The organism is Enterococcus sp. DIV0774 (genome assembly GCF_050539095.1).
Lineage (GTDB): Bacteria > Bacillota > Bacilli > Lactobacillales > Enterococcaceae > Enterococcus > Enterococcus faecalis.
Genome location: NZ_CP172923.1, coordinates 1850588 through 1908258, shown reverse-complemented (window position 1 = coordinate 1908258; position 57671 = coordinate 1850588). Strand labels below are relative to the sequence as shown.

General features: G+C 37.4%; 55 protein-coding genes and 1 riboswitch (2 of these 56 running past the window's edge). Of the genes, 49 read left to right on the top strand and 6 right to left on the bottom strand.

The genetic code is table 11. From position 1 onward, the window contains the following. The 4 genes in view from IGL86_RS09155 to thrB are tightly spaced (at most 51 nt apart) and all read left to right on the top strand, a layout consistent with a single transcriptional unit that may run on beyond the window. Positions 1-228, top strand: the 3' portion of a protein-coding gene (locus IGL86_RS09155) for an ArsR/SmtB family transcription factor (protein WP_002356730.1). 81 nt of this gene lie to the left of the window's left edge; 228 of the gene's 309 nt are visible here — the last part of the coding sequence; its start codon lies off the left edge, out of view; it ends in the stop codon at positions 226-228. Positions 229-279: 51 nt separating this feature from the next. After that, positions 280-1572 carry a homoserine dehydrogenase gene (locus IGL86_RS09150; RefSeq protein ID WP_010713213.1) on the top strand — a complete coding sequence of 431 codons (1293 nt, stop codon included), beginning with the start codon at positions 280-282 and terminating at the stop codon, positions 1570-1572. Between the two features lie 2 nt (positions 1573-1574). Further along, positions 1575-2630 (top strand): threonine synthase, encoded by a 1056-nt coding sequence (thrC, locus tag IGL86_RS09145; protein WP_002356733.1) that lies wholly within the window; start codon positions 1575-1577, stop codon positions 2628-2630. Next, on the top strand, positions 2627-3490 hold the full coding sequence (thrB, locus tag IGL86_RS09140; protein ID WP_002364438.1) for a homoserine kinase: 864 nt from the start codon (positions 2627-2629) through the stop codon (positions 3488-3490). Before thrC ends, thrB begins: the two co-directional genes overlap by 4 nt. Before the next feature lie 42 nt (positions 3491-3532). Here thrB and IGL86_RS09135 read toward each other — a convergent pair whose 3' ends face one another. After that, positions 3533-4390, bottom strand: coding sequence for a pyruvate, water dikinase regulatory protein (locus tag IGL86_RS09135; protein ID WP_033625886.1), 858 nt, complete (start codon positions 4388-4390; stop codon positions 3533-3535). A gap of 98 nt (positions 4391-4488) precedes the next feature. Between IGL86_RS09135 and IGL86_RS09130 the strand changes: the two genes are divergently transcribed. The 12 genes from IGL86_RS09130 to IGL86_RS09075 all read left to right on the top strand — a co-directional run bounded on the left by IGL86_RS09130 (position 4489) and on the right by IGL86_RS09075 (position 15653). After that, entirely contained in the window at positions 4489-4929 is a 441-nt protein-coding gene (locus IGL86_RS09130; protein WP_002387080.1) for a Fur family transcriptional regulator, read from the top strand. Between the two features lie 165 nt (positions 4930-5094). After that, a complete protein-coding gene (gene rpsU / locus IGL86_RS09125) occupies positions 5095-5271 on the top strand; it encodes a 30S ribosomal protein S21 (protein ID WP_002356740.1) in 177 nt (58 codons plus the stop codon). A 25-nt stretch (positions 5272-5296) separates the two neighbouring features. Then, on the top strand, positions 5297-5746 hold the full coding sequence (locus IGL86_RS09120) for a GatB/YqeY domain-containing protein (protein WP_002356741.1): 450 nt from the start codon (positions 5297-5299) through the stop codon (positions 5744-5746). A gap of 242 nt (positions 5747-5988) precedes the next feature. Next, complete coding sequence (locus IGL86_RS09115) at positions 5989-6903, top strand: PhoH family protein (RefSeq protein ID WP_369810298.1); 915 nt, start codon at positions 5989-5991, stop codon at positions 6901-6903. 28 nt (positions 6904-6931) lie between these two features. Continuing rightward, complete coding sequence (locus IGL86_RS09110) at positions 6932-9130, top strand: HD family phosphohydrolase (protein ID WP_002382763.1); 2199 nt, start codon at positions 6932-6934, stop codon at positions 9128-9130. Beyond that, on the top strand, positions 9130-9609 hold the full coding sequence (ybeY, locus tag IGL86_RS09105; protein ID WP_002380585.1) for an rRNA maturation RNase YbeY: 480 nt from the start codon (positions 9130-9132) through the stop codon (positions 9607-9609). The genes IGL86_RS09110 and ybeY overlap by 1 nt, the downstream gene beginning before the upstream one ends. Next, a complete protein-coding gene (locus IGL86_RS09100; RefSeq protein WP_002382764.1) occupies positions 9593-9994 on the top strand; it encodes a diacylglycerol kinase family protein in 402 nt (133 codons plus the stop codon). Before ybeY ends, IGL86_RS09100 begins: the two co-directional genes overlap by 17 nt. Before the next feature lie 13 nt (positions 9995-10007). Further along, positions 10008-10910: a GTPase Era gene (gene era, locus IGL86_RS09095; RefSeq protein ID WP_002359745.1), complete on the top strand. Its 903-nt coding sequence runs from the start codon at positions 10008-10010 to the stop codon at positions 10908-10910. 82 nt (positions 10911-10992) lie between these two features. Next, on the top strand, positions 10993-11781 hold the full coding sequence (recO, locus tag IGL86_RS09090; RefSeq protein WP_010823846.1) for a DNA repair protein RecO: 789 nt from the start codon (positions 10993-10995) through the stop codon (positions 11779-11781). A gap of 646 nt (positions 11782-12427) precedes the next feature. After that, on the top strand, positions 12428-13336 hold the full coding sequence (gene glyQ / locus IGL86_RS09085; protein ID WP_002379669.1) for a glycine--tRNA ligase subunit alpha: 909 nt from the start codon (positions 12428-12430) through the stop codon (positions 13334-13336). Between the two features lies 1 nt (position 13337). Further along, the gene (gene glyS / locus IGL86_RS09080; protein ID WP_002370425.1) at positions 13338-15422 is read left to right on the top strand and encodes a glycine--tRNA ligase subunit beta; all 2085 of its coding nucleotides are present in this window, start codon (positions 13338-13340) and stop codon (positions 15420-15422) included. A 39-nt stretch (positions 15423-15461) separates the two neighbouring features. Continuing rightward, positions 15462-15653 (top strand): DNA-directed RNA polymerase subunit alpha C-terminal domain-containing protein, encoded by a 192-nt coding sequence (locus IGL86_RS09075; RefSeq protein WP_002356753.1) that lies wholly within the window; start codon positions 15462-15464, stop codon positions 15651-15653. Between the two features lie 33 nt (positions 15654-15686). On the opposite strand, the gene yidC is transcribed toward IGL86_RS09075, so the two are convergent. Both yidC and IGL86_RS09065 read right to left on the bottom strand, forming a co-directional pair. After that, positions 15687-16619, bottom strand: coding sequence for a membrane protein insertase YidC (gene yidC / locus IGL86_RS09070; RefSeq protein ID WP_002356755.1), 933 nt, complete (start codon positions 16617-16619; stop codon positions 15687-15689). A gap of 166 nt (positions 16620-16785) precedes the next feature. Then, positions 16786-17061: an acylphosphatase gene (locus IGL86_RS09065; RefSeq protein ID WP_010706543.1), complete on the bottom strand. Its 276-nt coding sequence runs from the start codon at positions 17059-17061 to the stop codon at positions 16786-16788. Between the two features lie 106 nt (positions 17062-17167). On the opposite strand from IGL86_RS09065, the gene IGL86_RS09060 reads away from it, so the two are divergent. The 13 genes from IGL86_RS09060 to IGL86_RS09000 all read left to right on the top strand — a co-directional run bounded on the left by IGL86_RS09060 (position 17168) and on the right by IGL86_RS09000 (position 30391). Then, entirely contained in the window at positions 17168-17944 is a 777-nt protein-coding gene (locus IGL86_RS09060) for a TrmH family RNA methyltransferase (RefSeq protein WP_002356757.1), read from the top strand. 19 nt (positions 17945-17963) lie between these two features. Continuing rightward, on the top strand, positions 17964-18401 hold the full coding sequence (locus IGL86_RS09055; RefSeq protein ID WP_010712668.1) for a GNAT family N-acetyltransferase: 438 nt from the start codon (positions 17964-17966) through the stop codon (positions 18399-18401). 183 nt (positions 18402-18584) lie between these two features. Then, on the top strand, positions 18585-19370 hold the full coding sequence (rpsB, locus tag IGL86_RS09050) for a 30S ribosomal protein S2 (protein ID WP_002356759.1): 786 nt from the start codon (positions 18585-18587) through the stop codon (positions 19368-19370). A 105-nt stretch (positions 19371-19475) separates the two neighbouring features. Then, positions 19476-20357 (top strand): translation elongation factor Ts, encoded by an 882-nt coding sequence (gene tsf, locus IGL86_RS09045; protein WP_002356760.1) that lies wholly within the window; start codon positions 19476-19478, stop codon positions 20355-20357. A 260-nt stretch (positions 20358-20617) separates the two neighbouring features. Then, positions 20618-21340: a UMP kinase gene (gene pyrH, locus IGL86_RS09040; RefSeq protein ID WP_002356761.1), complete on the top strand. Its 723-nt coding sequence runs from the start codon at positions 20618-20620 to the stop codon at positions 21338-21340. 3 nt (positions 21341-21343) lie between these two features. Continuing rightward, positions 21344-21901, top strand: a complete 558-nt coding sequence (gene frr / locus IGL86_RS09035) for a ribosome recycling factor (RefSeq protein WP_002356762.1) — start codon at positions 21344-21346, stop codon at positions 21899-21901. A gap of 369 nt (positions 21902-22270) precedes the next feature. Next, positions 22271-23041: a Fe-S cluster assembly ATPase SufC gene (gene sufC / locus IGL86_RS09030; RefSeq protein WP_002356763.1), complete on the top strand. Its 771-nt coding sequence runs from the start codon at positions 22271-22273 to the stop codon at positions 23039-23041. Between the two features lie 14 nt (positions 23042-23055). Then, positions 23056-24342 carry a Fe-S cluster assembly protein SufD gene (sufD, locus tag IGL86_RS09025; RefSeq protein ID WP_033625885.1) on the top strand — a complete coding sequence of 429 codons (1287 nt, stop codon included), beginning with the start codon at positions 23056-23058 and terminating at the stop codon, positions 24340-24342. Beyond that, the gene (locus IGL86_RS09020) at positions 24339-25574 is read left to right on the top strand and encodes a cysteine desulfurase (protein WP_002376739.1); all 1236 of its coding nucleotides are present in this window, start codon (positions 24339-24341) and stop codon (positions 25572-25574) included. Before sufD ends, IGL86_RS09020 begins: the two co-directional genes overlap by 4 nt. Continuing rightward, positions 25561-26028 (top strand): Fe-S cluster assembly sulfur transfer protein SufU, encoded by a 468-nt coding sequence (sufU, locus tag IGL86_RS09015; protein ID WP_002356768.1) that lies wholly within the window; start codon positions 25561-25563, stop codon positions 26026-26028. Before IGL86_RS09020 ends, sufU begins: the two co-directional genes overlap by 14 nt. Positions 26029-26046: 18 nt before the next feature. Further along, positions 26047-27441: a Fe-S cluster assembly protein SufB gene (gene sufB, locus IGL86_RS09010; protein WP_033625884.1), complete on the top strand. Its 1395-nt coding sequence runs from the start codon at positions 26047-26049 to the stop codon at positions 27439-27441. A gap of 743 nt (positions 27442-28184) precedes the next feature. Beyond that, positions 28185-29735 (top strand): AAA family ATPase, encoded by a 1551-nt coding sequence (locus tag IGL86_RS09005; protein WP_033625883.1) that lies wholly within the window; start codon positions 28185-28187, stop codon positions 29733-29735. Positions 29736-29740: 5 nt separating this feature from the next. Beyond that, positions 29741-30391 carry a hypothetical protein gene (locus IGL86_RS09000; RefSeq protein ID WP_033625882.1) on the top strand — a complete coding sequence of 217 codons (651 nt, stop codon included), beginning with the start codon at positions 29741-29743 and terminating at the stop codon, positions 30389-30391. 373 nt (positions 30392-30764) lie between these two features. On the opposite strand, the gene IGL86_RS08995 is transcribed toward IGL86_RS09000, so the two are convergent. Together IGL86_RS08995 and IGL86_RS08990 are read right to left on the bottom strand one after the other, a co-directional pair. After that, positions 30765-31367, bottom strand: coding sequence for a YczE/YyaS/YitT family protein (locus IGL86_RS08995; RefSeq protein ID WP_002384244.1), 603 nt, complete (start codon positions 31365-31367; stop codon positions 30765-30767). Between the two features lie 84 nt (positions 31368-31451). Beyond that, positions 31452-32231 carry an SDR family oxidoreductase gene (locus IGL86_RS08990; RefSeq protein ID WP_033625881.1) on the bottom strand — a complete coding sequence of 260 codons (780 nt, stop codon included), beginning with the start codon at positions 32229-32231 and terminating at the stop codon, positions 31452-31454. Positions 32232-32647: 416 nt separating this feature from the next. On the opposite strand from IGL86_RS08990, the gene rseP reads away from it, so the two are divergent. The 15 genes from rseP (at position 32648) to asnS (ending at position 53700) form a co-directional block, all read left to right on the top strand. Next, positions 32648-33916 carry an RIP metalloprotease RseP gene (gene rseP / locus IGL86_RS08985; RefSeq protein ID WP_002408800.1) on the top strand — a complete coding sequence of 423 codons (1269 nt, stop codon included), beginning with the start codon at positions 32648-32650 and terminating at the stop codon, positions 33914-33916. Between the two features lie 71 nt (positions 33917-33987). Next, positions 33988-35706, top strand: a complete 1719-nt coding sequence (locus IGL86_RS08980; RefSeq protein WP_033625880.1) for a proline--tRNA ligase — start codon at positions 33988-33990, stop codon at positions 35704-35706. A gap of 515 nt (positions 35707-36221) precedes the next feature. Then, the gene (locus IGL86_RS08975) at positions 36222-36758 is read left to right on the top strand and encodes a hypothetical protein (RefSeq protein ID WP_033625879.1); all 537 of its coding nucleotides are present in this window, start codon (positions 36222-36224) and stop codon (positions 36756-36758) included. A 12-nt stretch (positions 36759-36770) separates the two neighbouring features. Continuing rightward, the gene (locus IGL86_RS08970) at positions 36771-37112 is read left to right on the top strand and encodes a hypothetical protein (protein ID WP_430605598.1); all 342 of its coding nucleotides are present in this window, start codon (positions 36771-36773) and stop codon (positions 37110-37112) included. A 51-nt stretch (positions 37113-37163) separates the two neighbouring features. Further along, positions 37164-37700 (top strand): hypothetical protein, encoded by a 537-nt coding sequence (locus IGL86_RS08965; RefSeq protein ID WP_033626040.1) that lies wholly within the window; start codon positions 37164-37166, stop codon positions 37698-37700. A 13-nt stretch (positions 37701-37713) separates the two neighbouring features. Further along, positions 37714-39027 (top strand): hypothetical protein, encoded by a 1314-nt coding sequence (locus tag IGL86_RS08960; protein WP_430605597.1) that lies wholly within the window; start codon positions 37714-37716, stop codon positions 39025-39027. A 13-nt stretch (positions 39028-39040) separates the two neighbouring features. After that, a complete protein-coding gene (locus IGL86_RS08955; RefSeq protein WP_016617541.1) occupies positions 39041-39331 on the top strand; it encodes a hypothetical protein in 291 nt (96 codons plus the stop codon). Between the two features lie 3 nt (positions 39332-39334). After that, positions 39335-39670, top strand: coding sequence for a hypothetical protein (locus tag IGL86_RS08950; protein ID WP_016617542.1), 336 nt, complete (start codon positions 39335-39337; stop codon positions 39668-39670). Between the two features lie 240 nt (positions 39671-39910). Beyond that, entirely contained in the window at positions 39911-44266 is a 4356-nt protein-coding gene (locus tag IGL86_RS08945; RefSeq protein ID WP_002400824.1) for a PolC-type DNA polymerase III, read from the top strand. Positions 44267-44476: 210 nt separating this feature from the next. Next, positions 44477-45934, top strand: coding sequence for an amino acid permease (locus tag IGL86_RS08940; RefSeq protein WP_010709705.1), 1458 nt, complete (start codon positions 44477-44479; stop codon positions 45932-45934). Positions 45935-46152: 218 nt separating this feature from the next. Continuing rightward, a complete protein-coding gene (locus tag IGL86_RS08935) occupies positions 46153-47529 on the top strand; it encodes a hypothetical protein (protein ID WP_002400823.1) in 1377 nt (458 codons plus the stop codon). A gap of 180 nt (positions 47530-47709) precedes the next feature. Continuing rightward, complete coding sequence (locus tag IGL86_RS08930) at positions 47710-50499, top strand: ATP-dependent DNA helicase DinG (RefSeq protein WP_002364421.1); 2790 nt, start codon at positions 47710-47712, stop codon at positions 50497-50499. A 75-nt stretch (positions 50500-50574) separates the two neighbouring features. Then, the gene (locus tag IGL86_RS08925; protein ID WP_002382785.1) at positions 50575-51093 is read left to right on the top strand and encodes a DUF5590 domain-containing protein; all 519 of its coding nucleotides are present in this window, start codon (positions 50575-50577) and stop codon (positions 51091-51093) included. 38 nt (positions 51094-51131) lie between these two features. After that, positions 51132-52331 (top strand): pyridoxal phosphate-dependent aminotransferase, encoded by a 1200-nt coding sequence (locus tag IGL86_RS08920; protein WP_002359774.1) that lies wholly within the window; start codon positions 51132-51134, stop codon positions 52329-52331. A 16-nt stretch (positions 52332-52347) separates the two neighbouring features. After that, positions 52348-53700 carry an asparagine--tRNA ligase gene (gene asnS / locus IGL86_RS08915; RefSeq protein WP_002376912.1) on the top strand — a complete coding sequence of 451 codons (1353 nt, stop codon included), beginning with the start codon at positions 52348-52350 and terminating at the stop codon, positions 53698-53700. A 46-nt stretch (positions 53701-53746) separates the two neighbouring features. Here asnS and IGL86_RS08910 read toward each other — a convergent pair whose 3' ends face one another. Next, on the bottom strand, positions 53747-54706 hold the full coding sequence (locus tag IGL86_RS08910; RefSeq protein ID WP_033625877.1) for a Gfo/Idh/MocA family protein: 960 nt from the start codon (positions 54704-54706) through the stop codon (positions 53747-53749). Positions 54707-54872: 166 nt separating this feature from the next. On the opposite strand from IGL86_RS08910, the gene IGL86_RS08905 reads away from it, so the two are divergent. The 5 genes from IGL86_RS08905 to IGL86_RS08885 form a co-directional block, all read left to right on the top strand. Further along, a complete protein-coding gene (locus IGL86_RS08905; protein WP_002382789.1) occupies positions 54873-55397 on the top strand; it encodes a hypothetical protein in 525 nt (174 codons plus the stop codon). Between the two features lie 59 nt (positions 55398-55456). Next, a complete protein-coding gene (locus IGL86_RS08900) occupies positions 55457-55636 on the top strand; it encodes a hypothetical protein (protein WP_002384259.1) in 180 nt (59 codons plus the stop codon). A gap of 99 nt (positions 55637-55735) precedes the next feature. Then, a complete protein-coding gene (locus IGL86_RS08895; protein WP_002366997.1) occupies positions 55736-56377 on the top strand; it encodes a glycoside hydrolase family 73 protein in 642 nt (213 codons plus the stop codon). Between the two features lie 19 nt (positions 56378-56396). Further along, entirely contained in the window at positions 56397-57083 is a 687-nt protein-coding gene (locus tag IGL86_RS08890) for a hydrolase (RefSeq protein WP_002356802.1), read from the top strand. Between the two features lie 146 nt (positions 57084-57229). Next, positions 57230-57327: riboswitch (purine riboswitch) on the top strand. Between the two features lie 154 nt (positions 57328-57481). Continuing rightward, on the top strand, positions 57482-57671 hold the start of the coding sequence (locus IGL86_RS08885; protein WP_002356804.1) for a xanthine phosphoribosyltransferase. 392 nt of this gene lie beyond the right edge of the window; only the first 190 of its 582 coding nucleotides appear in the window; its start codon is at positions 57482-57484; the stop codon falls past the right edge of the window.

Genomic DNA, 57671 nt, shown 5'->3' with positions numbered 1-57671 from the left:
ACACGTTTAAGAATTTTGCTACTTTTAAAAGAAGGCGAGCATAACGTAACGGCGATTAGTGAACAATTGGGAATGGAACAGTCCGCCGTTTCTCATCAACTAAAATTATTAAGAGATAGCCGGGTTGTCAAGGCACGTCGTGAAGGAAAAACGATTTTTTATACATTAGATGATCATCATGTAATAGATATTTTAAATCAGACCTTTGAGCATATTGAACATCGATAAAAAGTAGGAAAAAATAGCGTAACTAGAATAGCGCTGTTGATGGAGGTAAAAATGAAGGATACCTTAAAGATCGGGTTACTAGGATTAGGGACTGTAGGCACTGGCGTTTTAACTCTCTTGAAAGAACATCAAGAGAAAATTTCACAAGTGACAGGAATGAATGTAGTCATTGAAAAAGCATTTGTCCGAAATCTTGAAACGAAACAAGCGCAAGCGGAAGAATACGGTCTTTCTTTAACAACTTCAATTGATGATATTTTAGAAGATAAAGAGACTCAAATCGTTGTGGAATTAATGGGAACCATTGAACCAGCCAAAACCTATATCATGAAAGCTTTAGAAAAGGGCAAACATATTGTGACTGCTAATAAAGATTTACTGGCGCAACATGGGAGTGAATTAGTAGCGTTAGCCCAAAAACATCATTGTGATTTATATTATGAAGCAAGTGTTGCTGGCGGGATTCCAATTTTAAGAACAATTGCTAATAGCTTAGCGGCAGACAATATTCAACAAGTTTTAGGGATTGTGAATGGTACGACGAATTATATGCTTACGCAAATGGTTTCTGCTGATAAAAGTTATGAAGAAGCTTTAGCAGAAGCGCAAGCGTTGGGATTTGCTGAAGCGGATCCGACAAATGATGTCGATGGAATTGACGCAGCCTATAAAATGGTTATTTTAAGTCAATTTGCTTTTGGGATGAATGTTTCATTACCACAAGTTGATATTCGTGGAATTCGCGGATTGTCTTTAGATGATGTCGCTATGGCTAAACAACTGGGGTATGAAATCAAATTGATTGGCTCTGCTGAACAAAATGAGAATAGTATCTCGGTAGAAGTGGCGCCTATGCTAGTCAATCAAAAGCACCCTATTGCATCTGTTCGGAATGAGTACAATGCAGTATTTATTAAAAGTGCAGGCGTGGGGGAATCAATGTATTACGGTCCAGGAGCTGGCGCTAAACCGACAGCAACCAGTGTGGTCAGTGATTTAATTACGATTGCTAAAAACATTCGCTTGGCAACGACTGGCCATATGTTCAATTCGTATCAACATAAAACCCAATTGACGAGTTCCGAAAATGTATTTGGGCAGTACTATTTTTCATTAGATGTTCCAGATACACCAGGACAATTTTTGCAGTTGACGCAATTAATGACTAAAGCAGAAGTCAGCTTTGATCAATTAGTTCAACAGAAATCAGATGGACAGCGAGCAAGAATTGTTGCCATTACACACCAGATATCAAAAGCACAAATGCAACAAGTTGTGACAGCTATTCAAAATACGGAAGCCTTTCAGTTATTGAATGTAATGAAGGTTATAGGAGATGAGTAAACATGTATGAAGGTTTGTTAAAACAGTATCAAGCGTATTTGCCCGTAACAGAAAAAACACCAATGATTTCTTTAGCCGAAGGAAATACGCCACTGATTCCTTTACCTAATTTATCCAAAGAATTAGGTATTCAATTATATGGAAAATACGAAGGCTTAAATCCCACTGGCTCATTCAAAGATCGCGGGATGGTGATGGCTGTAGCAAAAGCGGTAGAAGAAGGTGCCAAAGCGATTGTTTGTGCTTCTACAGGAAATACTAGTGCCGCCGCTGCTGCGTATGCCACAAGAGCAGGCATTAAAGCGTATGTAGTGATTCCAGAAGGAAAAATCGCACTGGGAAAATTGGCGCAAGCTATTATGTATGGGGCGGACATTATTTCGATTCCAGGTAACTTTGATGAAGCATTAAAAGCGGTGCGAGAGATTGCGAAAACTGAGGCAGTTGCGCTAGTTAATTCAGTGAATCCTTATCGCTTAGAAGGGCAAAAGACAGCAGCTTTTGAAGTTTGTGAACAATTAGGTCAAGCGCCCGATGTCTTAGCGATTCCAGTTGGAAATGCCGGCAATATTTCCGCTTACTGGAAAGGCTTTAAAGAATGGCATGAAAAACAAGGAACAACTTTACCAAGAATGCATGGTTTTGAAGCAGAAGGTGCCGCAGCGATCGTGAAAGGCCAAGTGATTGAGCAACCTGAAACCGTGGCAACAGCGATCCGGATTGGAAATCCTGCTAGTTGGCAATTAGCAGAACAGGCACGTGATGAATCGGGTGGTTTCATTGATGCCGTGACAGATCAAGAAATTTTAACGGCTTACCGAAAAATTGCTGCTCAAGATGGGGTTTTCATTGAACCTGGTTCGGCTGCTTCATTAGCTGGAGTTATTCAACATGTTAAAAGCGGTAAAATCAAAGCAGGTGAAACCGTCGTGGCAGTCTTTACTGGTAACGGGCTGAAAGATCCTGATACAGCAATGGAGACAGAAGTAGCTATTTCAAAAATGAGTGACGTGGAAGAAATGCGTCTGCACTTACGAAAAGGAGTCGCAACACTATGAAAATAAGAGTACCTGCCACTAGTGCCAACTTAGGACCTGGCTTTGATTCATGTGGCATTGCATTATCCGCTTATTTAACAATCAACGTTTTAGGTGAAAGTGAATTTTGGGAAATTCAACATACTTTGGGAGAAGAGATTCCTACTAATGAAGAGAATTTATTAATTCAAACGGCATTGAAAATTGCACCAGAATTAACACCAAAAGTTATTCGGATGGTTTCTGACATTCCCCTTGCAAGAGGACTAGGCAGTAGCTCAAGTGTGATTGTAGCAGGCATTGAATTAGCTAACCGACTAGCACATTTAAATTTGTCCCCTAAAGAAAAAGTCCGTTTGGCCACAGAGATGGAAGGACATCCGGATAATGTTGCCCCAGCTATTTTAGGAGATTTCGTGGTGGCTAGCCATGTAGAAAACCAAGTCTACCATGTCAAACATCACTTTCCAATGTGTGATGTCATTGCATTTATTCCAGAGGAACCATTATTTACCGAAAAAAGTCGCGCTGTTTTGCCCGAAAAATTGACTTATAAAGAAGCGGTCGCGGCCAGTTCAATTGCCAATGTTATGATTGCCGCAATTTTAAACGGGGATTTACCTTTAGCAGGCAAAATGATGGAACAAGATAAATGGCATGAAACGTATCGTCGTTCATTGGTTCCTCACTTAAAAGAAATTCGTCGTTTAACTCAGCAAAGAGGTGCTTATGGTTCTTTCTTAAGCGGTGCTGGTCCAACTGTGCTAATCTTGTCGCCAGAAGAACGAACCAACGAAATTGTTCAAAGCTTGGAGAAATTATCTACCAAAGCGAGCATCCAAATTTTCAATATTGATCAAGAAGGCGTTCAAGTCTTTTAAAAAAACGAGAAAAAATCACTAGTGATTTTTTCTCGTTTTTTTTTAATCCTCGGAGGTTTCCGTGGAATAATAACTATGATCTTCTAAGTTCAAAGCATTAAGAATCATTGAGGCAGTTTCTTCAATTGAAAGAGAAGCGACATCAATAACGATACAACCTAATTTTTGATAAAGATCATTAGCAAAAGCCAGTTCTCGCCGAATTTTTTCAATATCTGAATAAGAAGTATTTTCAGGTAATCCATATGCGCGCATTCGTTCTTTACGAATCCCGTTTAAAACATTGGGATCATTGGTTAAGCCAACAATTTTTTTAGGGTCCATTTCGAATAATTGTTTCGGTAAATGTGCTTCAGGAATCAGTGGCAAATTAGCAACTTTTAAGTTCTTGTTGGCTAAAAAGAGACTTAGCGGTGTTTTAGAAGTTCGGGAAACGCCAAGAAGTAACACATCCGCTTCTAAAAAGCCTCGTGGGTCCTTGCCATCGTCATATTTGACAGCAAATTCCATTGCTTCAATTCGTTTAAAATAATTTTCATTCAGATGATGTAAGGCACCTGGTTCCCGCATGGGTGCGACACCTGTTAATCGTTCGATTTCCGTAACTGGTGGTGTCAAAATGTCAAAATGGAACAATTGATGCTCATTGAAAAATTGATTAGCAATCGCCACGAGATGATCATTAATAATAGTATGCAGTACCATGGCTTCTGCTTTTTTGGCATCTTCTAACGCTTGCACCAGTTTATCTTCGTCTTTAACGAATGTTCGTCTAATCAAAGTAAAATCAACAGTGGGGTACTGGGCCATTGAAGCAGCCGCCAATTTTGAAGCGGTCTCGCCAGCAGAATCTGAGATGACAAAAATCGTCACACATTTTTTTTCTTCAGAAATAGTCATAGAGGGTAAGTCCTTTCTTGCATTTTTAATAATTTTATTATACCATAAGTCCAGAATCTATTTCGTAATGATTCTGATTTAGGTTGGTGAGGGAGGAAATGGCGATGGCACCAGTAAAAACCAATATTGAACAAGCCTTAGAAACCATGAAAGCCAGTGGATTAAAATATACTAAAAAACGAGAATTACTGATGAGCTATTTGATTAAGCGAAATCGGTATGTTTCTGCACGTGAAGTGTATGAATTTATGAATGAAACCTTTAAAGGAGTCAGTTATGATACGGTTTATCGTAACTTGCATGACTTTGAGCGCTTAGAATTGCTGGAAAAAACAGAATTAAATGGCGAGCAAAAGTTTCGCTTCCGTTGTTGCCAAGAGGTGGAACATCATCATCACTTTATTTGTACGGTTTGTGGCAAAACGGAAGAAATTCACATGTGTCCGATGAATTTTTTTGAAGAACAGTTAAAAGGTTGTTCAATTGAAGGACATCGCTTTGAAATACTTGGTCGTTGTGCCGATTGTTGCGAAAAATAGCGAATAAGACGAAAAATCAAACAAAAATTTCGTATTTTATCAGTAGAGTGGTTGACGGTTATTTATGCTTTAGCTATAATATAACAAGGACAGTATTTTAATTTGTGGGTTTTTCCCACAAATAAGAAAAACGGTTACTTTTTAAGCTCGGAGGGAGGGAATAACATGTCAAAAACAGTCGTTCGTAAAAACGAATCTCTTGATGATGCTCTTCGTCGCTTCAAACGTTCCGTTTCAAAAGCGGGTACTTTACAAGAATCACGTAAACGTGAATTCTACGAAAAACCAAGTGTAAAGCGTAAGAAAAAATCTGAAGCAGCTAGAAAACGTAAAAAATTCTAGTTTTGAATGAATTGGAGTTGGTGGTATGTCATTGCTAACCACATTGAATGACGACATTAAAACAGCGATGAAAGCTAAAGACAAAGAAACTTTAGCCGTACTTCGTATGTTAAAGACTGCCATTCAAAATGATCAGATTAAAGCGGGCCGTGAATTGAACGGAGAAGAAGAACTCACTGTATTGTCTCGTGAGATGAAACAGAGAAAAGATTCTTTATCAGAGTTTGAAAAGGCGGGACGCGACGATCTTGTTGAAAAAGTAAAAGTTGAAATAGCAATTGTTGAAAAATATATGCCTCAACAACTAACGGAGGAAGAAATTCGTCAACTAGTTCAAGAGGTAATGACGCAAACTGGCGCCACTTCACCAAAAGATTTTGGTAAAGTGATGGGCGCTATGATGCCGAAAGTCAAAGGCAAAGCCGATGGCAACCAAGTTAACGCAATTGTGAAAGAATTATTACAAGAAAACTAAGAGCGTTATCGAAACTAGGACAGGATACTGTCCTAGTTTTTTTATGTAAAGAGAAAACCGGTAGCTTTTTACGGTTTTCTCTTTTTTGACTTTCAAAGTCAAATCAGGTACGACTTCTTTTTAAACAGATAAGAATGTGGTATCATTGTAAAGGACTATATAATAAAGGAGATGGACGTTTTTTGACAGATAATCAGTCAAAATCTTTGGAATTAATACTTACTGATTCTGATGATGCACACATGCTTTTAGGAACACATGATAAACATATCAAATTTTTAGAAGAGAATACCCACGTAACGATTAATAGTCGTGGCGAAGTTATTCAGTTAATTGGCGAATCATCAGAGGTAGAGTTAGTCGCTTCCGTGTTAAGAGCGCTACAAACATTAATTCAACGAGGCATCAAAGTGCATACGCCAGATGTCGTTTCTGCTTTAAAAATGGCCAAAGCTGGAAATTTAGAGGCGTTTATTGCCATGTATGAAGAAGAAATTATGAAGGACCATCATGGTCGGGCCATCCGAATTAAGAATGTTGGTCAAAAAAAATATATCGATGCAGTTAAAACTCATGACGTCATTTTCGGGGTGGGACCTGCGGGGACAGGAAAAACCTTTTTAGCCGTGGTGATGGCAGTAGCAGCCTTGAAAAAAGGCGAAGTACAAAAAATTATTTTAACTCGTCCAGCGGTGGAAGCTGGCGAAAGCTTGGGCTTTTTACCAGGTGACTTAAAAGAAAAAGTCGATCCTTATTTACGTCCAGTTTACGATGCCTTGTATCAAATTTTTGGTATGGATCATACAAATCGTTTAATGGAACGCGGCGTTATTGAAATTGCCCCGCTTGCTTATATGCGTGGTCGTACATTGGATGATGCTTTTGTCATTTTAGATGAAGCACAAAATACCACGGTTGCCCAAATGAAAATGTTTTTAACTCGTTTAGGGTTTAGTTCAAAAATGATTGTTAATGGAGATACTAGTCAGATTGACTTGCCACGTGGTGTAACAAGTGGTTTAGTTAACGCCGAGCGTACGTTAAAAGACATTGAAAAAATTGCCTTTGTAAATTTTGAAGCCAGTGACGTTGTGCGTCATCCGGTTGTAGCACAAATTATTCAAGCCTATGAAAAAGAACAACAAAAGCATTCCTAAGCAGTTAGGGAAGGAGTGAAAGTACCTTTTGAAAAAAGTACTTACAAAGTTAGGGGATCGTTTAGGTAAAGCCTATTTACCTATTTTATTAGCCGTTTTTTCTCTTCTTTTATTTATGATTATGTTTGGCAGTGTCCATCAGAAAAGAGTAGAAATTAAAGAAGGTCAACTGGCCGAGAAAACTATTCGTGCAAATAAAAATATCGAGAATACCTACGAAACAGAACAAAGAAAAAAATTGGCAGCAGAAGCTGTCACACCCGAATATATTTATCAAGAAGATACGGCATCTGTCCAACATAATCGTATTGATAAATTATTTAAATTGATTGATTCTGCGAATGAAAAAGTAGACAAAGAGTACAGCAATAAGCAAGCGAAGGCCAAAAAGGAAGAAACGATTCCTGCGCCGACCGTAGAAGAACGAGTAGCTAGCTTAAAATCATTGTTTGAATCTTTACCGCAAGATGAAGTTACGTTTTATCAAAGTTTTCCTAATGTTTTTTATCAAACAATCTTTACATTAACCTCTGAGCAATTGGATAAGGTTCGTTCAGAAAGTTTGATGTTGGTGGACGATGCGATGCAAAATCACGTTCGAGAATCTGATTTGGATAAAATTCGCCAAGAAGCTAACGGTAAAATTCAATACTTAGATATTACGAGTACCATGCAACAAGTCATTCGTTACATTGTTAACCAAGGGATTGTGGTAAACGATATTGCCAATGAAAAACGAACAGAAGAGCTACGCCAAAAAGCGATGAATGCTGTCCAACCCGCAATGATTTATCAAGGCGAAATTATTGTTCGTGAAGGTACTCAAATTGATGCAAAAGCGGTCGAAAAACTTGAGCTACTAGGAATGACTAGTCAAAATACCTCTATTTTTCCAATGGTGGCATTAGCATTAGCTATTTTACTTCAAGTTGAAGTGTTAATTTTCTTTACAAAACAAGTGACTGAGCCTTCGCGACAACGCTCGTTTATTATCTTTTACACGGGTGCTATGCTAATCAGTGTTATTTTAATGAAATTCTTCCAGATTTTCCAAACAGAGCAGTTGATGTATATTCCCTTGTTCTATCCAGCAGCCTTTGCGCCGCTGATTCTAAATCATTTTGTGAATCGTCGTTCAGGGATAATCGCTGCCATTTTCCAAGTCGTTTTTGCGTTATTTATCTTTTATAATTCTATTGGTACAAACTCGTTGACGGTTATTCTGATTATGTACTTATTCTCAGGATTTCTAGCAACAGTTGTTAAACGGAAACGAATGAGTGAGCAAGTTTTCCCAGCTTTAATGTGGGTAGTGGTCTTTCCTGTTTTCATGGCAGTTGTCTTAATGATTTATCAAGGAATGAGTTTAACAGATGGTAAAACGTGGACAGCTTTAATTTGTGCAGGTGCAGGAACGGTACTTTCATTTTTAGCAACAATGGGCTTGCATCCATATATCGAATTATTAGTGACTGATGATAGTATGATTGTCTTGAATGAATTAAGTAATCCGAACCATCCGTTGTTAAAACAACTGTTAGAAGAAGCGCCAGGTACCTATCATCATAGCATGATGGTGGCTAGTTTGAGCGCTAACGCTGTTGCTGAGATTGGCGGGCGGTCGCTATTAACACGAGTTGCTTGTTATTACCATGACATTGGCAAAATTAAACACGCCAATTTCTTTGTGGAAAACTTACCTGCTGGTGCAGAAAATCCACATAACTTTTTATTACCAGAAGATAGTAAACAAATTATTTTTGGCCACGTAATTGATGGCGCCAAAATTTTAGAAGAGTACAATATGCCGCAAATGGTGATTGACATTTGTCGTCAACATCATGGCACAACATTGATGAAATTTTTCTATGTGAAAGCAAAAGAACGCAATCCTGAAATTAAAGAATCCGACTTCCGTTATCCTGGGCCACGTCCACAAACACGAGAAGCAGGGATTGTGAGTATTGCTGATACTTGTGAGGCTGCTGTGCGGGCGATGGATCATCCGACCAACGAAAAAATTCAAGCCTTTGTGCATAATGTGATTCAAGATAGAATTTCAGATGGCCAATTAGATGAATGTGGGTTAACGATGAAAGAGATTCGCATCATTGAAAAATCATTAATTAATGGATTATGCAGTACCTTCCATTCACGGATTAAGTATCCAAAAATGAAAGCTGAAGCAGAAGAAATGAAAGATGAACAAGAAAAGAGAGATGACTAATGGATATTACTTTCATTGATGAAACCGAGAAAGTACCAACAGAAGAAATCAAAGAAATCGAAAACTTGCTGCAATTTGCAGCGGGTTTTCTAGAAATTGCCGAAGATACGGAGATGTCGGTGACTTTTACAGATAACGCAGGTATCCAAGTGATTAATCGTGACTATCGGGGCAAAGATATGCCTACAGATGTCATCAGTTTTGCTTTAGAGGATGAAGGGGAAAACGAATTGCCAATTATTTTTGATGATGAAGAGTTGGCAGAGTTACCACGTAATCTAGGTGATTTAATTATTTCAACAGAGCGAGCAGCAGAACAAGCAGTTGAATATGGGCACACATTGGAGCGAGAAATGGGCTTTTTGGCAGTACATGGCTTTTTACATTTGAATGGGTACGATCATATGGAACCTGAAGATGAAAAAGAAATGTTTGGTTTACAGAAAGAGATTTTAGATGCGTATGGCCTTAAAAGATGAGCAAACAGGAAAGAATAAACATTTTATTAATTCATTAGAATTTGCCTGGCAAGGAATCAAAACAGTTTTTCGAGAAGAACGTAATATGCGCAAACATGTGGCGTTTGGTGTCACGGCCATTGTGTTTGGTTTCTTGTTTTCTTTAACACTTGCTGAATGGCTGTGGTTGTTATTGGCCGTTTTTCTTGTCTGGTTGGCAGAAATTATCAACACAATTTTTGAAAATGTCGTAGATATGTTTACGGATTTTCACTTTCATCCAATCGGAAAAAAGGTTAAAGACATGGCCGCAGGAGCTGTTTTATTAACAGCCGGTTTCGCAGTGCTAGTAGGACTAATTCTATTTGTACCAAAAATTTTACAAATCATTCAAATGTGGAAATAAAAGGAGAAATACAATGACAACTGAACATAAATCTGGTTTCGTAGCCATTGTCGGCAGACCAAATGTTGGGAAATCAACATTGTTAAATCGAATTGTCGGCCAAAAAATTGCAATTATGAGTGACAAAGCACAAACAACTCGTAATAAGATTCAAGGAATTTATACAATTCCTGAAGCACAAATTGTTTTTATCGATACTCCAGGGATTCACAAACCTAAACACCGCTTAGGCGATTTCATGGTGGAAAGTGCCTATAATGCGATGCGTGAAGTAGATGCTACTTTATTTATGGTAAGTGCTGATCAAAAACGCGGGAAAGGTGACGACTTTATTATTGAACGATTGAAAAATAATAATAGTCCAGTCTACTTGATTATTAATAAAATTGACAAAGTCCATCCAGATGATTTATTGAGTATTATTGAAGACTATTCGAAACAAATGGACTTTAAAGAAATTATTCCCATTTCTGCCACTGAAGGAAATAATTTTGAGCATTTGATGGATGTTCTCGTTGAGCAAATGCCAGAAGGACCACAATATTTCCCTGATGACCAAATTACGGATCATCCAGAATATTTTATCGTTTCCGAATTAATTCGTGAAAAAGTGTTACTTTTAACAAGAGATGAGATTCCTCATTCTGTCGCTGTCGTTGTGGACTCAATGAAACGGGATGAAAACGATAAAGTCCATGTCCAAGCAACCATTATTGTGGAACGGGACAGTCAAAAAGGTATCATTATTGGCAAAGGCGGAAAAATGCTGAAACAAATTGGTACCAAGGCGCGTCAAGATATTGAATATTTATTAGATGACAAAGTGTATTTGGAGCTTTGGGTAAAAGTCCAAAAAGACTGGCGTGACAAAAAAATCTATTTACAAGATTTTGGTTATCGCAAAGAAGAATATTAAGAAAGTAGTGTTTGGGAAGCGAGTGTATAAACGAACTTTCCAAACACTACACTAATTTACATAAGAAATGGAAGTGAATTGAATGGCATTAGGGGAGACCAAAGGCATTATTTTATTTACGAAGGATTTTAAAGAGAAGGATAAACTCGTCAAAATTTTTACAGAATCCTATGGAAAATTGATGTTTTTTGTGAAAGGCGCGCATCGAAAAAATAATCCTCTTTTGCCAGCGATTCTGCCATTTACAGAAGCCGTCTACATCGGAAATTTTAGAGAAGAAGGCTTATCTTTTCTCAATAGCAGCAAAGAAGTTCAACCTTTTCGAAACATTCAACAAGACATATTTATTAACGCATATGGAACATATATTTTAAACTTAGTCGATGCAGCAATTGAAGATCAGCACTATGACCCTAATTTATTTCAATTTACCCACATGGCATTATCCGCTTTAAATGAGCAAAAAGATCCGGAAATCATTACAAATATTTTTGAAATTCAATTGTTAGAACGGTTTGGTGTACGACCAGAATGGCATCATTGTGTGGCTTGTGGCGAAACACAAGGGAAATTTGATTACTCTTCAAAGTATAGCGGTGTGCTTTGTGAAAAACATTGGCATTTAGATGAACAGCGCTACCATGCAGATCCTAGAGCAATTCATTTTATTCGCTTATTTTCGCAAGTCTCCTATGAAAAAGTCCAAAACATTCAAGTAAAAGAAGAAACTAAGAAAAGTATTAGAGAAACGATTGATATGTTATACGATGAATATGTCGGGTTGCACTTAAAAAGCAAAAAATTTATTGATCAAATGAAAACGTGGGAAAATACGTTAAAAATTCTACCACGAAAGAAGGAAGAAAAATAAACGTAAACAAGCAGACGTTTTTCTAAAAAAAATTTGACAACTTCCCTCAGACACCGTATTATGATAGAGAAGTTAAATACGTACGAAGAAAAAGAGAAGTAAAAAGAACCCTCTGTTAAGCGAATCTGGGAGAGTGGGAGCCAGAAACACGGAACTTTTGAAAGGCACTTTGGAGTACGACAAACGAAGCTGCCGATGAACACATCGGAAGTAGGGTGGAACCGCGATAATTATTCGTCCCTATGTCTATTAATAGGCATGGGGACTTTTTGCTGTGAATCACTACGATTGGCGCAAATGCGACAGAGTAGATGATGAACAGTACAAGGTGACCAAAGGGAACGTTGTCTCCTCTATGTTAAAACAAACTGCTTAGCCAAAAACATGGAGTAGATGATGAACAGCACAAGGTGACCAAAGGGAACGTTGTAACCGAATAAAAAAAGCAAACAGTTAACACCAAAAGAAAAAATAGTAACGTTTATTCAAAAAAGCTCAATTGGCGCAAAGGTGACAGAGTAGATGATGAACAGCATAAAAATTATCCCATTCTACAAAATTGTTTTTCTGTAGCCCTTTTTAAATTTACATTCCCGAAGCAAAGCCAATCCCTATGTCTATAAAAAATATTCCAAGGAGGAAAACAATGAAAAACAAGTTAACCGTACAAGAAATGATTTTAACCTTGCAAAAATTTTGGTCATCTAATGGCTGTATGTTAATGCAAGCCTATGATACAGAAAAGGGAGCCGGCACCATGAGTCCTTACACGTTTTTACGTGCCATTGGACCTGAACCATGGAATGCTGCCTACGTAGAACCTTCTCGTCGTCCAGCTGATGGACGCTATGGCGAAAATCCAAACCGTCTATACCAACATCATCAATTCCAAGTTGTAATGAAGCCTTCTCCTGAAAATATCCAAGAACTTTATCTAGAAAGTTTAAAATTATTAGGAATTGATCCATTAGAACATGACATTCGTTTTGTAGAAGATAACTGGGAAAATCCTTCAATGGGCTGTGCTGGTTTAGGTTGGGAAGTTTGGTTAGATGGCATGGAAATTACCCAATTTACGTATTTCCAACAAGTTGGCGGCTTACAATGTCATCCTGTCACTTCTGAAATTACTTACGGGTTAGAACGCTTGGCATCATATATCCAAGAAGTCGAAAGTGTCTATGATTTAGAATGGACACAAGGCGTTAAATATGGTGAAATTTTTGTGCAACCTGAATATGAACATTCAAAATATTCCTTTGAAATTAGTAACCAAGAAATGCTTTTAGAAAACTTTGACAAATTTGAAAAAGAAGCTAAACGCTGTATTGAAGAAAGCTTAGTTCACCCAGCCTATGATTATATTTTAAAATGTAGCCATACATTCAATTTATTAGATGCTCGCGGCGCTGTCTCTGTAACGGAACGTGCAGGATATTTAGCCCGCATTCGGAATATGGCTCGTTCCGTAGCGAAAATTTTTGTGGCTGAACGTGAAAAATTAGGGTTCCCATTATTAAATAAAGATCAAAGTGTATCCAAGGAGGCAGAATAACATGGCAAAAGATTTATTATTAGAAATTGGCTTAGAAGAAATGCCCGCACATGTTGTCACACCAAGCCGTATCCAACTTGAAGAAAAAGTAATCAAATTTTTAGATGAACATCATTTAGACTATGAAACAGTGCAATCCTTTGCCACACCTCGTCGCTTAGCCGTGAAAGTAACTGCGATTCCTGAAAAACAAGCAGATGTTGAAGAAGAAGTAAAAGGTCCAGCGAAAAAGATTGCTTTAGATGCTGAAGGAAATTGGTCAAAAGCTGCACAAGGTTTTGTACGCGGCCAAGGAGTTACAACTGAGGACATTGTTTTCAAAGAATTAAATGGTGTCGAATATGTCTATGTGACGAAGTTTACCAAAGGCCAAAGTGCCAAAGAGGTATTAACAAAATTAAATGACGTGATTACAAGTCTAACTTTCCCGGTAACAATGCACTGGGCAAACTATGATTTCGAATATATTCGTCCAATTCATTGGATTGTGGCACTACTTGATGATGAAGTAATTCCTTTCAAAGTGTTAGACGTGACGACAGGACAAACTTCTCGTGGCCACCGTTTCTTGGGAGACGATGTGACGTTCCAACATGCTAATGAATATGAAGCAAAATTAAAAGAACAATTTGTAGTGGTTCAACCGAATGAACGGAAACAAATGATTGTTGATCAAGCGAACGCACTCGCTGCTGAAAAAAATTGGCAGTTAGCTTTAGATGAAGAGTTACTGGAAGAAGTTACGAATTTAGTGGAATATCCAACTGCATTTGTAGGCAGTTTTGATGAAAAATATTTATCTGTTCCAGATGAAGTATTAGTGACTTCTATGAAAGAACACCAACGTTACTTTGAAGTTCGTAACGACCAAGGCTTATTAATGCCGCATTTTATCGCTGTTCGCAATGGGGATAATGTTCACCTTGAAAACGTGATTAAAGGAAATGAAAAAGTGTTAATTGCTCGTTTAGAAGATGCAGAATTCTTTTACAATGAAGATAAAAAATTAACGATTGAAGCATGTGTTGAAAAACTAAAAAATGTGACTTTCCATGAAAAGATTGGTTCAATTTATGAAAAAATGCAACGGGTTGCTTTAATTGCACAAATCATTGGTAGAAAAGTTGGCTTATCTGAGGAGGAATTGGAAGATTTAAAACGTGCCTCTGAAATTTATAAATTTGACTTAGTAACAAATATGGTTGGTGAATTCCCAGAATTACAAGGAATTATGGGAGAAAAATATGCCTTATTACAAGGTGAAAAACCAGCCGTAGCGACGGCGATTCGAGAACATTATTTACCAACTTCCAGTGAAGGTGAATTGCCAGAAACAGCAATCGGGGCTGTTTTGGCCTTAGCCGATAAGCTTGACAGCGTCTTTTCATTCTTCTCAGTTGGTATGATTCCAACAGGTTCTAACGATCCTTATGCACTTCGTCGTCAAACCTATGGCGTTATCCGAATTATTGAAGATAAAGGCTGGACCTTCCCGTTAGTCCAATTACAAACAGAAGTTGATGAAGCAGTGAATCAAGATGTTGAGAAATATGGCGTTTTACTAAACGAAGGACAAGCAGAAGTCGTTGAATTTGTGAAAGCTCGCTTACGTCAATTATTAATGACGAAAAATGTTCGCCATGACATTATCGATGCAGTGGTGTCTGCTGAGCAAGCCGATTTATCGAAATTATTTGCTTCAGCAAATATTTTAAAAAGCCGTTTTGAAGATCAAGATTTTAAACCATCAATGGAAGCCTTAACGCGTGTTATTAATTTAGCGAAAAAAGGTCAAGAACTTTTAGGTGATACTGAAGAAGGGATTGATCCAAGTCTGTTTGAAAATAAGGCAGAAAAAGAACTGTATCAAGCAGTTAACGATTTATCTGAAGCTTTTGCTACACGCACGATTGCAGAAAACTATGAAGCACTAGTAAATCTACGTCCGTTAATTGATGCGTACTTCAATGAAACGATGGTTATGGTTGAGGATGAAAAAGTCAAACAAAACCGATTAAAACAATTAATGCAAATTGCTAAAATGGCGTTATCAATTGCTAGCTTAGATTTATTAATTGTGAAATAAAAAGCGCTGTTTTTCGACCGCTAAGGAGGAATAGACAGTATGCTAGAAACAACATTTGAACAAATTTTAACACAATTATCAAAGCCAGCTGTTCGTGCGCTAACGAATGAAAAAATCGACAGTGTGGATGAACTCTACGCACGAGGCCGAAAAGCGTTACTTTCGTTGCATGGCTTTGGTCCAAAGTCTATTCGAACTATTGAAGAGATGACTGGGAAAGAATTGAAGTAAAAAAAGGATCGCCGTTTAGAGGCGATCCTTTTTTTATTTACGTTTTTGTTTTCCAGCATTACGACCTTTATTGCCGTTTGCTTTTGGTTGGTTCGTTTTTTGCGTTACTTTGTTTGTTTCTTTTGGTGTCACATCTTTAATAGGAGTAACCACTTGTTTTGGTGGGTTATTTTTCAATTCTTCTTGTACTTGTTTTTTAATTCTTGGACGTAAGAGGATATTTGTGATGGCAGATTGAATACATGTGAAAATACCACCAACTACCCAGTAAAGCGCTACGCCTGCAGGTGAGCTAAAGGACATGAAAACAATCATTAATGGTGAAACAATCAGCATTGATTTCATTGTTTTCTTTTGTTCTTCAGGAATACCAATCATTGAAATATAACCTTGAGCTAAATAGGCTAAACCAGCTAATGCCACTAAAATCATATTTGGTTGCCCTAAATTCATTCCTAAGAAGCTTGCTGTGGCAATACCTTTTGTATAACGAGCAGCAAAGAACAGAGATGAGAAAATAGGCATTTGAATTAATAAAGGCAAACAACCAATTCCGCCAACCATACTCACATTGTTTTCTTTATAAATCTTTTGTAGTTCTGCTTGTGCGGCCATTTGTTCTTCGCGCGTACTTGCTTGTTTCATTTTTGCTTGTGCAACATCCACTTGGGGTTTGATTGCTTGCATTTTTTCCGTTTGGATAAAGCTTTTTTTCGATTGATGTAAGCCTAACGGTAAAATAATGATCCGTACAATAATGGTGATAAAAATAATCGCCCAACCATAGTTCCAATTAAAGTTATCGACAAGATAAGTAATTGCATTACTCATCGGTAAAACAAGGAAGTTATAGACAAAACCTTCACCAGTTGGTTGTCCATCTGCTCCTGTTTTCACACAGCCTGATAAAAACATTACTAAAAATAGTAAGCCAGAGCCGTAAAGCCATCGGTTTAATTTACGCATGTAATTCGGTCCTTTTCTAAAAAATTTTTACATGGTTAACTATACTTGAAACAGCGCTCTTTTTCAATCAAAATCGAAAAGAAGCTCTTACAAAAATCAATAAAAAGCAGGAACTACTTGCTGTTCAAGGCTTCTTCCCAAAGAAATCAATCGTTAGAAAGTAAGTTTATTGAATCACTTTAAATTGTTCCGTTTCTTCTAACAAAGGGTCTTCTTGAATATCAACATACGTTACACGTCCCGCCGGACTGGGGGAATCTTTGATTTTTTTGATAAATGTTTCCATTATGTCTTCAGGTGCAATTGCTGTGATTGAAACGGACCCGTCGTCTTCGTTCCTCACTGAACCAGTGACACCTAATTGATCTGCCACCATTTTGGTCATGTAGCGGAAGCCAACACCTTGGACACGCCCTTGTACATTCATTCTTAGTTTTTCCATGAGAGACACTTCCTTTGCTTTTTTCTTTATGATAGCGATTTTTCTTGGTTCTAGCAAGTATCCAAGCAAGCTAGAAGCATGCTATAATACAAAGGCGAGGTGACTTATGAAAGAAATTACATCAACGAAAAATAACCAATTAAAAGAATGGAAAAAATTACACAAAAAGAAGTACCGAGAAGAACTGAACCAATATATAATAGAAGGATTTCATTTAGTTGAAGAAGCTGTGAAGGCCAATGCCGATGTCCAGTGGATTTTGTTTAACCAAAGAGGTCAACAAGAATGGGGAACTTGGTTAGCTGAACAAGAAACAGAAAAATTAATTTTTGTTAGTGATGAGGTTTTAAATAGTTTGTCGGAGTTACCAACTTCACAAGGAATTTTGGCAATTGTCACCTTGGAAACGCAACAAGAGCAGTCGCTTTCTTTTAAAGGTGGTTGGTTACTTTTAGATAATATCCAAGACCCTGGCAATGTTGGTACGATGATTCGCACAGCTGATGCAGCAGGTTTAGCAGGCGTGATTTTAGGTAAGGGCACAGCAGATATTTACAATACAAAAGTGTTGCGCTCAATGCAGGGAAGCCACTATCATTTACCAGTTCTCCAACGAGAGTTGACTGAAGTGGTTCAGGCATTCAAGAAGCAAGGTCTACCAGTTTTCGGTACAGAACTAAATGAAGCTGCGATTGCTTATTATGAACAAGAGGCAGTGGAAAATTATGCGTTGATTTTAGGCAATGAAGGTAGTGGAGTTTCGCCAGAATTGTTAGCAGAAACCACGAAAAATCTTTATATTCCAATGAAAGGTCAAGCAGAATCATTGAATGTCGCTATCGCAGCGGGCGTGTTAATGTTTTATTTTGAAAATAATCAATAACAGAAACGAGTGTCAAAAAATGCTGACTATCAAAAAGACAACCCAGTTAACAGAAAAAGAATTAGAAACCATTATGGCTATTTGGCTGCAAACGAATCTAGAAGCTCATCCATTTGTCGCACCAACTTATTGGCAAGAAAATAAGGCATTTGTCCGCGCTGCGTTGCCAAAAGCAACACTGATCTTAGCGGAAGAAGAGGGTCAGATAATTGGGTTTTTAGGCTTAATGGATAACTATATCGCAGGAATTTTTATAAAAAAAGCGTTTCAAGGGAAGGGCATCGGTCAGAAATTACTGCAAGTAGCAAAAGAAGAACAGGACATCTTATCTTTGGCTGTTTACAGGGAAAATCAAGCAGCTTACGCCTTTTATCAAAAACAAGGCTTTGTCCAACAAAAGCGAACCATCGATGAAACGGGAAACGAAGAATGTCATCTTGTTTGGCAAGCGCAGTAGGAGCGACATTTCTAGTTTTAAGGCTTGCTATTTTTCTGAAAATATCTTATACTGTTAAAGGTGTGATTTTCACACACGAAATCCACATTCTTTTCCATCTGCGAAGTGGTGCTACTACGGTAGTTCTTCAAGGAGTTGACGAAAAGAAGAGGAAAATAAAAACCAAACTGGAGGAAACACAACATGGCAGTAATTTCTATGAAACAATTACTAGAAGCCGGCGTACACTTTGGTCACCAAACTCGTCGCTGGAACCCAAAAATGAAGAAATATATCTTCACAGAAAGAAACGGTATCTACATCATTGACTTACAAAAAACAGTGAAATTAGTAGATGCAGCTTACGATTACATGAAAAACGTTGCAGAAGAAGGCGGCGTTGCTTTATTCGTAGGAACTAAAAAACAAGCACAAGAAGCAATCAAAGATGAAGCAATCCGCGCTGGTCAATACTATGTAAACCATCGTTGGTTAGGTGGTACGTTAACTAACTGGGATACAATCCAAAAACGTATTGCTCGCTTGAAAAAAATCAATGCAATGGAAGAAGACGGCACTTTCGAAGTTTTACCTAAGAAAGAAGTTGCTGGCTTAAACAAAGAACGTGAACGTTTAGAAAAATTCTTAGGTGGTATCGCTGATATGCCAAGAATTCCAGATGTAATGTACATCGTTGACCCACGTAAAGAACGCATTGCTGTTCAAGAAGCACACAAATTAAACATTCCAATCGTTGCAATGGTTGATACAAACTGTGATCCTGATGAGATCGATGTTGTAATCCCTTCAAATGATGATGCAATCCGCGCCGTGAAATTAATCACTGCTAAAATGGCTGACGCTTTCATCGAAGGTAACCAAGGGGAAGACCAAGCAACTGAAGAGTTATTCGTTGAAGAAACACCAGAAGCAACTTCAATCGAAGAAATCGTTGATGTTGTTGAAGGAAATAACGAATCAGCTGAATAATAATGATTACGGAGCTGTCTCAAAGGCTAGGCGACAAAAAGCCTGATTCTCCTTTGAGATAGCTTTTTTAAAAAGAATTGATAATATCCGAGGAGGACACAAATAATGGCAGACGTTACAGCTAAAATGGTAAAAGAATTACGCGATATGACTGGCGTTGGAATGATGGACGCTAAAAAAGCATTAGTAAAAGTAGAAGGCGACATGGAAAAAGCCGTAGACTTTTTACGTGAAAATGGTATGGCTAAAGCAGCGAAGAAAAATGACCGCATTGCGGCTGAAGGTTTAGCAAACGTAGCAACTGTAGGTAACGTTGCAGCAATCGTTGAAGTAAACTCAGAAACTGACTTCGTTTCTAAAAACGAAATGTTCCAAGATTTAGTTAAAGATATTGCGACTAAAGTTGCTGAAAACAAACCAGCTACGATGGAAGAAGCAATGGCTATTAAAACTGAAAAAGGCACAATCGAATCTGATTTAATCGAAGCAACAACTGTTATCGGTGAAAAAATCAGCTTCCGTCGTTTTGAAGTTGTCGAAAAAGCTGACAATGCTGCATTTGGCGCTTACTTACACATGGGTGGCCGTATTGCTGTATTAACAGTTATCGATGGCACAACTGACGAAGAAGTAGCGAAAGATGTTGCTATGCACATCGCGGCAATCAACCCTCGCTATGTCAACGAATCTCAAATTCCTCAAGAAGAATTAGAACACGAAAAAGCTGTGTTAACTGAACAAGCATTAAACGAAGGTAAACCAGCAAATATCGTTGAAAAAATGGTTGTTGGTCGTCTACAAAAATTCAAAGCAGAAATCGCTTTGGTTGACCAACCATTTGTTAAAGATCCAGATATGACTGTCGAAAAATTTGTTGCTTCTAAAGGCGGCGAAGTGAAATCATTCGTACGTTTTGAAGTTGGCGAAGGTATCGAAAAACGTGAAGATAACTTTGCGGATGAAGTAATGAGCCAAATGAAAAACTAAGAGCATCAAACGCTCGGTTGAAAAGCCGTGAATCATAAGTATCTAAACAGACAGCGCTCCCCAAAGGAAGCTGCATAAATTGATTACTGCTTGATTCAAGGCAGTCTTTCAGCCATTTGGGAACGCATAACTTTGATATGCGCTCCCTTTTTTTAGGCAAAACCAGTGGATCGCACTGCTTGGTCTAAAAAATCATTTTGGTGAAAAGTCATCTAAATGAGGAATTGAATGATTTTTAGAGAATCTTGGAGGGAATTATGATGGTTAAACCTAAGTATCAACGTGTCGTATTAAAGTTAAGTGGAGAAGCGCTAGCCGGAGAAGACGGTTTTGGCATTAAACCACCAGTCATTAAAGAAATCGTCCAAGAAATTAAAGAGGTCCATGAATTAGGTATCGAAATGGCCATCGTGGTTGGCGGCGGAAACATCTGGCGTGGACAAATTGGTGCTCAAATGGGCATGGAACGTGCACAAGCAGATTATATGGGCATGTTAGCTACTGTGATGAATGCCTTAGCATTGCAAGATACATTAGAAAATCTTGGTGTGCCTACACGTGTTCAAACATCAATTGAAATGCGTCAAATTGCAGAACCATACATTCGTCGTCGTGCAGAACGTCATTTAGAAAAAGGCCGCGTTGTTATTTTTGCCGGAGGAACAGGAAATCCTTACTTCTCGACAGATACAACGGCTGCGTTACGAGCTGCAGAAGTAGATGCGGACGTCATCTTAATGGCGAAGAACAATGTTGATGGTGTTTATTCTGCGGATCCACGTGTGGATGAAACAGCGACAAAATTTGAAGAACTAACACATTTAGATGTTATTTCTAAAGGGCTGCAAGTAATGGATTCAACAGCAAGCTCATTAAGTATGGATAACGATATTCCTTTAGTTGTCTTTAACCTAAATGAAGCAGGAAATATCCGTCGTGCCATCCTTGGTGAAAATATCGGAACAACTGTAAGGGGGAAATAAAGAATGTCTAAAGAAGTTTTAGCAACAGCCAAAGAAAAAATGACAAAAGCGGAAGAAAGCTTACGCCGTGAATTAGGTCAAATTCGTGCTGGTCGTGCGAACGCAAGTCTATTAGACCGTATTCAAGTAGAATATTATGGTGCACCAACACCAGTTAACCAATTAGCAAGTATCAATATCCCAGAAGCTCGTGTATTAATGATTACACCGTTTGACAAAAATTCTATCGCTGACATTGAAAAAGCTATTCAAATGAGTGATATCGGCATTAGCCCAACCAATGATGGAAATGTCATCCGTTTAGTGATTCCACAATTAACGGAAGAACGTCGGAAAGAATTAGCCAAAGACGTGAAAAAAGAAGCGGAAAACTCAAAAGTTGCTGTCCGTAACGTTCGTCGTGATGCAATGGATGAGTTGAAAAAAGCTCAAAAAAATGGCGACATCACTGAAGATGAATTACGTTCATTTGAAAAAGATGTTCAAAAATTAACAGATGATAGCATCAAAAATATCGATGCGATTACTGCTGAAAAAGAACAAGAACTTTTAGAAGTATAAAACCAATCACTAATAAAAATTATTGAATCCAGAGAAGCAAATGCTCTGGATTTTTTTGTATAGATGAGGAAGGCGTATCTCAAATCTCTCTTTGCGAAAGTCATTCTAAAGTAATTATTTAAGAAAACGCTTTCTTTAATAAATTTTTTTATTCTACCAGAATTTTTTTCTTTGTGTAGGGAGGATCACTTGAAAATATAGAGAAACTTTGAAATATCAGCATTTTAAAATTTTCCTTCACAAATTGAATCCTAAAATTTGATGATAAGAGTTGTTATTTTTAGCAATTGTAATTTGCGATTCATTCTCAATTAGGCTAAAATGAGTGAGAACGGAAAAACGATTAAAACAAGTTGGAGGGAATTGTACATGTCTGTGTTAGAAATCAAAAATTTACACGTATCAATTGAAGATAAAAAGATTCTAAAAGGAGTCGATTTAACAATTAATACTGGAGAAATCCATGCAATTATGGGACCTAATGGAACTGGTAAATCTACTTTATCAGCAGCAATTATGGGAAATCCTAACTATGAAGTCACAGAAGGAGAAATTCTATTTGACGGCGTCAACGTTTTAGATTTAGAAGTAGACGAACGCGCTCGCTTAGGTTTATTCTTAGCAATGCAATACCCAAGCGAAATTCCAGGAATTACCAATGCTGAATTCATGCGTGCAGCAATCAATGCAAAACGTGACGAAGACAACAAAATGTCAGTCATGCAGTTCTTAAAAAAATTAGATAGCAAAATGGAATTATTAAATATGCCTGAAGAAATGGCTGAGCGTTACTTAAACGAAGGTTTTTCTGGCGGCGAGAAAAAACGAAATGAAATTTTACAATTATTGATGTTAGAGCCTACGTTTGCCATTTTAGATGAAATTGATTCAGGCTTAGATATCGATGCGTTAAAAGTAGTTTCTAAAGGGGTTAATGAAATGCGCGGCGAGAACTTTGGTGCGTTAATTATTACCCATTACCAACGCTTATTGAACTATATCACGCCAGATGTTGTTCATATCATGATGGAAGGCCGCGTTGTGAAAACCGGTGGGGCTGATTTGGCAAAACGTTTAGAAACAGAAGGCTATGCTGGTATCAGCCAAGAATTAGGTATTGATTACAAAGAAGAAGCGTAAGGAGGACAAGATAAATGAAAAAAGTAAATCTAATGGATTATCTTGACGAAGTCACCGCTTTTTCACTAGAACATGAAGAACCAGCTTGGATGACTGAATTGCGAACAACGGCTTTAAAAAACGCTGACGAAAGTGAGTTACCACATATTGATCGTGTGAAATTTCATCGTTGGCCTTTATTAAATGTTCACATGGAAAGTTATGTGCCTTCTGAAGGAAATGTCGCAAGTTTTGATCAAATGAAAGACAATCCTTTAATTGTTCAACAAGGATCTTTTCATGCTTTTGAGCAATTGCCAGCCTCATTAGCGGAACAAGGGGTAATTTTTACAGACATTTTTACTGCTTTACAAGAGCACCCAGAATTAGTTAAAGAATACTATATGACTAAAGCTGTATTACCAGAAGAAGATAAGCTGACAGCAGCTCATGCAGCTTTCATGAATAGTGGCGTTTTCTTATACGTTCCTAAAAACGTAGTGATTGAAGAGCCCATTGAATCTTTGTTTATTCAGGATTCAGATAGCAACCAACCTTTCTTTAAACATGTTTTAATCGTTGCAGATAATCATAGTGAATTCAGTTATTTAGAACGTTTTCAATCAACTGGTCATCACGCAGAGAAAGCTTCTGGAAATATCGTTGTGGAAGTGATTGCGAAAGATGGCGCAAAAGTTAAATACTCAGCCGTGGATCAATTAGGGCAAACTGTAACGACTTATATGAATCGTCGTGGCTATATTATGCGGGATGCCTCTGTTGATTGGGCTCTAGGCGTCATGAATGATGGCGATGTTGTGGCTGATTTTGATTCTGATTTAGTTGGCGAAGGTGCTCATTCAGAAGTTAAAGTCGTTGCAATTAGTGCAGGTAAACAAACACAAGGCATCGACACACGAGTGACAAACAAAGCGCAACATTCGATTGGTCATATTTTACAACATGGAGTCATTCGTGAACGTGGTACTTTAACGTTTAACGGAATTGGCCACATTTTAAAAGGCGCAAAAGGAGCCGACGCACAGCAAGAAAGTCGTGTTTTAATGCTGTCTGATAAAGCTCGTGGTGATGCCAATCCAATTCTTTTAATTGATGAAAATGAAGTGACTGCCGGACACGCAGCCAGCGTTGGTCGAGTAGATCCAGAAGAAATGTATTATTTAATGAGCCGCGGCTTGCGTAAAGAAGAAGCGGAACGTTTGGTGATTCGTGGCTTCCTAGGTTCTGTCATTACAGCAATTCCAGTTAAAGAAGTACAAAATGAATTTGTAGAAGTAATTGAAGGGAAGTTAAACGCATGATGGATGCAGCAACCATTCGTCAATCGTTTCCTATTTTATTTCAAGAAGTTAATGATGAACCGCTAGTTTATTTAGACAATGCTGCGACAACCCAAAAACCAACGGCAGTGTTAGATGTTTTACGACATTATTATGAAACCGATAATGCCAATGTTCATCGTGGGGTGCACACGTTAGCCGAACGAGCAACGAAGGACTATGAAGCCTCCCGCGAAAAGGTTCGCCAATTTATCCATGCCAAAGAAACAGCGGAAGTTTTATTTACACGAGGAACAACAACCAGTTTGAATTGGATTGCCAAAAGTTATGGTGACTTGGCAGTTACAGCCGGGGATGAAATCGTCATATCTTACATGGAACATCATTCAAACATTATTCCCTGGCAACAATTAGCTCAACGTACAGGGGCCATTTTGAAGTATATAGACGTCACTGAAGACGGCTTTTTAGACATGGCAAGTGCACGTCAACAAATTACAGAAAAAACGAAAATTGTTTCGATTGCTCATGTTTCAAATGTGTTAGGGGTCATTAATCCAATCGAAGAATTAACACAATTAGCTCATCAAAATGGCGCTGTGATGGTGGTAGACGGCGCGCAAGCAGTTCCTCATATGCCTGTGGACGTTCAAGCCATCGATGCTGATTTTTATGCATTTAGTGGTCACAAAATGTGTGGACCAACTGGAATTGGTGTCCTTTATGGCAAACGTCATTTATTGGAACAAATGGAACCTGTGGAATTTGGTGGCGAAATGATTGACTTTGTTCATCTTCAAGAAAGTACTTGGAAAGAGCTTCCTTGGAAATTTGAAGCTGGCACACCTAATATTGCCGGGGCAATTGCCTTAGGTGCCGCCATTGATTATTTAACTGAAATTGGTTTAGAGGCCATTCATCAACATGAAGCAGCCCTTGTTCACTATGTTTTGCCGAAGTTGCAAGCTATCGAGGGCTTGACGATTTATGGTCCACAGGATCCAAAAGACCACACAGGTGTGATTGCTTTTAATATTGAAGGTTTACATCCACATGATGTGGCTACGGCGTTAGATATGGAAGGGGTCGCTGTCAGAGCGGGTCACCATTGCGCGCAACCGTTATTAAACTATCTGAGCGTGCCAGCAACTGCACGGGCAAGTTTTTATTTATACAATACCAAAGAAGACGCAGATCGCTTAGTTGAAGCGATTAAAGCGACAAAGGAGTTTTTCCAGCATGGCACTTTCTAAATTAGATAACTTATATCGCCAAGTCATTTTGGACCATTCTAGCCACCCACATCACCACGGAACGCTAGATGCGTCTAGCCAAACAATTGAACTGAATAATCCTACTTGTGGAGATGTGATTGAACTGGATGTGGCCATTGAAGACGGTGTGATTAAAGATATCGCCTTTCAAGGAAGTGGCTGTTCCATCAGTACCGCAAGTGCTAGTATGATGACTGATGCGGTCTTAGGAAAAACAATCGCCGAAGCAACGGCCTTAGCAGAGGATTTCTCTCAACTTGTTCAAGGAAATGAAGTGGCCGAAGATGAAAAATTAGGCGATGCAGCAATGTTAAGCGGCGTAGCTAAATTTCCAGCTCGGATTAAATGTGCAACCCTGGCTTGGAAAGCCTTAGAGCAGGCTGTTGCTAATAACGGCCAAGGCGAAGCCGGTCATTTACATTGTGAAAAATAAAGAAAGGGTGACGACGAATTGAGTACAGTACCTGAATTAGAAGAATATAAATTTGGCTTTCACGACGATGTGGAACCAGTCTTTAGTACCGGAGACGGCCTAACAGAAGACGTCGTTCGCGAAATTTCTCGCGTGAAAGGCGAACCAGAATGGATGCTTGACTTCCGTTTAAAATCGTTAGAACAATTCAATAAAATGCCCATGCAAGAATGGGGTCCAGACCTGTCAGATATTGACTTTAGTAAAATTAAATATTATCAAAAACCGAGTGACAAACCCGCACGCGATTGGGATGATGTACCTGATAAAATCAAAGAAACCTTTGAAAAAATTGGGATTCCCGAAGCTGAGCGTGCTTATCTAGCTGGGGCTTCGGCTCAATATGAATCAGAAGTTGTTTACCACAACATGAAAGAAGAATTTGAAAAATTAGGCATCATTTTTACAGATACTGACTCTGCTTTAAGAGAATATCCTGACTTATTCAAAGAGTATTTTTCAAAACTTGTGCCACCAACAGATAATAAACTGGCCGCTTTAAACTCAGCTGTTTGGTCAGGTGGAACCTTTATTTATGTACCAAAAGGCGTTCGAGTTGATGTACCATTACAAACATATTTCCGAATCAACGCTGAAAATACCGGCCAATTTGAACGGACCTTGATTATTGTCGATGAAGGGGCTAGCGTTCACTATGTTGAAGGTTGTACGGCCCCCACGTATTCAAGTAACAGCTTGCATGCGGCCATCGTAGAAATTTTTACAAGAAAAGATGCTTATTGTCGTTATACCACTATTCAAAACTGGTCAGATAACGTCTACAACTTAGTAACCAAACGTGCTAAAGCTTACGAAGGTGCCACTGTCGAATGGATTGATGGTAACCTAGGAGCTAAAACAACCATGAAATACCCAAGCGTTTACTTAGATGGTAAAGGCGCCCGTGGCACGATGTTATCGATTGCCTTTGCTGGTGCTAACCAAATCCAAGATACTGGGGCCAAAATGATTCACAATGCGCCGAATACCTCTAGCTCAATTGTTTCAAAATCAATTGCTAAAGACGGCGGCGAAGTTAACTACCGTGGCCAAGTGACTTTTGGCAAAGACAGCGCAGGCTCGATTTCCCACATCGAATGCGACACGATTATCATGGACGAAAAATCAAAATCAGATACGATTCCGTTTAACGAAATCCATAACAGCCAAGTGTCCTTAGAACACGAAGCCAAAGTTTCAAAAATTTCTGAAGAACAATTATATTATTTAATGAGTCGCGGCTTATCTGAAGCCGAAGCGACAGAAATGATTGTTATGGGCTTTGTTGAACCATTTACGAAAGAATTACCGATGGAATATGCGGTTGAGTTGAATCGGTTGATTAGTTATGAGATGGAAGGCAGTGTTGGATAAACCTATTATAGGAGCTAGAACCCTTGATGTATAAGGATTCTAGCTTTTTTATTTTGTCTTGATAGTAGAAATGACCAGCTTTTTACTGATGAGCCATCATATCAGCAAACTCTTGACCAGTTTTCTTAGGGGCGCTGTTCGCAATATCTGTATAGATAGATTACGTTACTTTTCTATTTATGTTGATGAGTCTATTCCAAATGATCAGCAAGCTATATCAGAAGCAATTGAACATCTGAAAGCAATTGCCTATCTGTTCAGCAGAAGGTGGAGAAGGGATTACAGTAAGCTTAAAAGAGCCGCTGGAAACGGAGTACACTCTTACTCTAATTGATGGACAACCAACCCAAGCTAATCATATCTTTGGCAGAATCATACAAGGAATTGAATAGGATAGAGAAACCCACCCCGTTGATATTTGACCGTACTAAGGGTACCCTTTAATTGAGCTACACGGCTCACTTGGGATACTCTTTTTTTGTCTTTTGCAAAAGGTTAATAAATTTTGATAGATGAAACTAAATGAAATTAGGGTTAAGAATGCTGATACAAAGGGATGTTCTGTTTCATTTATGTGGAAATAAAAAAATAGTTTTCTGCTAAAAATAGTTAAAAAGTACTACATAGTTGTGGCAGTTATTGCAGATGAAACAGACCTACAAATGTTTCATCTAGAATACTATTTTGTTAGTTGATATATATATGGTATTATTAAGTAAATAAGTTGATGAAGGAATGAAATCATGGATATAAAATTTGAAAAGTTTGTCAACATAGGCGAGGGTAGTTTTAGTGTAAACACTCCTTTAACGATTTTGATAGGAAATAATGGTGTTGGAAAAACTTTATTATTAGAGGCGTATGCAAAGACAAATGATTATATTGTGGAAAAGATTTTAAATAGCAGTTTTATAGATAAATTAATTAGAAATCTAGAATTTAAAACAGAAGTTGTAAGATCAAGTATAAAAAATTATACTAGTTTAAATCATGGTAAAATTTTTTCTAAATTAGATGAAAAAAAACAACCAGGTAAATCATATATTTTTGAGATAAAAAGTACTATAACTAATCAAAAAGATGTAGCTGAGGGCATAGAGGCATTAATAAATGGATTGATACAAGAATTACAAGTTATTATAAAGAAAGAAATATTATTTATGGATGATAAAGATAGCCAAGATGAGTTGTTAAAGAGTTTCATACCTGATATTTCAATTCCTTTTTCTGAGTGTCTTAATGAATGTACAATAGAGTATGAAATTTGTTTAAACTTTGTAGATTCATCTTCAGATGATTTAGTTTTTAATACTGACAAGCAAAAGGTATATGAGACTTCTGATGATAATGACTACCTAAGTTTGAGTTTCACAGGGGAGAAAGGTTTTAAGGGGTTTAGAAGTAGTACAAGATTTATTACCAGAGAAGAAAATGAATTGAATAGAGAATATATTGATACGAATAATTATGATTTTGTTCATAACATGTTGAAAGAGGTAATATCGAATGTCTTGAGAAATATGACTATACAAAGCAATTCTTTAAAAGAAATATCATATATACCATCAGAAAGAATTGTATCTATGAGTAGATTTATGGAAAAACAACTTTTAGCAAATGATTACAATGGTTTAAGATATAGTGAAGAAAAATTTGCTAAAGAGTATATGGGATTCAAGGAATACTATACACTAACATCAAGTAATATGAAAGATAGAATGATATTTGAAGATTCCTATAAGAAAATTTTGGGCGGTACTCCTTTATTTGATGAGTCAGGTGAAATTACTAAAATAGAGACTGAAAACGGAGAAATAGTTAATAGAACATTATTTTCGACAAAACAAAATAAAATATATCCTTTTTTTATGTTAAATCAAAATTATCGAAATAAATCATATAATATGTTTAATCAAAGAATTTTTAGAAGAAGATTTGATAAGAAAATTGTGATTATAGAAGAACCGGAGGCAAATTTGTCTACCAAAGGGATTTTAGAAATGGCTGAATATATTTTTGAATTAAACCAAAAATATCAAATCATACTTTCTACGCATAGCGATGTTTTTTTAGCGCAGATTAATAATATATATTTAGAAAATAAGAAAATCAAAGAGGTATCTGGGTACGAGATAATTGATACAACTTTTCCATTCTTTATAAAAAAATTGGAGGTTTCTGATTCATATGGTGTTTCTTCTGATTTTATTACAAGTCAATTAGAGTTATTGTATCAAAATACAGAAGTCTCTCAAAATAAGATTATAAAAGATGAAAAGGATAGGGCTGACTAATAAATATGAGTGTTAATATATTTAAAGATGAATTTTTAAGATGTCTAATGTGTAGGAAAACAGAAGTTGTAGAAGATCAGCTAAAGCACAATAATTTTAAAATGATCTTGAATGTAGAATTAAATAATGAAGTAGAAGTACCAGTCTATCATCTTATTGAACCAAAAGATGAACATTCTAAGATTAAATTTTTGCATTATAATGAGTTTCCAGATGGAGTATTTATTAAAAAGCTGTCTGAACATGAATACAAAATATATGTAATTGAAATTAAAAGAGACATTACTAAACATCTTGATAAAATCCCTAAACAGTTGCACTCAGGAATATTACATGCTATCTCAGTAATAAAAATGTCAGAAGCTCAAATTGACTTTAATAAAAATACTATTTTTGAGAATCAAGAAATTAAAATTGATTATGAGTTAATTGTTTGTTCAGGAAAAAAAGTTTTATACAGTACTCCAAAAAAAGTTATACCGGGAAAACCTGTGGAGAGCAATGTATTATTAAAATTATTGAGAGATTCAAATAAAGTCCGACATAATTTAAAAGGAAAAGAGCTAGTTGAGTTACCTGTAAAAGTTGTTATTTTAGAAGAAACTGTTGGGGATAATGGTAAAGAATTTTATGAAGGAAGTATTTTATTAGCATGATAATTAAAAAAAGTTGGTCAAAAATTAAACTGACCAACTTTTTTTGCTCCCAATAACATATCCAAATTGACCAGATTTTGACCATCCTAATTTGATAATCATTGATAATTAATGATTAATCAAACTATAATGAGTGACCTTAATTGCTTGTTTTGACAATGAATGATACTGGTTGCAACCTCGATTCCAATATGGAAGGCTCTGTCGGCTAGTTTTTCACTCTACCAACAAATAATCAACCAAAACAACAACGGAAAGCCAAACAAGAAACATACTAATCATGCTTCTTCAAAGAAGCACAAATAAAAAAGCGATGACTCGAGAAGAAAGTCTCTATGAAGTCATCGCTTTTTCTTATATTTTAGTTAAAAAATTATTTTACTAAAGGTTGAAGTAACTTGTTCCAGAAACTAATGAGTGGGCCAGCACCAAATGCACAAATAATTGTACCAATCCCAATTGGACCACCAGCAATAAAGCCAATTAATAGGACCAACAAATCTTGTGCTTTTCGAACAGAAGCGTAAGGTTTGTTGATTTGTTGACAGATGGTTGGCGCAATCGCATCATAGGGGGATTCGCCTTGATCTGTAGCCATGTATAAGGCGCAGCCAAATGTAAAAATCAGGACTCCGAAGAATAAAGAAAGTAGTTTGCCAATTGTTGAGCCTCCTAAACTATTGGCGTAAGGTTGAAGCCAAGTAGAAATCTGTTGAATCAAAATCCCTACTAAAAGCATATTTAAAATAGTTCCTAGACCAATGGCTTTTTTGTTTTTTAAATAGACATAGAATAAAATAAACGCATTGACAATAATTTGAAAAATGCCTAATTGCATACCAAACATCGAAGAAAGTCCGATATTCATAGCAGTGAAAGGATCAACTCCTAAACCTGCCACTCTTAAAGTGGATGCGCCAATCCCGATAATAACTAAACCAATTAAAATTAAAAGAACATTTTTGACTAGTTTCATGGTAAGCCTCCTGAATAGATTTTGTGTGTGATAGTACAAAGTCTGCAACAAAAATTCATAGAGAATTTTGTTGCAGACTACTTTTTAACCAGCTCCGTGTTGGAACGAAGGGTATAGAGACATCCCGCCATCTACAAAGAGTGTTGTTCCGGTTACGTATGAGGATTCATCAGAAGCTAACCAAGCGGCCGCAGCAGCTACTTGATTGGGTTTACCAATAATGCCCATAGGAACCATGCTCGTTGTTTGTTTTAACTGTTCGGGATCGGAAAATTTTTTAGCATTAATAGGTGTGTTAATCGCTCCAGGCGCAATACAGTTGGCACGAATACCATATTCCGCATATTCCAAAGCGATTGTTTTCGTGAACATTTCGGTGGCGCCTTTACTTGCCGCATAGTGGGCGAACGTTGGCCAAGGAATTCTTTGGTGAACGGAGGACATATTAATGATTGACCCTTTGATTTTTTGATCTCTAAATATTCGGAGTGCCTCTCTAGAACCCAAAAAGACACCGTTTAAATTGACATCAATGACACGTTGCCATTCTTTTAATGGCATATCAATTGTCGGAAAAGAAGCCTCCACACCGGCGTTATTTACCCAAATGTCAACATGACCAAACTCTTTTAAAGCGGTTTCAGCTAACGCTTTAATATCTTCTTCATTAGAGACATCAGCCTTCACGAATTTTACGCGGTCTGCGTGCTTGGCTTGGACATCTTCAAACTCTTTAGGCAGCTCACCGACATAGTCAGCAACAACATTCATGCCCTCTAAGATATAACGCAGAGTAATAAATAATCCTAAACCCGTAGCTGCACCAGTGACAACGGCCACTTTACCATGTAATTCTCCATACATTGATTCATTCCCCCTAAAATTACTATTAATACTTTCATGGTAGCACATGTCAATCAGCGTGTTGATAAAATACGACAAACTGTCGGAAAAGTTTAGGCTCTAAAGTTAGCTACTATTGTTGAAGGTCTTTAAAATAAATACTGGTCGTAGTAATCAATTCCTCTCATTTATACAGTTTTCTAAAAAAACACAAAATATCCAGACGAAGTGGTCAAGTCCAATGGTTATTTATGAGTGAATATGCTAAAATAAAACTTGTCTTACATAAGGAAAGATTTGTTCACTAACAGTGGCGACTGTTCTCAGTAAACAGTTGCGCTGGTTTATCGGGAAGGGAACAGAGCAAGTTTTACGAGACTTTCCCATGTAATAATAAAAAGCACTGAACGTCAGTGAATGAAGGAAGAAGGACATCTATGAAAACAATTATCACATTCATTATTGTCTTCGGTATTCTTGTCCTCGTACATGAATTTGGCCACTTTTATTTTGCAAAACGAGCGGGTATTTTAGTTCGTGAGTTTGCAATCGGAATGGGACCAAAGATTTTTGCGCATCGTGGAAAAGATGGCACCACTTATACGATTCGCTTATTGCCAATTGGTGGCTATGTGCGAATGGCTGGGATGGGCGAAGACATGACAGAAATCACACCAGGTATGCCTCTATCTGTTGAGTTAAATGCCGTGGGTAATGTGGTTAAAATTAATACAAGTAAAAAAGTACAATTACCTCATAGTATTCCGATGGAAGTCGTTGATTTTGATCTTGAAAAAGAATTATTCATCAAGGGCTATGTCAATGGAAACGAGGAAGAAGAAACCGTTTATAAAGTTGACCATGATGCAACGATTATTGAAAGTGATGGAACCGAGGTGCGGATTGCGCCACTTGACGTTCAATTTCAATCAGCGAAATTATCGCAACGCATTTTGACGAACTTTGCGGGACCCATGAATAACTTTATCTTAGGGTTTATTCTGTTTACGTTAGCGGTCTTTCTACAAGGAGGCGTCACTGATTTAAACACGAACCAAATTGGACAAGTGATTCCTAATGGCCCGGCGGCAGAAGCTGGGTTGAAAGAAAACGATAAAGTCTTATCGATTAATAATCAAAAAATCAAAAAATACGAAGATTTTACAACCATTGTGCAGAAGAACCCCGAAAAGCCGTTGACGTTCATAGTTGAGCGTAACGGCAAAGAAGAGCAACTAACAGTGACACCAGAAAAACAAAAAGTGGAAAAACAAACGATTGGTAAAGTCGGCGTTTATCCTTATATGAAAACCGATTTACCGTCAAAATTGATGGGCGGTATTCAGGATACTTTAAATAGTACGACACAGATTTTTAAAGCACTGGGCTCACTATTCACAGGCTTTAGTTTAAACAAACTAGGTGGGCCAGTCATGATGTTTAAATTATCGGAAGAAGCATCCAATGCTGGAGTAAGTACAGTTGTATTCTTAATGGCCATGTTGTCAATGAACTTAGGGATTATTAATTTGTTGCCGATCCCAGCTTTAGATGGCGGGAAAATTGTCTTAAACATTATTGAAGGTGTACGTGGAAAACCAATTAGTCCTGAAAAAGAAGGCATCATTACGTTAATTGGCTTTGGGTTTGTCATGGTGTTAATGGTGTTAGTTACTTGGAACGATATTCAACGCTTTTTCTTTTAAGGAGAAAGCTTAAGTAAAAAAGTGTGTAAAGAAATCAAAAATAATTGATTTTAAAATAGAGGAGAGTTTTAATGAAACAGTCAAAAATGTTAATTCCAACGTTAAGAGAAGTACCAAATGATGCAGAAGTCTTAAGTCATCAAATTCTGTTGCGCGCAGGCTATATTCGTCAAGTCGCTGCAGGGATCTATTCTTATTTACCTTTAGCCAATCGTGTTTTAGAAAAATTAAAAACGATTATGCGAGAAGAATTTGAGAAAATTGATGCAGTTGAAATGTTAATGCCTGCGTTATTACCAGCAGAACTTTGGAAAGAATCAGGCCGTTATGAAACTTATGGACCTAACTTGTATCGCTTAAAAGATCGCAATGACCGTGACTATATCTTAGGCCCAACGCATGAAGAAACCTTCACAGAATTAATTCGTGATGAAATCAATTCTTACAAACGATTACCTTTGAATTTATACCAAATTCAAACAAAATATCGTGATGAAAAACGCCCTCGTTCTGGCTTATTAAGAGGCCGTGAATTTATCATGAAAGATGGCTATTCTTTTCATGCCGATGAAGCTAGTTTAGATCAATCATACCGTGATTACGAAAAAGCTTACTCACGCATTTTTGAACGCTGTGGACTAGAATTCCGTGCCATTATTGGGGACGGTGGTGCCATGGGTGGTAAAGATTCTAAAGAATTTATGGCGATTTCTGAAATTGGGGAAGATACTATTTGCTATTCAACAGAAAGTGATTATGCTGCCAATTTAGAAATGGCAACAAGTCTTTATACGCCGAAAAAATCACATGAAACACAATTAGATTTAGAAAAAATTGCAACACCAGAAGTGGGTACAATTGCCGAAGTGGCAAACTTCTTTGAAGTTGAGCCACAACGAATTATTAAATCAGTACTATTTATTGCCGATGAAGAGCCAGTAATGGTCTTGGTTCGTGGCGATCATGATGTCAATGATGTCAAATTGAAAAACTTCTTAGGCGCTGATTTCTTAGATGAAGCAACAGAAGAAGATGCTCGCCGTGTCTTAGGAGCGGGCTTTGGTTCAATTGGTCCAGTCAATGTTTCCGAAGATGTTAAAATTTATGCAGATTTAGCTGTTCAAGATTTAGCCAACGCCATTGTTGGGGCTAACGAAGATGGCTATCATTTGACAAATGTAAATCCAGATCGTGATTTCCAACCAATTAGTTACGAAGATTTACGTTTTGTTCAAGAAGGCGATCCTTCTCCTGATGGCAATGGTGTCTTAGCCTTTACTAAAGGAATCGAAATTGGTCATATCTTTAAATTAGGAACGCGTTACAGTGATGCTATGGGCGCAACAGTTTTAGATGAAAACGGTCGTGAAAAATCAGTGATCATGGGTTGCTATGGCATCGGCGTTAGTCGTTTACTTTCAGCAATCGTTGAACAAAATGCAGACGAGCGCGGTATTAATTGGCCAACAGGAATTGCGCCATTTGATTTACACGTGGTCCAAATGAATGTGAAAGATGAGTATCAAACAAAACTATCACAAGAAGTTGAAGCAATGATGATCGAAGCGGGCTACGAAGTATTAGTTGATGACCGCAACGAGCGCGCAGGCGTAAAATTTGCTGATGCTGATTTAATTGGTTGTCCAATCCGTATCACAGTCGGGAAAAAAGCAGTCGATGGTGTGGTAGAAGTCAAAATCAAACGTACTGGTGAAATGTTGGAAGTACGCAAAGAAGAATTAGAAAGCACACTTTCTATTTTGATGAACACAACATCAGAAGTGGAATAAATAAACAAACTTAATAACAGTATAAAGCTTAAAACGAAATCAAAGTTTCTCTGATTTTGTTTTAAGCTTTTTTAATGTAATAAAAAACTTAAATGTCTCAAGCTATAAACAATATTCGATTTTAAAGATTAATCTATATAAAATTATTTCATTTATTGTTTTTAATAATAGAGGAAATAAATAAGTGATTTAAGCTGATTAAATGATATTTTTTTGTTTTTAAACAAATTTTTCATATATATATAGGATTTAAAATTATATTTACAGTAATTATATTTTAATGATATTATAAAATGGTGGCTAATTTATTAGATTAAATAGAGGAGGTTATAACCAATAAAAAATAGGTTAGAAAATTAAAGAAAATACTCTTTCAGAATAGAAACGATTGAATGAAGTTAGGTTAGTAAAGGGAACCCAGTAGCATTGGCGCTGTACTAGTGAAAGGGATTTATGGGACGAATCCAATAGAATGTTAAAACACGATTGTACATAAAAAGAAAGGAGAGAAGCCAGTGAAAAAAGGAAAATGGTGGTTAATTGGTTTAGCTAGTATCGTGTCAATCATTTTAGGAATTGGAGGGAAACAATACATGGATAAAAAAGCAATAGAAAAAGATTACCAACAAGGAATCGATTTGATTCAAAAATATGTATCGAACTATTTAGTAGAAAACTATGAAGGCATTGAGAAGATTGAGTGGCAAGGCGTTGGTGTAGAGTGGCGGAATGCAAAAGGATACGGGACTTCGTTGTTGGGGAATTATGTGAAAAGCGATGTTAAGTTATTTGTTTCTCAAAATAGTTACATTAAATTACATTTTCTCTTGACTGATGAAACAGAATACAACGAAGAATTAAAAAAATATGTTCAAAGTGATGTTCTTAATTCTGAAAACATAGATTCTATGTTAGAAATGGAAATCCGGAATGCTAATAGAAGATTTAATGACAAAGAAAAAATAAAACTTCAGCAAGTTAGGAAAAAAACAGTAAAGCTATCGATACCTAAAATTATTTATAATTTAGATATTTATGAATTGAAGTATTAGGAGGTTATTGTAATGAGCAATGAAATTACAACAGAAGTGTTAGCTAAAGCAATTGATGACACCAAAGATAGAGTAAAAGAGATTAGAATCGGAGAAGAATTCAAGTTAGAAATTAATCAACGAAAGGAGAGCTTTCAACTTATAAACAAAGCCGCCAGCACCAAATCCAGCCAACTAAATGCCATGGCCATCGCCCCTTTAGATGACCAAGGCAAACCTGACTATAACAACGTCGCTATCGTGTACGCTGGTACCAATTCCTTTGGGGATGAAGGTAAAAAAGGCTTTGAAACAGTTGGAACAGCTTTTGCAGGTGGACTTTCTGCTGAATATAAGGAAGCCAGAATATCTTAACATAGAAGTTTTGAAAAATTAGTGTACATAAAAAAGAAAGGAGGAAAGCCAGTGAAAACAAGAAAATGGTGGCTAATTACCTTAGCTGCTGCAGTACTAATCATAATAGGAATCGGAGGCAAACAATACATGGATAAAAAAGCAATAGAAAAAGATTACCAACAAGGAATCGATTTAATTCAAAAATATGTATCAAACTATTTGGTAGAAAACTATGAAGGCATTGAGAAGATTGAGTGGCAAGGTATTGGTGTAGAGTGGCGGAATGCAAAAGGATATGGGACTTCGCTGTTGGGGAATTATGTGGATAGTGATGTGAAAGTGTATGTTTCGGAAGATAAATACTTTATGCCTTACTTTCGATTGGCTGATGAAGCAGAATATGATTATGAGTTGGAAAAATATGTTGTACTAGATTCATTAAATTCTAAAAATATAGATATTGTTATTGAAGCAGAATTAAAAAGTACGATAAATAAATTAAGTCAGAATGAAAATAAAATTTTTGACAAATTTAAAAAAGCTACTAAAGGGAGTCCAAATGCAAAAGTAGTTTATAACATAGAAATTCACGAATTAATTTATTAGGAGGTAAAAGATTTTGACAAAGGAAATTACAACAGAAGAATTGGCAAAGGCAATTGATGCCATTAAAAAGACAGTTCAAAAAGAAACTGATACTGTGACTTTAGATATTCAAAGACGAAAAACAGACTATCAAATCATCCACAAAGCCGCCAGCACCCAATCCAGCCAACTAAATGCCATGGCCATCGCCCCTTTAGATGACCAAGGCAAACCTGACTATAACAACGTCGCTGTCGTGTACGCTGGTACCAATTCATTTGGCGATGAAGGTAAAAAAGGCTTTGAGACAGCTGGGACAGCTTTTGTAGGTGGACTTTCTGAAGAATATCAGGAAGCTGAAAAATTTTTAAAACAAACGCAGCAAAAAATCGCCTCGCAAAACGGCACAATTACCGATGTTGCAGGCTTTAGTCAATCAGGTGGCTACATGATGAAAATGGCAGGGAAATACGGGCAAGAAATGGGCTTTCGTACCACCAGTTTTGATGATTGGGGCCGCAATCAATTTGAACGTTTAACGACGAGTGAAAAACAGTGGCTACAAGAAAATCCAGAATTTTTGATTCGCTACCAAAATGATTCATGGGCAGCACTGTCAGGACGTGATAGTAAATATGGCACGCTTTCTTCGATTTCAGGGGTTGGTGAACATAATACTTTAGCCAACTATTTTGATGGAGACGACTTGGATTTGGATCGTTTAGCCAAAGATGGCATTTTCGCACCGAATATGACTTTGGAGCAAGTCAAGTTAGCAGCGAAAGTCTGGGCAAAGAAAAATGGCGACTGGGATCCCACCACAAATAATGAAGCCGAAGCGAAAAAACGAGTGCAGGAGTACTTAGAACTCTATGGCGAATTTGCGCAAACGAATGCGAATTTGGAAAAATTAAAATCTGGTACTGATAAAGCTATTCGTTCTTTACATACAAAAATTGCCAGTGCTTCTGGCGGTCAAAAAATCAAGTTACGAGCAGACTTGGCATTACAGGTAGCTAATCAGGCTAGGACAATCGGTGAAGAAGCGGAGAAATTGTTGAAACAAAGCCAGCAAGACACAGAACAAGCGTTAGCAGAAATTTCCAAGGAAATTTTAACAAGTGCCAATGAAATAAGACAATATTTGTCTTATTCTGAGGTCCAAGCAATGATTGCACCCTATGAAAAAAGTCGTTTGTGGGACGAGGCACAGGCCAGTCACAATCGGAAACAAGTGAAACAATATAATCAAAAACTGATGACATTTAGTGAAAAGTTAACAACTGCGGCTAAAAATATTCAAGAATACGATCGCCAAGCAGGGAATCAGTTATTTGCACAGAAATGAAAGGATGTCGCACATGGATGAACTGGAAAGAGAACTTCAATTGGAATTAGAACGCGTACAAAAGATACAAGAACGCCAAGCCATTCAAGCTGTGATTACAGCAAAACAAACCAGAATCACAACCATCAAACAAACCTCCACACATACAATCAAGAAACTTTCAGAATTGATGAGCAAACAATCAAAAACTACGTTGCCTACTTCCTTAAAAGGTGCGTTCCAAGGGCAAGTGGCGGACGCAGCGAGCCATTATTTGAAAACGATTCCTGACGCAAATTTAAAAACACCAGCAAAAGGAGGTTAAGAGATGACACCGGAAGAAAAACGCCGCAGTTACCAGATGATTGAAGACAACTATTATCAAGAAAAGCGCAGAATCAATCAACAACAGCAACATGTTTCCGCTGAAATCCAGCGATTTAGACAACAAACGAACCAACTAGTAGACAAGGTGGCTTATTTTACTAGAAATGATACTTGGGACAAACGAATGTTTCATCATCAAATAGCCACCAGTTTAGATGAAGTGAAACGAACAGAAAATCGGTTTGTTTCAATCCTAGAAGAAACAGAACAAACCATGCGAAAAAATTATCGAAAAGAGAGTGAGAAATTGGAAGAAATGGCAAGAATGGATTTGTAAGGGATTGGTAAATACGGAGTTAAAGGATGTTTTTTTCAATATGTTCATACAAATAATGGGATTCTTCACGAGTACATTACTCTTGTTCTCTAATTTTTAGCAAGCCAGTGACGGAACAAGATTGTTTTTTTACAAAAAACGAGTATACTTAATAGAGAAGCGAATGCAGAGAAACCGAAAAAAGGCACTTGACAGATTTGTCTGAGGGCCTTTTTTCAATGATAGAAGGAGGTTCATTTTGTGACAGAAAAAGCACGCGATTTATTTGATAAACTGATGACGCAAATTCAGTTAGATGACACAGCGAAAGAACATCCCTTAATTCAAAATGGCCGGATTGACAAGGTCATTGTTCACCAACAAAGTCGCTTATGGGAATTTCATTTAAGTTTTGATGAATTGATGCCAGTGATGCTATATCAAACATTTATGCAACAATTGGAACTAGCTTTTCAACAAATTGCGCAGGTTTCCGTTCAAATAACCACAAATCAGACAACATTTACAGAGGAACAATTAACGGATTATTGGCAGTTGGCCTTGTTAAATAGTCAATGCAATACACCGTTAGTTCAGAAAGTCTTAAAAACACAGACACCACAATTCGAAGATCGGAAAATTATCTTACCTGTTGATAATGAAGCAGTTATTCCTTATTTGAAGCAACAATATTTACCAATTATTGAGGAACTTTATTTCTCTTACGGGTTTCCTAAATTTCATATTGAACCAAAAATGGATCAACAGCAAGCTGCAGAAGTGCTGAAAAAGTTTGAAGAGCAAAAATTAGAACAAGCCGCAGCCTTTCAACAACAAGCTGCTGAATCGCTTGTTAAACATGAACAAATGAAAAAAGAAAAACAACAACAAGCGCCTGCGTTTGATGGTCCAATTCGTTTAGGGCGGAATATTCCCAATGATGAACCCATTATGCCAATGGGAAATATACTGGAAGAAGAACGTCGGATAACGATTGAAGGCTTTATTTTTGATAAAGAAGTGCGTGAATTGCGTTCTAAACGAAAAATTTTAATTTTGAAAATTACTGATTATACTTCCTCTTTCGTGGTGAAGAAATTTTCGAATGGGGAAAAAGATGAACAAGTTTTTGATGCGATTCAACCGCAAAGTTGGATTCGTGTTCGTGGTAGTGTACAAGAAGATACCTTCATGCGTGATTTAGTCATGAATGCCCAAGATTTGATGGAAGTCGCCCATGCGCCAAGAAAAGACTACGCGCCAGAAGGTGAAAAACGTGTAGAATTACACATGCATAGTAACATGAGTACAATGGATGCGACCAATAAAGTCGGTGACTTGGTGGCGCAAGCGGGGAAATGGGGGCACAAGGCCATCGCAATTACGGATCATGGCGGAGCCCAAGCGTTTCCTGATGCCCATGCTGCAGGTAAAAAAGCAGGCGTTAAAATTTTATACGGCGTGGAAGCCAATATTGTTGATGATGGTGTACCTATTGCTTACAACGAAGAACATATTGAATTAACAGATGCTACCTATGTGGTCTTTGACGTGGAAACAACGGGGCTTTCCGCTGTTTATGATACAATTATTGAATTGGCCGCTGTCAAAATGCACAAAGGAAATGTCATTGAGACATTTGAGCAATTTATTGATCCTGGCCATCCATTATCTCAAACAACGATCAATTTAACTGGGATTACAGATGAAATGGTGCGCGGTTCAAAATCCGAAGAAGAAGTTTTACGCATGTTTAAAGAGTTTTCAGAAGGAACTATTTTAGTGGCCCACAACGCTTCTTTTGATATGGGATTCTTAAACACAAGTTATGGCAAACATGGAATACCTGAAGCGGCTAATCCCGTCATCGATACATTAGAATTATCCAGATTCTTGTATCCACATTTCAAAAGCCATCGTCTAAATACCTTATCGAAAAAATTTGGCGTCAACTTAGAACAACATCACCGCGCCATCTATGACTCGGAATCAACGGGTCATTTGTGCTGGATTTTCTTAAAAGAAGCGAAAGAGAATCATGATATGCATTTCCATGATGATTTGAATCGTCATATTGGCGAAGGAGACTCATACAAACGAGCTCGACCTTTCCATGCAACGATTTTAGCAACAACTCAAGCAGGATTAAAAAATCTTTTTAAATTGATTTCGATGTCCAATGTAGATTATTTTTTCCGAGTACCACGGATTCCTCGTTCGCAATTATCGAAGTTAAGAGAAGGGCTTTTAATCGGTTCCGCATGTTCAAACGGCGAAATTTTTGAAGCAATGATGCAAAAAGGTGTCGAAGAAGCAAAAAATCGTGCCAAATTCTACGATTATATTGAAGTTATGCCCAAACCAGTTTACGCGCCATTAATTGAACAAGAATTGGTGAAAAATGAAGCAGATTTGGAAGAAATTATTAGTAATCTAGTGAAAATCGGTGACGAACTTGGCAAGCTGGTTGTCGCCACTGGAAATGTTCATTATTTAAATGAAGAAGATGCCATCTATCGGAAAATTTTAGTCGGGTCTATGGGTGGCGCTAATCCGTTAAATCGCCATAGTTTACCAAAGGTTCATTTCCGAACCACCGATGAAATGTTAACGGAATTTCAATTTTTAGGACAAGACGTCGCTAAGCGAATTGTAGTAGAAAATCCCAACAAAGTCGCTGATTTATGTGAAGAAGTTATTCCAGTAAAAGACGATTTGTATACGCCAAAAATTCCTGGGTCTGAACAAGAGATCACTGATTTAAGCTACAATCGTGCGCGCGAATTGTATGGCGATCCTTTACCAGAAATTGTCGAAAAACGGTTAGAAAAGGAACTGAATTCGATTAACGGGAATGGTTTCTCGGTCATTTATTTAATTTCTCAAAAACTGGTGCATAAAAGTAATGAAGACGGCTATTTAGTCGGTTCACGGGGCTCTGTCGGTTCGAGTTTTGTTGCGACAATGACAGGGATTACTGAAGTAAATCCTTTAGCGCCACATTATTATTGTCCTGAGTGTCAATATTCTGAGTTCTATGAAGATGGTTCCTATGGTTCAGGGTTTGATATGCCTGAAAAAGCCTGTCCAAAATGTGGTGCTCGATTGTTTAAAGATGGTCACGACATTCCTTTTGAAACGTTCTTAGGGTTCCATGGCGACAAAGTTCCCGATATCGATTTGAACTTTTCTGGCGATTATCAAGCCGAAGCCCATAACTACACGAAAGTTCTTTTTGGTGAAGAATATGTCTATCGGGCAGGAACCATTGGTACAGTAGCTGACAAAACAGCGTATGGCTTTGTTAAAGGATATGAAAGAGATCATAATTTACATTTGCGTGGTGCTGAAATTGATCGCTTAGCCAAAGGTTCAACAGGGGTTAAACGGACGACTGGGCAGCATCCCGGCGGTATTATTGTAATTCCTGATTACATGGATGTTTATGACTTTACGCCAATTCAATACCCTGCTGATGATCAAGAGGCAGAATGGAAAACGACGCACTTTGATTTCCATTCCATTCACGATAATATTTTAAAACTTGATATTCTGGGACATGATGATCCAACCGTGATTCGGATGTTACAAGATTTATCTGGGATTGAGCCAAAAACCATCCCAACAGACGATCCAGAAGTGATGCGTATTTTTGAAGGACCTGAGGTTCTAGGTGTGGATGCAGAGCAAATTTATTCTAAAACAGGAACGTTAGGAATTCCTGAATTTGGAACACGTTTCGTTCGAGGCATGTTAGAGCAGACCCATCCATCAACTTTTGCAGAATTACTTCAAATTTCTGGACTGTCTCACGGAACCGATGTGTGGCTAGGGAATGCAGAAGAGTTGATTCGCCGTGGCGAAGCCAATCTTGCTGAAGTAATTGGTTGTCGGGATGATATCATGGTATATTTAATTCATGCTGGTTTGGACAGTGGGATGGCCTTTAAGATTATGGAAACGGTACGTAAAGGACAATGGAATAAGATTCCTGATGAACTACGGGATACGTATTTAAATGCGATGAAAGAAAACAACGTCCCTGACTGGTATATTGATTCTTGTTCTAAAATTAAATATATGTTCCCGAAAGCCCATGCGGCAGCATACGTATTAATGGCATTGCGGGTCGCTTACTTTAAAGTTTATTTCCCAATCTTATATTACTGTGCATTTTTCTCCGTTCGGGCGGATGACTTCGACTTAGTGGCAATGTCACAAGGGAAAGAAGCTGTGAAAGCACGAATGAAAGAAATTACGGACAAAGGGATGGACGCCTCCACTAAAGAGAAAAACTTATTAACGGTTTTAGAATTATGTAATGAAATGTTGGAACGGGGCTATAAATTTGGCATGATTGATTTGTACAAATCAGATGCTGAAAATTTTGTGATTGAAGGGGATACCTTGATTGCACCTTTCCGAGCAGTGCCAAGTTTAGGACTCAACGTAGCGAAAGCCATTGTCGCTGCGCGAGAAGAGCAACCGTTCTTGTCGAAAGAAGATTTGGCAACACGCGGCAAAGTTTCTAAAACGTTAATTGAATACATGAATGAAAATGGTGTCTTAAAAGACTTGCCAGATGAAAACCAATTATCATTATTTGATATGTTATAAAAGAAAAATCTCTTAGAAAAAGGCCGGTGAAGCAACTTATTCACCGGCCTTTTTTAGTCATCAAATAAATTAGAAAATCATTGCTAGAAGCGTTTTAATTACTTATTAAAAAGCCATCTTTATTTAATTATGTTGAGCTTGTGCATAAAAAGTAAAATGCTTATGATAAATGAAGAGCTTTATTTTTTTAATAAGAAAGGAATTGGTTATATGGACAAAAAGCAATTACGATGGTTCACCGTCGGGTTAATTGCCTTTAACATGGTCTGGGGTCTTGGAAATGTTGTGAATAATTATGCACAACAAGGGATTTCAGTGGTCACTTCATGGCTTTTGATTTTAGTTTTATATTTTATTCCCTATGCGTTAATCGTAGGACAGTTAGGTTCAACATTTAAAGACAGTAATGGTGGGGTTAGTTCGTGGGTGCAAAATACCAGTACTAAACGTCTAGCCTATTATGCAGCATGGACTTATTGGGTAGTGCACATTCCTTACTTGGCACAAAAACCACAAGCAATTTTAATTGCCTTAGGTTGGGCAGTTCAAGGGAATGGAAACTTAGTCAATACGATGCCAATCGTAACGGTATCATTTATTTCATTAATAATTTTCTTGGTTTTCTTGTTATTATCAACAAAAGGGTTAACCACCTTAAAAGTTATTGGTGGTTTAGCTGGAACCGCCATGTTTGTGATGTCTATTTTATTCATTTTATTAGCGGTAGGCGCACCATTTATTAATTCAACGGTTGAATTTGCGACGCCAAACATGTCACAAGTCAGCACCTACATTCCTAAATTTGACTTTAGTTATTTTACAACCGTATCAATGTTAGTTTTTGCGGTAGGTGGCGCTGAAAAAATTTCTCCTTACGTAAATGCAACTAAAAATCCAGCCAAAGAGTTCCCTAAAGGAATGATTTTCCTAGCAGCAATGGTTGGTTTATCGGCTGTTTTAGGTTCATTTGCAATGGGCATGTTATTCTCAAGTGACAATATTCCTAAAGATTTAATGGCAAATGGTGCCTACAGTGCCTTCCAAAAATTAGGCGCATATTATGGTGTCGGTAATCTCTTAATGATTGTTTATGCTTTGACGAATACAGTGGGTCAAGTGGCTGCATTAGCCTTTTCAATTGATGCTCCACTGAAAATTCTTTTAGCTGAAGCAGATCCAGAATTTGTTCCAAGTTGGTTACGTAAACGTACGAAAAAAGGTACGTTAATTAATGGTTACTTATTAACAGGTATTTTAGTAAGTATTATTATCGCTTTACCGATGTTTGGGTTGAAGGACATGAACGAAGTGGTTAAATGGCTAACTAACTTAAATTCTGTAGTTATGCCAATGCGTTACTTGTGGGTCTTCTTTGCCTATATGCTTCTAAACAAAGCATACAAACAATTTAATTCAGAATATAAATTTGTTAAAAATCCTAAAATTGGTTTTGTGTTTGGTCTCTGGTGTTTCCTATTTACAGCCTTTGCTTGTATCCTAGGAATGGTGCCTAAATTTGAGTATGCCTCAGACCCTCAAGGCTGGTTGTTCCAATTAGCTTCTAACATTGTGACACCAATCGTCTTAATTCTATTAGGAATGATTTTACCAGCAATTGCACGTCGCGAGAAAAAAGACAAAATTTTGCCAATTGATTCAGCAGAATAATTGGTTACATGTCCCAAGAATAAAATAGTCAGTATAAGTATTTTGCGTGAGATAAATGGTCAATAGGACTGTTTATCTCACGTTTTTTTTCTGTCGATTTTTCTCTAAAATTTCTATTGTCTCTTAAAAATATGAGAAAATCAGAAGAATTTCTCCTGTATACTAAAGGTATCTATCATTAAAAATGGTTATTAACGGAGAAAAAGGAAGTGAACCTCATGACTAAAACACTTGAAACACAACCAGAAGAGAAAACGGTCTTTCTTTGTAAAGAAACGAATCCAGATTTTTTAGGACGAGAAATTTATGCGGATAATGTTGAAACACCGTATAATTTTTACTTAATTCGCAAGCTTTATTTAGCGAAAGAGTACCAAAATTTAGCAGAAGGGGAACAATTTTTTGAGGCTTTATGTGAAAGTTGGGATGAATCAGAACAGTTTGAAGAGTTAATTGTTAAAAAGATTTATGTCTATGTTGAAACGGAGTTAATGTACTACACTGTTTATTTTGGAAGCTTTGAGCCGACCACTCGTGACTTACGATTCGCACTGAAACAATGGATGTATGAAATACCGACAACTAAAAATAAAAAAACAGTCCGTATGAATGAAACCAATGTACAAGTAGTGCCGCAAGAAAATCAATTAACGGAATTAGCTGGTGAAATTGCTGTCTTACGTGAAATGTTGACACTTTTAAAAGAAAATTTAGCCTCCTTGAATGAAGCCGTTAAGCAAACGAGAAATCCCGTCATTTCTAGACAAATAAAAACGATCCATTTGAAAAGAGCTTCTCCTGTGATAGCCGCAGAACAGGCATCGCTAAAAGTATCAGAGGATACTAATCCGGAACAACCAGACGTCAATCTCTCGCCTGATAATCTGGAAAATCAAGAAGGTGAAACAACTGTAGCAACAAGTGAAGCAGTGCTTCCCGTTAACAAACTAGTGCTTGAAGAACCAGCGAAAGAACCAGTGTTATCTGAACCAGCGCCAATTAAAGAAGCGCAGCTAGAAAAAAAACAAGAAAACCAGCAGAGCACTGCGGCAAAACCTTTATTTACTTTTCCACAAGAAACAGAAAAAAGCTCGCTAAATTCAGTGGATAAGTCTGCCGAAAAAGAAGAGGAGCAGAAGCCAGAAAAAGAAGCTGTCTCTATGGAAAGTGAGAAAGAAAATTCATCAAGTCGGACAATTCCTGCGGACTTTCAACGACAATTGGACGAATTAGAAGAGGAAATTTATCGTCGCTTTATGAGTCGCCAGTTAGAGGATACTGATGGAAATCAAGCAGTACCGAAAATAACGATTGAAAAAAGACAGTTAGAAGCACAAATGTTTGAAGCAAAAGCATTCTCACAATCATTTAAACAAGTTCAAAAGAAAAAGGCAGGAGACGTGCGAATTTGCAATCAGTTAAGTTGTATGAAATTAGAAAAAGGATTAGATAAATTTTTAGACGAAGTTACAGAATATGTTGAAAAGCGGACCCTATTTAATAAAAAGGTTCGTTGTCCGCTACCAGTAATCAGAGAATTGGAAGGCTATGGGCAATTAAACCAGTATATGCAGAAAATCCTTGACTGTTATTAATCGCTTATTTAGGAGAAGGTAAGACAAAACCGTTCAGTTTATCAGCTTTTAAGCCTGAAACAAAAATCACTTTGGATTTTTGTTTCAGGCTCTTTCTTATTATCTCTGGAAAAGATTTCAAGAGAATTTTTGAAATACTAGTGAAAATCCTATAAATTGTAGTATAATTTTCAAAGATGAATGAAAGGCGTGAAGTCATTGAAAGACAAACAAGTGTATGCAGTAGTTGACCTTGAAACGACTGGAACAGATCCTACAAGTGATCGGATCATTCAGTTTGGATGCGTTCTCGTTCAAGATGGAAAGATTATTGCGAACTTTGCGACAGATGTGAATCCCAATCAAGTAGTACCAAAACAAATTCAAAGTTTAACGGGGATTAGTAATACGCAAGTTCAAAAAGCGCCTTATTTTGAAGATGTAGCACATACAATTTATCATTATCTGGAAGATACTATTTTTGTGGCGCATAACGTCCACTTTGATTATAATTTTTTAGCTCGTGAACTGGTACGGTGTGGCACGCCGCCACTTACCATTCCAGCCATTGATACAGTGGAATTGGCACAGATTTTTTTACCGACAGAAAAAAGTTTCCGTTTAAGTGATTTGTCGGAAAGCTTAGGTTTGTCTCATGAGAATCCCCATCAAGCAGATAGTGATGCGCAGGTTACAGCCGAACTTTTGTTATTAATTCAAGAAAAAATGAAATCTTTACCATTAGTCACTATGGAAAAAATTGCGGAATTAAGTCAACAGACAGCGCGGGAAACCAGTACTTTTATTCAACAAACGTATGAACAAATGAAAAAACAAGTCACACCATTAAATCCAGCTTATCAAGTGGTCAGTGGCATTGCTTTACGCAAAAAAGAAGTTCCTCTTTTTGAAGAAACGTTCTATCAGACTAGCACGTATCCCAAAACTAAAAAAGCCAAAGAAAAACTGTTTGGCGAACGTTTCGCTTATCGTGCGGAACAGAGTCGGATGATGAATTTAGTCTATGATCATTTTACAGAAGGAACGACAAAAGATTTATTTATTGAAGCAGCGACTGGAACGGGAAAAACATTAGGCTATCTGTTGCCGATGAGCTATTTAGCAACGCCAGAAAAACCAGTCATCATTTCAACAGTTTCGATTGTTTTACAAAATCAATTAGTGGAAAAAGATTTACCATTAGCCAATCAAATCTGCCAAGGAAAATTACGAGGCATTGTTATTAAAAGCCATCGACACTATCTTGATTTACAACGCTTTAAGGCAACGTTGAATCAGCCAACTCCGCAAAAACAATACGCTCTTTATCAAATGGGCGTTCTCGTCTGGTTGCTAGAAACAGAAACGGGCGATTTAGATGAACTACAATTGACGAATTTAAATCATTTATTCTGGAAAGAAGTTACACATCGCGGATTGGATTTTCTTTCAAAAAAAGATGAACTTTATGAAGTTGACTTTTTAAGACATCTGTATAAAAAAGTCGCTCAAAGTAACGTGTTGATTGTTAATCATGCATTTTTGGCGCAAGAGTCGCTAAGAAAACAACCGTTATTACCTGAAAGTCCGTGGCTAATTATTGATGAAGCACATCATTTACCAGACATCGCTAGTCGGATGGCGAGCGAACGAGTGAACAGTGTGATACTAAAAAAACAAGTCACGCATTTTATTGAAAAAGAACAACTTTTTGTTGCTTTACAGCAAATTTTTCAACAGTTTTCTGAAGAGCAGCGGTTTGTAAAAATTTATCAGCAAGGTTTACTGGATTTTGTGGATGAATGGCAAGATTTTCTTTTTGAATTGCATCGTTTATTTAGTAAAACGCAGAAGCGGATAGACCATCAGGAGTTGCTTTTAACCAAAGAACGTATTGATTATTTATCTGCTGCGGGAGAAAAACATAGTCAAACGCTCCAGCTTTTACTGCAGGAGTTGTTAACTATTCAAAGTAAGTTACAGCAAACAATTATGAGTCAGTTGGAAACCTTTAGTTTGGCTGATCGCATCGTTTTTGTTCGCTTATTTCAATTTTTTGATGAAATTGAACGTATTCATCACTGTTTTACCATTTATCTTGATGATTGGCGTCCACGTTGGGTAAAAGAATATTTACCACAAAATGAAGACCATGGCTTGATTGAAATTCATGACTTAGAAGCTAGTTTGCTTCCTGAAACAAAGTGGTATCCGCGGTATGAACGAATTATTTATACAAGCGGCACATTGAAGTTTGGCAACAATAAAAAGTATTTACCGCAACGGTTAGGTTTAACAGAGGTGACGTTCAAAACCCTGCCAACGCCATATAACTATGCAGAAAATGCGCGAGTCTATGTACCGGAAGAAGCAGTAGCCATTCAAAATGCCTCTTCCTATGAGATGGGTCAATACATTTCAGATACCATTGAAAAATTGATGGCGCAAGAGGAACGTTCGATGTTGGTTCTTTTTACTTCGCATGAATTATTGTCCACCGTGTATCATCAAGTCCAGCCAAGATTATTGGAAAAAGGACAAGAGGTCCTCGCCCAAGGGATTAGCGGCAGTCGTGAAAAAATTCTTAAACGGTTCTCTAATGGAAAACCGAATGTTTTGCTAGGAGCCGATAGCTTTTGGGAAGGTGTGGACTTACCAGGAACAGCTTTACAGTTATTGATAGTCACGCGTTTGCCTTTTGAAAACCCGAAACGACCACTTGTGCAAGCAAAATATGCGTATTTAGAAGCAGAAGGGATACAACCATTTGCTCAAGAAGCGGTACCGAAAGCAGCCTTACGTTTGCGACAAGCACTGGGCCGTTTAATCCGTTCTGAAGAAGACAGAGGGGCATTGCTGATTCTGGATCGTCGTTTAGTCACTGCAAAATATGGCAAACGATTAATCAAAGCGTTTCCCAAGGGACTCTCAGTAAAAGAAGCGCCCATGCCTGAAATTTTAGAAGAATTAAAGGAATTTTTAAACAAATAATCGATTATTTTTAGGTCATATTTGTGAAAGGCCGCTATTTTTCTGCTATAATAAGACCCAGTAAGTTTAGAGAGGATGGAAGGATTTTTGGAGGAATTAGAAGAAAAGAAAGAGAAGAAACGGATTACTGTCCTTTTAACCCTATTGGCAATCCTTTTAGCAATTCTTGTAACAATAATTATCTTTTTTGTACGAACCAATCAACCAATGGCTCAAGCCAAAAAAGAAGCAACCGCAATTGCCAAAACTTCTGCTAATTTAGAAACAGTTGATAAATTTTACTGGTTTACACGCAAAAATACGTATTTTACTTTAACCGGCAAAAATGATAAAGGCACAGAGATTGTCGTGATTGTCCCTAAATCGGGAGAAAAAGTCACGGTCTTAAATCAAAAAGATGGTCAAACTGAACAACAAATAACAGACATTGTTGCTAAAGCCCATCCCGATGAATCGGTGATGAAAGCTACGTTAGGGCTTTATGATAAGCGCCCTGCATGGGAAGTGGTCACCGAAAATGATCAAGGAGTACTGACGTATTATCTGATGAGCTTTGATAAAGGCGAAGAGATCAACGTTGTCAAAGATATTTAATTTAGATAGGTTTTGATGAAAGTGGGAGTGAAAGGTGTATGAACGTATCAAATCGAGCACAGCAATTGACTCCTTCTGTTACATTAGCAGCTGCCGCCAAAGCGAAAGCATTAAAAGCAAAAGGTGTAGATGTTTTAAGCTTAACGGTTGGGGAACCAGATTTTGTAACCCCGAAAAATATTCAAAAAGCAGCAATTGCTTCAATTGAGGATGGAAGAGCAAGTTATTACACACCTTCTGGCGGCATTCCTGAATTAAAGCAAGCAATTGTCTCTTATGTGGAACGAGAATATCAACTTCGTTATCAACCCAAGCAAGTTATTGTGACAGATGGTGCCAAATATGCGCTGTATCTATTATTTCAAGCCATTTTGAACGTTGGGGACGAAGTGATTATCCCTGTCCCTTATTGGGTAAGTTATGGTGAACAAGTCAAGTTAGCAGAAGGCAAGCCAGTATTTGTATCAAGCACGCAAGAGCAATCATTTAAAGTGTCAGTCGCACAATTAGAAGCTGTACGAACGGACAAAACAAAAGCAATCATTTTAAATTCACCATCTAACCCAACTGGTGTTATTTATACGGAAGAAGAATTACGCCAAATTGGTGAATGGGCAGTTGCTCATAATATCCTCATTATTGCAGATGATATTTATGGTCGTTTGGTGTACAATGGACATCGGTTCACACCAATTGCAACCATCTCAGAAGCAATTCGTCAACAGACAATCATTATTAATGGTGTTTCCAAAACATATGCAATGACAGGCTGGCGCATTGGTTTTGCAGTCGGTGATGAAAAAATTATTCAAGCAATGACACAACTCGCTTCACAATCCACCAGTAATCCAGTCGCGGTTAGCCAATATGCGGCAATTGAGGCTTTAACAGGTGAACAGTCGACAGTTGAAGACATGCGTCAGGCCTTTGAAAAACGCCTGAATCATATCTATCCAAAAGTAGCAGCTTTGCCAGGTGTTTCGCTAATAAAACCTGAAGGCGCATTTTATCTATTCCCGAATGTCAAAAAAACGTTAGAAATTTGTGGGTATGATAACGTGACTAATTGGGTGGAAGATTTATTACAAGAAGCGCATGTTGCTCTGGTAACAGGAGAAGGCTTTGGTGCACCAGAACATGTGCGGATGAGCTATGCGACAGATTTAATGACGTTAGAAAAAGCGATTGAGCGAATGAACGACTTTATAGAAAAGAAACGGATTCAGCACAACGCCTAAAAGAATAAACTAAGAAATGAACGGAGAGACAAACGTGGAACAAATTCAAATTATTGATTCAAACAAACATGTTGGAGAAACAGTAAAAATTGGCGCTTGGATTGCTAACAAACGCTCAAGCGGAAAAATTGCCTTTTTACAATTACGTGACGGGACAGCCTTTTTCCAAGGTGTCGTGTTCAAACCAAACTTCATTGAAGCCTTTGGTGAAGAAGCTGGTACAGAAAAATTCCAAGAAATTAAACATTTATCACAAGAAACAGCAGTCATGGTTACTGGTGTTATCAAAGAAGATAGCCGTTCTAAATTCGGCTATGAAATGGATATCACTGATTTAGAAGTCGTTGGCGCTTCAGAAGATTACCCAATTACGCCGAAAGAACACGGCACAGATTTCTTAATGGATCATCGTCATTTATGGTTACGTTCAAGCAAACAACATGCAATCATGTTAGTTCGTAACGAAATTATTCGTGCTACTTACGAGTTCTTTAACGAACAAGGATTCATTAAAATTGATAGCCCAATTTTAACAGGCTCAGCACCAGAAGGCACAACAGAATTATTTGAAACAGATTACTTCGGACAACCAGCATTCTTATCACAAACAGGTCAATTATATGCAGAAGCTGGTGCGATGGCATTTGGAAAAGTCTTTACTTTTGGACCAACCTTCCGCGCGGAAAAATCCAAAACTCGTCGTCACTTAACGGAATTCTGGATGATTGAACCAGAAATGGCATACACAACTCATGAAGAATCACTAGATATTCAAGAAGCTTACGTAAAACATTTAATTAAATCAGTATTGAAAAATCAACAATATCCATTGGATGTTTTAGAACGTGATACAGCGTTACTGGAAAAATATGTTTCGGAACCATTCAAACGTATTACTTACGATGATGCGATTGAGTTATTACAAAAAGAAGAAGCAAACAATGATTATGATCACATTGAATGGGGCGAAGACTTTGGTAGCCCACATGAAACCTTTATTTCAAATTACTATGGCGTTCCAACATTCATTTTAAATTATCCAAAAGCAATTAAAGCCTTCTATATGAAACCACATCCAACACGTGAAGATGTTGTAATTTGTGCCGATTTAATTGCACCAGAAGGTTATGGTGAAATTATCGGTGGTTCAGAGCGTGCAACTGATTATGATTATTTGAAAGAAAAAGTAGCTGAGTTTGGCTTATCTGAAGAAGAATACAGCTGGTATTTAGATTTACGTAAATACGGTTCTGTGCCACATTCTGGCTTCGGATTAGGTTTAGAACGTGCTGTTACGTTCATTACTGGTAATGAACATATTCGTGAAGCGATTCCGTTCCCACGTATGTTAAACCGTATTTATCCATAGAGAACAAATAAAAAAGAGAACTTCGGCAAAAGCCGAAGTTCTTTTTTTAATTCTGCCATAATTTTTGCATCTGGTCCAAAATATCAATGACTTCTGTCGTGAAAAATAAGGAGCGGTTGGGTTGAGTACCTTTGATTGCTTCAACCATATTGTAGATTTCATAATTCATGGCTTCAGCTGAGTACCCAGAAACGATGGTCTCAACCGTACCGTCATTGTAGTGAACGATTGCTTCATCTGCACGTGGATAATCTGTAATGGTAATATAGGCATCTTCAAAAGCAACAATTCCTTGCTTTGGCATTTTTGCTTGGAATGTTAATGAAACAGTAGCCAACTCATTTTCTTTATTCCGAAGCAATGTCACCGATTGTTCATCAACGCCAGTAGAGAAGGGAACCATGCTAGAAGCTAAAACGTCTGGCTGTGAGCTGAGAAACCAACGAGCAAACGAAACCGCATAAGTACCAATATCTAACAATGCGCCGCCTGCTAAGTCAGGATTAAAAAAGCGATTTTTAGGATCGGGTTCTTTGTAACTTCCAAATGGTGCTTGAATCATTTTTAACTGACCAAATTTGCCAGCATCCATCAAGCGACGTAATTCGTCGTATAGTGGCATGTTAAAAATAGTCATGGCTTCTGCTAAAATAAGGTCATTTTTTTCTGCAACTGCCAAGGCTTGTTTTAATTCTGCTGCGTTCATCGTAATAGCTTTTTCACACAACACATGTTTTCCGGCCTGGAGCGCTTTTAAAATGTGTTCAGCATGTTGTTTATTTGGCACTGCTATATAGACAACATCGATTGTTTCATCTGCTAGCAATTCTTCATAAGAACCATAGGCTTTAGGGATTGAATAATCAGCGGCAAATTGTTCTGCTTTAGTCAATGTCCGTGAAGCAACAGCTGCAAGTTGGCTAGTTTCTTGTTTAAACGTTGAAGCAAATTCGTGGGCAATCCCACCTAATCCTACGATGCCCCATTGATATAATTTTTTTGTCAAAAGAAGTCCTCCTAATCTATGCAATTTCTTCAAATCTTCTTCATTATTTATTATACTGTAAACAAGAGAAATTAGAAAACAAGGACAATTTTGTAAATATGATAAAATCCAGAGATAAAAAGATGCTTTTTTTAGAGAATTTCAGTAAAATAGAAAATGGAGGCGAATGATTATGCATCAAGTTTATGTAGATATTATTGTTGACGCAATTATTGAACAGTACCAAACAGAAGAAAATTTTTACTCCGCTTATCAAATTCAAGCAGCCGATTGGCAAGCTTGGAAAGAAGGCCAATTTGGTTTGGACAATGAAGTCATGCAAAAAATTAAGAATTTGTTTACGGATTATGAGTGGATGCTGACTCAAAAAATACTCCGCCAAACCATCTTATTTCCGGAAAAACGTAACCTAGCTGTTTCGGAATATAAACGGTTAAAAACAACAATTGCCAAAAAATGGCTACAATCTGATTTGGGCGTTGTAGAATTAATTCCTAACAATAAACAGGAACAAGAAATTGCTGCTGGTTATATTGATTTGAAAGTGACGCTGGCCTATGGCGAATGGGGTTTTGATGATATTATTACATTCCGGTTACCAGCTACGATTCAACGACAATTGGAAGGTTCAAAAGTTGAATTATTAGATTGGGTCAATGAAAATCTGATGGATACTTACGTAGGTGAATAACGAATAGGAAGGATGGTCTTTTGAAATACACAATTGCTGGGATTTTATCTGTGATTATTATGTTTGGTGCGGTAATTTTTGTCTTTTTTGGCAAAAAGCCAGTTGAAGAATCTGTTCACACATCAACTGAAACAACAGTGAAATCATCCACTAAAATTTCTGAAAGTAGTACAGTTTCTTCAACTGCTACCACTGAATCAAGTACTGAAATCACGAGCGTAAGCAGTGATGAAAGTTGATAATTTTCTGTGAAAATGATACAATTATTCGGTTATAGTAACAAATGAAATCAATCACGAAAGTGAAAGATAGTGAAACATTTTATCGGAAAATAAAAGATGAAGTGGGGAATTAATGAAGTGAGCAACTATCAGAAAAAAAGAAAAAAGCAGCTGAATTTGCCAAAGTTATTCTTAGGCGTAGTTGTCGTCGGTTTGGCCTTTGTCTTTTCGTTATCTGTCCTTTCTGATTCAGATAAGGGACAAAGCGAGTCAGTCAATCGCCAAAATGAAAACATCTCAAAAGAAGAATTTGTTGCTGAAATCACACCGTATGCACGTGAATTACAAGAATCTTACGGGGTGTTACCAAGTATTATTATGGGGCAAGCAGTTTTAGAATCAAATTTTGGACAAAGTCAATTAGCATCGAAATATAACAATCTTTTTGGGATTAAAGCATATGGCAATCAACCAAAAGTCAATTTAGAAACAAAAGAGTATGTCAATGAGGTCTGGATTACGATTCAGGGTGATTTTCGAGTTTATGACAATTGGGAAGAATCCATGCGAGATCATACCAAGTTATTTGTTGATGGGGTCGATTGGGATCCAAATTTATATGAAAAAGTCTTGTTAGCCAAAAATTATAAAGAGGCTGCACAAGCGCTTCAAGATGCTGGATACGCAACGGATCCTACATACGCTGATAAGATCATTCATGTAATTGAAGAATACAATTTAAATAAATACGACCGTTAAGCATGGAGGAACGATGACAATGAGCGAAAAGTGGATTCCAGAAATTATGACACCGCTGAAACAAGATATTGTAAAAATGCCAGAGATTATTCGGCAAGCCAGTGGCATTAAAATTTTTGGCCGTAAAATAAAATCAATTATTTTTACGACAGATATTGCGATTATCCGCAATACGGATGCACAGGCAGTGATTGCTGTATATCCTTTTACACCGCATCCAGCGATTACAAAAGGCATTATTGAAGCAGCGGATATTCCTGTCTTTTCAGGAGTCGGCGGCGGTTTAACGCAAGGCATGCGTTCTGCTTATATGAGTTTATTTGCAGAAGCACAAGGCTCAATGGGTGTTGTTTTGAATGGTCCTACACCAATTGAAACAATTAAAATGGTGGATGAAGCAATCGATATTCCTATTATCAGCACAGTAACTTCTATTCATACGCCAATTGATGAAAAACTTGCGGCTGGCGTGGATATGATTAATATCAGTGCAGGAAAAGACACTGCAGCCACTGTACGCTATTTCCGTGGCAAGTATCCAGAATTACCGATTATTGCAACAGGAGGACCAACTGAATCGAGTATCCATGAAACCATTATCGCCGGAGCGAATGCTATTACATATACGCCCCCTAGTAACGGTGAATTATTCAGCAAAAAAATGAAAAAATATCGTGAACAAGAAAAAGCAACCGATGAAGAATAAAAAACGCTTTGGCAGCTGATCCTGCCAAAGCGTTTTTGGCTATTTAATGTTCGCTTTTACGGAACAATGGAAGAATGAACCAATTATTTGAAAATTCTAATGAAAAAAAGTTGTTAAACCATTGAAAGTTAGAGATTTTTGTACTATCCTAGAGAAACATAGAAGCTTGTATAAGGTCAAAATACGGTTGACCGTCTCTACCCAGCACCGTAAATGCTGGTCTATAAGTGAAGAAGAGCGGATAGCCCTTTTTTGCTTTGGCAAAATGGGCTTTTTTCTTTTGTTAGAACACGAATATAAATAGCACTTTGTTTTATTTCGTTCGTTTTTAACGAACCGTCCTTTCCTCAGGATGAGAACAAAGCATCTATCGAAAAATAAGTAAAGGAGTTCATATTGTGAAGGAATTAGTCGAACGTATCAAAAATGATGGCCGTGTATTAGGTGAAGGTGTTTTAAAAGTAGATAGTTTTATTACGCACCAAGTGGATCCAGAATTAATGGAGGCTATGGGTAATCGTTTTGCTGAGGTTTTCGCAGAAGCAGGCATTACCAAAGTAATTACAATTGAAGCATCAGGAATCGCTC

What these genes read in the sequence shown, in the direction of transcription:
- IGL86_RS08895 (WP_002366997.1), top strand. Translation starts at nt 55,736, where the DNA reads ATGAAGTGGGGAATTAATGAAGTGAGCAACTATCAGAAAAAAAGAAAA.
- IGL86_RS08950 (WP_016617542.1), top strand. Translation starts at nt 39,335, where the DNA reads ATGACACCGGAAGAAAAACGCCGCAGTTACCAGATGATTGAAGACAAC.
- IGL86_RS08940 (WP_010709705.1), top strand. Translation starts at nt 44,477, where the DNA reads ATGGACAAAAAGCAATTACGATGGTTCACCGTCGGGTTAATTGCCTTT.
- ybeY (WP_002380585.1), top strand. Translation starts at nt 9,130, where the DNA reads ATGGATATTACTTTCATTGATGAAACCGAGAAAGTACCAACAGAAGAA.
- glyQ (WP_002379669.1), top strand. Translation starts at nt 12,428, where the DNA reads ATGAAAAACAAGTTAACCGTACAAGAAATGATTTTAACCTTGCAAAAA.
- yidC (WP_002356755.1), bottom strand. Translation starts at nt 16,619, where the DNA reads ATGCGTAAATTAAACCGATGGCTTTACGGCTCTGGCTTACTATTTTTA.
- IGL86_RS09060 (WP_002356757.1), top strand. Translation starts at nt 17,168, where the DNA reads ATGAAAGAAATTACATCAACGAAAAATAACCAATTAAAAGAATGGAAA.
- rseP (WP_002408800.1), top strand. Translation starts at nt 32,648, where the DNA reads ATGAAAACAATTATCACATTCATTATTGTCTTCGGTATTCTTGTCCTC.
- IGL86_RS09135 (WP_033625886.1), bottom strand. Translation starts at nt 4,390, where the DNA reads ATGACTATTTCTGAAGAAAAAAAATGTGTGACGATTTTTGTCATCTCA.
- sufD (WP_033625885.1), top strand. Translation starts at nt 23,056, where the DNA reads ATGAAAAAAGTAAATCTAATGGATTATCTTGACGAAGTCACCGCTTTT.
- IGL86_RS08980 (WP_033625880.1), top strand. Translation starts at nt 33,988, where the DNA reads ATGAAACAGTCAAAAATGTTAATTCCAACGTTAAGAGAAGTACCAAAT.
- IGL86_RS09120 (WP_002356741.1), top strand. Translation starts at nt 5,297, where the DNA reads ATGTCATTGCTAACCACATTGAATGACGACATTAAAACAGCGATGAAA.
- sufU (WP_002356768.1), top strand. Translation starts at nt 25,561, where the DNA reads ATGGCACTTTCTAAATTAGATAACTTATATCGCCAAGTCATTTTGGAC.
- IGL86_RS09100 (WP_002382764.1), top strand. Translation starts at nt 9,593, where the DNA reads ATGGCCTTAAAAGATGAGCAAACAGGAAAGAATAAACATTTTATTAAT.
- frr (WP_002356762.1), top strand. Translation starts at nt 21,344, where the DNA reads ATGTCTAAAGAAGTTTTAGCAACAGCCAAAGAAAAAATGACAAAAGCG.
- IGL86_RS08890 (WP_002356802.1), top strand. Translation starts at nt 56,397, where the DNA reads ATGAGCGAAAAGTGGATTCCAGAAATTATGACACCGCTGAAACAAGAT.
- IGL86_RS08990 (WP_033625881.1), bottom strand. Translation starts at nt 32,231, where the DNA reads ATGTATGGAGAATTACATGGTAAAGTGGCCGTTGTCACTGGTGCAGCT.
- era (WP_002359745.1), top strand. Translation starts at nt 10,008, where the DNA reads ATGACAACTGAACATAAATCTGGTTTCGTAGCCATTGTCGGCAGACCA.
- IGL86_RS08900 (WP_002384259.1), top strand. Translation starts at nt 55,457, where the DNA reads ATGTTTGGTGCGGTAATTTTTGTCTTTTTTGGCAAAAAGCCAGTTGAA.
- IGL86_RS08935 (WP_002400823.1), top strand. Translation starts at nt 46,153, where the DNA reads ATGACTAAAACACTTGAAACACAACCAGAAGAGAAAACGGTCTTTCTT.
- thrB (WP_002364438.1), top strand. Translation starts at nt 2,627, where the DNA reads ATGAAAATAAGAGTACCTGCCACTAGTGCCAACTTAGGACCTGGCTTT.
- sufC (WP_002356763.1), top strand. Translation starts at nt 22,271, where the DNA reads ATGTCTGTGTTAGAAATCAAAAATTTACACGTATCAATTGAAGATAAA.
- IGL86_RS09115 (WP_369810298.1), top strand. Translation starts at nt 5,989, where the DNA reads ATGCTTTTAGGAACACATGATAAACATATCAAATTTTTAGAAGAGAAT.
- rpsB (WP_002356759.1), top strand. Translation starts at nt 18,585, where the DNA reads ATGGCAGTAATTTCTATGAAACAATTACTAGAAGCCGGCGTACACTTT.
- IGL86_RS09055 (WP_010712668.1), top strand. Translation starts at nt 17,964, where the DNA reads ATGCTGACTATCAAAAAGACAACCCAGTTAACAGAAAAAGAATTAGAA.
- IGL86_RS09000 (WP_033625882.1), top strand. Translation starts at nt 29,741, where the DNA reads ATGAGTGTTAATATATTTAAAGATGAATTTTTAAGATGTCTAATGTGT.
- IGL86_RS08905 (WP_002382789.1), top strand. Translation starts at nt 54,873, where the DNA reads ATGATTATGCATCAAGTTTATGTAGATATTATTGTTGACGCAATTATT.
- tsf (WP_002356760.1), top strand. Translation starts at nt 19,476, where the DNA reads ATGGCAGACGTTACAGCTAAAATGGTAAAAGAATTACGCGATATGACT.
- IGL86_RS08970 (WP_430605598.1), top strand. Translation starts at nt 36,771, where the DNA reads ATGAGCAATGAAATTACAACAGAAGTGTTAGCTAAAGCAATTGATGAC.
- IGL86_RS09130 (WP_002387080.1), top strand. Translation starts at nt 4,489, where the DNA reads ATGGCGATGGCACCAGTAAAAACCAATATTGAACAAGCCTTAGAAACC.
- rpsU (WP_002356740.1), top strand. Translation starts at nt 5,095, where the DNA reads ATGTCAAAAACAGTCGTTCGTAAAAACGAATCTCTTGATGATGCTCTT.
- IGL86_RS09075 (WP_002356753.1), top strand. Translation starts at nt 15,462, where the DNA reads ATGCTAGAAACAACATTTGAACAAATTTTAACACAATTATCAAAGCCA.
- IGL86_RS08920 (WP_002359774.1), top strand. Translation starts at nt 51,132, where the DNA reads ATGAACGTATCAAATCGAGCACAGCAATTGACTCCTTCTGTTACATTA.
- glyS (WP_002370425.1), top strand. Translation starts at nt 13,338, where the DNA reads ATGGCAAAAGATTTATTATTAGAAATTGGCTTAGAAGAAATGCCCGCA.
- recO (WP_010823846.1), top strand. Translation starts at nt 10,993, where the DNA reads ATGGCATTAGGGGAGACCAAAGGCATTATTTTATTTACGAAGGATTTT.
- IGL86_RS08995 (WP_002384244.1), bottom strand. Translation starts at nt 31,367, where the DNA reads ATGAAACTAGTCAAAAATGTTCTTTTAATTTTAATTGGTTTAGTTATT.
- asnS (WP_002376912.1), top strand. Translation starts at nt 52,348, where the DNA reads ATGAACGGAGAGACAAACGTGGAACAAATTCAAATTATTGATTCAAAC.
- IGL86_RS09020 (WP_002376739.1), top strand. Translation starts at nt 24,339, where the DNA reads ATGATGGATGCAGCAACCATTCGTCAATCGTTTCCTATTTTATTTCAA.
- pyrH (WP_002356761.1), top strand. Translation starts at nt 20,618, where the DNA reads ATGGTTAAACCTAAGTATCAACGTGTCGTATTAAAGTTAAGTGGAGAA.
- IGL86_RS08955 (WP_016617541.1), top strand. Translation starts at nt 39,041, where the DNA reads ATGGATGAACTGGAAAGAGAACTTCAATTGGAATTAGAACGCGTACAA.
- IGL86_RS09150 (WP_010713213.1), top strand. Translation starts at nt 280, where the DNA reads ATGAAGGATACCTTAAAGATCGGGTTACTAGGATTAGGGACTGTAGGC.
- IGL86_RS08930 (WP_002364421.1), top strand. Translation starts at nt 47,710, where the DNA reads ATGAAAGGCGTGAAGTCATTGAAAGACAAACAAGTGTATGCAGTAGTT.
- IGL86_RS09065 (WP_010706543.1), bottom strand. Translation starts at nt 17,061, where the DNA reads ATGGAAAAACTAAGAATGAATGTACAAGGGCGTGTCCAAGGTGTTGGC.
- thrC (WP_002356733.1), top strand. Translation starts at nt 1,575, where the DNA reads ATGTATGAAGGTTTGTTAAAACAGTATCAAGCGTATTTGCCCGTAACA.
- IGL86_RS09005 (WP_033625883.1), top strand. Translation starts at nt 28,185, where the DNA reads ATGGATATAAAATTTGAAAAGTTTGTCAACATAGGCGAGGGTAGTTTT.
- IGL86_RS08925 (WP_002382785.1), top strand. Translation starts at nt 50,575, where the DNA reads ATGGAAGGATTTTTGGAGGAATTAGAAGAAAAGAAAGAGAAGAAACGG.